The sequence below is a fragment of the Crossiella sp. CA198 genome, assembly GCF_052078295.1.
Taxonomy (GTDB): domain Bacteria; phylum Actinomycetota; class Actinomycetes; order Mycobacteriales; family Pseudonocardiaceae; genus Crossiella.
On sequence record NZ_JBQJIM010000027.1, the window covers coordinates 1 to 53,284 of the forward strand.

Below are 53,284 nucleotides of genomic sequence, written 5' to 3' on the forward strand. Positions count from 1 at the left end.
GCACCCGCTGACCACCTTCGCCACAGGAGTACCTCATGTCGAACTGGACCATCCACATCGAAGCCACCCGCTCCTGGTGGAACGGCAGCTCCACCACGTTGTGCGGGCTGACCATCACCAAGGTCGAAGTCTCCGGCGGCTGGTGGGTGTCGGTGACCTGCCCGGCCTGCAAGGCCGCTAAGAAGGCCCAGCGCAAGGGCGGCCGGAAGTGAACGCCGCGCCGAAGCACGCCGCCGCAGACTTGCGCCCGCTGCGCGACCCGGCCGCCGTCCGGGCTTGGGTGGCACCTCTGCTCGACCGCGCCTATGCCGCCGCGCCCGGTCCGCTTCCGCTGGCTGGTAGCCGGGCGTGGGTCGAGTTGGACCACGGCGACCCGCGCAAGCTCGCCGCTGTGTTCCTGGCCGCGCTGGTCGAGCTGGAGGACTCCACTCCGCAGGCCATCGCCGCCCGGCTGGCCGCGGAGTGGGCCAGCGCGCAACGGCTGGTCGCTGACTCGCACAAGCAGGTCGCGGCAGCCATCTCCGGTGCCGCGGACTGGCGGAAGGTCGCGGACAACCACGTCCCGTTCTGCGTCGTGGCTGCCCGCCGCACCACCTACACCACCCCGGCCAAGACCCCGGACCAGATCCGCGCCGACGCGGTCACGTCCTGGGGATTTCAGCAGCGGAGGGCAGCAGCATGAGCGAGTCCTACCCGGCGACCACCACCGAGGCCGAGCAGGCTGAGCGTCCGGGGCTGCGGCTGGTCGCCACCGCCCCGCCGGCCGACGCGCAACAGCTCGACGGTGCCCAGGTGCTCGACAACGTGCGCGACTTCGTGGCCCGGTTCAACACCTTCCCCCACGAGCACTGCGCGCCGATGCTGGCGCTCTGGTACGCCCACACGTGGGCCGCAGAGCACTTCTACATCACCCCGCGCCTGGTGCTGTCCTCCGCTGAACCGGGGTCCGGCAAGACCCGGGTCATGGAGGTTGGTCAGTTCTTCGCCAAGGCGGCGGAGATGACCGCGGGCGGTTCGGCCGCTGCGCTGGTTCGCATGGTGGCCGCCGGACCGATCACGATCCTGCTTGACGAGGTGGACACCATCTTCGGTGCAGGTGGTGGCGGCAATGAGGATGTTCGCCAGATGCTCAACCTCGGCTATAAGCGCACCGCCACTATTCCCAAGTGCAAGGGTGATGCGGCTACCGGAATCATGGTGGAGCGTCTGCCGATTTTCGCGCCAACTGTCCTGGCGGGGCTCGTGGGGCGAATGCCGCCCACGATCACGACCCGGGCTATCACGGTGCGTCTCCGTCGCCGTCGCAGCGATGAAAAGGTGGAGCCGTTCCGCGAACGGCGGGTGGCGGCCGAGGCAGCGCCGATCTGTGAGGCTCTGGCCGCGTGGGTCACCAGCCACGGTGAACGCCTGGGCACCGCCGAACCGGAGATGCCCGAAGGGGTGGCGGATCGAGCGGCCGAAATCTGGGAACCGCTGTTGGCAATCGCAGAGGCGGCCGGTGGGCACTGGCCGGAGACGGCCCGAGCTGCCAGCGTGCATTTTGTCACCGAAGCCCACGATGACCCGGTTTCCGACGGGGTGCGGCTGCTGGGTGATATCCGGACATTGTTCAGTGTCGCCGAGACTGAACGGCTGCACACCTCGGACATCCTCCGCCACTTGCACTCGATCGAAGAAGCGCCCTGGGGTGACTTCGGCGGCAAGGCGCTGGACGCGCGCAGTCTGTCCCGGGAACTCAGTTTCTTTCAGGTCAAACCTGTCACCGTGAAATGCAACGGCACTAATGCCAAGGGCTACGTCACCTACGCCACGGACAAACAGCTTGGCCTTGCTGACGCATGGTCGCGCTACCTGCCCCCTGAAAAGTCCACTGTAGACACGGAAGGGCTGTGACGTGAACGAACACAACGGTTCGCCTGCCGAGTATCTCGTGTTGACGGTGGAGCAGGCAGCGAAAAAGCTCAACATCGGCCGGACGCTCATGTTCGATCTCGTCGGCAACGGCGCGGTGGAGTCGATTCTCATTGGCCGCCGACGACTCATTCCACTGGAGGCACTCACGAACTACATCGCCAAGTTGCGAGCGAACACCACCGTCAAGCCAGAAGCCGCTTAGGAGAGTCACGCTATGGGACGCAGGGCAAACGGCGAATCGAGCATCTACGAAGGCAGTGACGGGCGCTGGCACGGCCGCGTTACAGTTGGAGTCAAAGACAACGGCAAGCCGGACCGCCGACATGTCTCAGGCAAGACTCGGGCTGAGGTAGTCGACAAGGTGAAGGCGCTTGAGCGGGAGCGGGATGCGGGCCGAGTTCGTGACACCGGCAAAAGGTGGACCGTTACGACTTGGCTTCAGCACTGGCTGGAAAACATTGTCGCTCCGCCTGCCATCACCGAGAATGCATACAGCGCGTACGAGGTGGCGGTACGGGTTCACCTCATTCCCGGCATCGGGGCGCATCGGCTGGACCGGTTGAAGCCTGAACACTTGGAGAAGCTGTACCGGTCGATTATGGCCAAGGGAACCAAGTTCGGCTCAACAACAAGTGCCGCGACAGCTCACCAGGCGCACCGAACCATCCGTGCTGCCTTGAACGTGGCGGTGCGCCGTAAGCACATTACTGAGAATCCCGCATTGGAGGCACGTGCGCCAAAGGTCGACGATATCGACGTTGAGCCGTACACGGTCGATCAGATCAAGCTGTTGTTGGAAACCGCGTTGAAGAGGCGGAATAGCGCGCGGTGGGCAGTCGCGCTGGCCCTCGGGCTGCGGCAGGGTGAGGTGCTGGGCCTGCGGTGGGAAGACGTGCGGTTGGACCTCGGCACCCTCTTCGTCCGGCGGAGTCGACTTCGGCCGCGCTGGCGGCACGGCTGCACCAAGCCGTGTGGGAAGAAGTACGGCGGACACTGCCCGGACCGGGCGCCCGCGCGTGCGGAGACTGCTGGCACGAAGTCCAAGGCTGGAAAGCGGGCTATCGGGCTGCCTGACGAGATCGTGAACCTGCTGCGCCTGCACCAGGGGCAGCAGGCACGGGAACGCAAGGCCGCGCGTCAACTGTGGACCGAGACGGGGTTTGTGTTCACCACCGAGACCGGCGGGCCGTTGAACCCACGCACGGACTACGACGACTGGAAACGGCTGGTGGCGGTGGCAGGTGTGCCCGATGGGCGGCTGCATGACGCCCGGCACACCGCGGCAACGGTGCTGCTGCTGCTCGGTGTGGCCGAGCGGGCCGTCATGGGGATCATGGGCTGGTCGAACACGGCGATGGCCGCGCGCTACCAGCACGTCACCGAGACCATCCGGCGGGACGTCGCGCAGCGGGTCGGCGGGCTGCTCTGGAAGCCGGTCGAGACGGCCGAGCAGGGCGGGGAACCTGACGATGAGGACGGCGCGGCGGGGGTGCCTGTTCCGGCCTGACCGGCGCAACTGAGACCAAGACTGAGACCAAACGTGTCAGAGCCCCGGCAACCATGATCGGTTGCCGGGGCTCTGACCTGCGGTGGCGGTGGGATTTGAACCCACGGAGGGCTTGCACCCTCACACGCTTTCGAGGCGTGCTCCTTCGGCCGCTCGGACACGCCACCGCCGAGAACAATACCGAAGGTTCACCGCGAACCCGAAATCGGGTTCATCAAGGCGCTGACCTGCTACTTCTGGAACTTGTCCTTGACGTCCTGGACGGCGTCGGCGGCCTTGTCCCGCACGTCGTGCGCGGTCTCCTTGACCTCACCGGAGAGCTGGTCGCGCTTGCCAGCGGCCTCCAGCTCCTCGTTGCCGGTGAGCTGGCCGACCTTCTCCTTGGCCTGGCCGACCAACTGCTCAGCCTTGTCCTTGGCCTTGTCGAACACGCTCATGGGGGCTCCCTTCGAGCTTCGGCGGATCCGGCCCCGAGCCGGTCGCTCACCCAGTACGGAGTGCCCGTTCTCCGGCGGCATCACGCCCTTGTGAGCCGACTCACCCGTCCCGGTGGTCCCGGAAGAACTCCGCGAGCAGCGCCGCGGACTCCGCGGCCAGCACGTCACCGCGCACCTCGGGGCGGTGGTTGAGCCTGCGGTCGCGCAGCACGTCCCACAGCGAACCGGCCGCGCCGGTCTTGGGCTCCCAGGCGCCGAAGACCACCCTGGCCACCCTGGCCAGCACGATCGCGCCCGCGCACATCGTGCACGGTTCCAGGGTCACCACCAGGGTGCAGCCGTCCAGGCGCCAGCCGTCTCTGTTGGCCTTGGCCGCGGCCCGCAGGGCCAGGATCTCGGCGTGCGCGGTGGGGTCGGCCGCTGCCTCGCGGGCGTTGTGCGCGCGGGCCAGTTCCCGGCCGTCCGGGGCCAGCACCACCGCGCCGATCGGCACGTCCCCGGTGGTCACCGCACCGCGCGCGACCTCCAGCGCGGTGCGCATGGCCGCGAGGTCCGCCGCCGAGGGCGGTGCGGTCACTGCTGCAGCCGCTCGGTGACCTTGCTCAGCTCCTCGGCGAATCCGCAGCGCTGGGCGATCATCATCAGCTGCTCGTCCGGGTACAGGTCGATGTCGTCCACGATGAGCTGCAGCTCGGGTTCGGGCAGGCCGAGGTCGGCCAGCACGGTGAAGTCACCGGCGGGCCAGATGTCCTCGTCGTCGGGGTCCGGCGGCTCGACCCGGAGCTGGTCCAGCACGTCGGCGGCCACGTCGTAGTCCAGTCCGGCGCCCGCGTCCGAGAGCAGCAGCGCCACCCCGGTGGGGGCAGGCCGGATGAGCACGAAGAACTCGTCGTCGACGGCGAGCATGCCGAACACCGCGCCCGTAGACCTTGCCCTGCGCAGTTCGGTGATCGCCGCGTCCAGGTCGGCCAGCGCCGAACTGTCCATCGGCGCACACCGCCAACGGCCTTCCTCACGAACCACCGCAACCGCGAAGCCGATGACCGGCTCCTGCACCGACATGGGGCACACGTTATGCGCATAACGCTTAACCCGAAAGCACTATCCCGCGTACGCGGCGTGGCGTGCCAAATGAAGGTGTCCCCGCGTCCGGCCCACAGGCGACACTGTCCCCATGAGCGCTCCCGTGCACCCCTCGGACGCCCGGCTGGCCGGCGTCCTGGACCAGGCTCGTGACCTCCAGCCGCGAACGGTCGCGCTGCGCCGCCGGATCCACCGCCACCCCGAGCAGGGACTGCGGCTGCCGACCACCCAGGCCGCGGTGCTCGCCGAGCTGGCCGACCTGCCGCTGAGCACGCACACCGGCGAGTCCACCACCTCGGTCGTGGGTGTGCTGGAGGGCGGCAGGCCGGGCCGGACGGTGTTGCTGCGCGCGGACATGGACGCACTGCCGCTGACCGAGGACACCGGCCTGGAGTTCGCCTCGGCCACCCCCGGCACCATGCACGCCTGCGGGCACGACACGCACGTGGCGATGCTCGCCTCGGCCGCCCGGCTGCTCAGCCAGCGGCGCGCGGACCTGGCCGGGAAGGTGGTGTTCATGTTCCAGCCCGGTGAGGAGGGGCACCACGGGGCCAAGTACATGCTGGACGAGGGACTGCTGGACATCACCGGCGCGCGGCCGGAGCGGGCGCTGGCCATCCACATCACCTCGACCCTGGCCAGCGGCATGTTCCAGTCCCGGCCGGGGCCGATCATGGCCTCCTCGGACATCCTGAACGTGACCGTCACCGGCCGCGGCGGGCACGCCTCGGCCCCGCACGACGCGCTGGACCCGGTGCCAGCCGCCGCGGCCATGGTCGGCGCGCTGCAAACCATGATCACCCGCCGGATCAGCGTGTTCGACCCGGCCGTGGTCACCATCGCGCACATCAAGGCCGGCACCACCAGCAACATCATCCCCGAGGTCGCGCACCTGCAGGGCACCATCCGGGCACTCTCGGAGAGCACCAGGGTGCTGGTGCACGAGGAGGCCCGCCGGGTGTGCGAGCACGTGGCCGCCGCGCACGGCTGCACCGCCGAGGTCGAGGTGATCCTGGGCTACGGGGTCACGGTCAACGACGAGGTGGTCGGCCCCGGCGTGGTCGACCTGGCCGCCGCGGTGCTCGGCCCGGCGCACGCCGCGCCCATGCAGGACCCGCTGATGGGCGCCGAGGACTGGTCCTACGTGCTGCAGGAGGTGCCGGGCGCGATGGCCTTCCTTGGCGCCTGCCCGCCGGGCACCCCGGTCAACGAGGCCGCGGCCAACCACTCCAACCGGGTGATCTTCGACGAGGCCGCGATGGCGCACGGGGTGGCCATGTACGCCGGTTTCGCGCTGGACACGCTGCGGTGAGCTTCGAGAAGGCCGAGCCGGAGGAGCTGGGCCGGCGGGAGTTCCTGGCGGTCTGCGTGCGGGACGAACTGGCCGCGGCCGGACTGCCGGTGGTGCCCAAGACCCTGGCCAGCGACCTGCACCCGGGCGCGGAGGTCAGCGTGGACCCCGGGCAGGACTCGGCGGGCGGGGTGCACGTGGAGTGGACGGCCAGCCCACGGCTGTCCCACGTCGGCCGCCGGGCGGTGACCAGCGGGCAGATGGACCATCCGGTGATCGGCCACTCGTTCCGGATCGGCGAGGCGATGGCCGAGGCGATGACCGCCGTCCTGCGCAGCGCCGGGTACACCGTGCAGCCGAGCCGGGACGAGTACCGGATCAGCGGTATCCAGGTCACCGCTGGTCCGCCGCTGGGCAGCGAACCGGTGTGGGCGTTGACCGATGAAGAACTCCGGATAACCGCTTCTCCCGCGAACCAGGCAGACAACGCCGGGAACTCGGGGTAGCAAACCCTGCGGGGTGAGGGCAGCGGAAGGATGGATGAATGCATTCGGTGTGTGTGCTCGGGCTCGGGCTGATCGGCGGCTCGGTGCTACGGGCAGTCCGGTCGGCCGGGTATCCGGCGTGGGGCGCGACCAAGTCCGAGGGAGATCGAGACGCGGCACTGGCCGACGGCTATGACGTCGAGGCGAGCGTGGAGGACGCGCTGCGCCGGGCCGCTGACGCGGACGCGCTGATCGTCCTGGCCGTGCCGCTGACCGCGCTGGAGGAGGTGCTCCGGCAGATCCGCGCGCTGGCCCCGTCCTGCCCGCTGACCGATGTGGTCAGCGTGAAGGGCCCGGTGGCCGAGGCGGTGGGCCGCATCCTGCCCGCGGTCCGCTACGTCGGCGGCCACCCGATGGCGGGCTCCACCGAGTCCGGCTGGGCCGCGGGTTCGGCCGAGCTGTTCCGCGGCGCGCCCTGGGTGGTCACCGCCGAGGAGGAGACCGACCTGACCCGCTGGGCCCAGGTCGCCCGGCTGGCCATCGCCTGCGGCGCGCACGTCATCCCGGCCACCCCGGAACAACACGACGCCACAGTCGCCCGCATCTCCCACCTGCCACACCTGTTCGCCGCGGTGCTGGCCGCGGTCGGCGCCGAGGGCGGCCCACTGGCCTGGTCGCTGGCCGCTGGCTCCTTCACCGACGGCACCAGGGTCGCGGGCACCCGGCCGGAACTGGTCCGGGCCATGTGCGAGGGCAACCGGGCAGCCCTGCTGGAGGCGCTGGACGAGGCCCTTGGCCGGCTGGGCGCGGCCCGCGGTTCACTGGCTTCCACCGGCGGCCTGGCGGTCACCGTGGACGCCGGGCACGAGGCCCGCCGCGGCTTCACCGCGACCCCGCAGGCAGGCCCGGCCGAGGTCCGGATCGACCTGAAGGACCCCAACGCCCTGGACGAACTGCTCGACCTGGGCACACTGGGTGGCCGGATCACCTCGATCGAGGACGATCTGGCCGTCGGCGAAGAGCGCGTCTAGTACTCCACCTAGTACTCCAGCGGCAGCTGTACGCCGGGGTTTCGCCCGCCTAACGTGGGCGGATGGAACCTCGGCTGCGGCTGGTGGCGGTGTTGGGCGCCGCGGTGCTGCTGGTCGGGACGGTGGTGGTGCTGCGCGGGTCCGGGGAGGAGCAGCCCGCGCTGCCCGAGTTGCCGCCGTACCGGACCATGACCGAGTTCCGGGCCGATGGCGTGTTGCTGCCGGTGCCCGGCGCCAAACCGGCCGCGCCCACCGGGCTGGAGGTCCGGCCGGGGTCGCGGCGGTTGGTGCTGAGCTGGTTGGGCGAGGCCGCCGGGTATGAGGTGACCTGGGGCGATGATCGGCGGACCCGGCTGGTGGCCGAGCGCAGCGCGCAGCTGGACGGGCTCACCGACGGCCTGGCCTATCCGGTCGAAGTGCGGGCGGTGGATGCCTTCGGGCAGCGCTCCGATCCCCTCGGTGGGGCGGGCACGCCGCGCACGCCTGCCGGGGACTGGAGTTTCGCGGATCTCTTCGACGGCACCGAGGACGAGGTGGGCTCGCGCTGGCAGCTGGTGCAGCGGCCGGGTTGTGCCTGGACCGGGGTGGCCGGTGGGCGGCTGGTGGTCAGCGCCAACTGCGGGGACCGGCCGACCGGGTTACGGGCGCGCACGCCGTTGCGGTTGCGGGACAACGGCGGACGAGTGGTGCTGGAGACCGACGCGCCGGAGCAGCGGGACCGGCTGACGGTGGACTTCGTGCCGGGGCCGGTGGATGTCGTCGGCGATCGGCTGCTGCCGCCGGGGGCGATCCGGGTGGAGCTGGCCACCGAGGGCGTGCTGGTGCGGCATCCGGGTGGGGAGGCGCGGCTGCCTGGGGTGGCCGCGCCGCCGGTGGGGCGCTCGCAGCGGTGGGAGATCGTCTTCGCCGGTGGTGAGTTGCGGGTGCTGCGGGACGGGCAGGTGCTGGGTGCGACGCCGGTGGCGCGGACCTGGCGGCAGGCCACCGTGCTGTTCGGGTTCGGCGGGCGGGGCAGCGGGGTCACCGATGTGGTGCTGGACCTGATCGCCTTCGACGGGGAGCCGGTCCAGACGCCGCCGTCGCGGGTGACGCCCCGGGTGCTGGTGGACCTGCCGCGCTCGGCCGCGCCCAAGGCGCCGGAGGACACCCGGCCGCTGCGCGGGACCGAGGGCGCGCTGTTGCGGATGGCGGTGCGCTCGCCGCTGGACGGGCCGGAGCCCAGGCTCACCGCGTTCGTCAACGGGACCGGGTACCCGGTGCGGCCGGTGTTCCCCGGTCTGGGCCTGACCGCGGGCAGCTGGTTCCCCGTGGTCGCGGAGCTGCCCGCGGCCGCGCTCGCGGTGGACGCGCAGCGCTACCTGCTGGACGTGCAGCTCCGGCAGGAGGACGCGGTGGTCCAGCTGGACTACGGCCCGGCCTCGCTGGACCTGCGCCCGGCCGCGGGCCAGGCCGCGGACGAGCCGCCGGCCAACCGGGCCGACCGCAAGTTGCCCCGGCCCGGACCGGCGCTGGCCGAGCCGGGTGCGGCGCTGCTGGACGCGGCCGGGCGGCCGGTGCCCGGCGGGGAGCCGGTGGCCAAGGGCCGGGCGGTGATCGAGATCCGGCTGGACGGTAGGGCCGGGCAGCTCGCGGCAGGCGAACTGGCCGGACTGGCCGGGCTGGAGGTGCGGCTGGACGGGGACCGGCTGGCGGTGCTGCCCACCGCCAAGGACGGTCCCGGCGCGGCGGGAACCTGGCGGATCGCGCTGAACCTGAGCAGCACCTCGGCCGGTCCGCACACCGTGGAGGTGCGCGCGGTGGGCACCAGCTGGGACACCCCGACCGCCTATGCCTTCCTGCCGATCATGGTTGCCCGCGAGTGAGGTCTACTCGTCACTGATCTCACAGCGGCGACGCGCGAACCGGCCGCATGGTCCAGCATGGTCGGTATGCCCGCACTGATCCTGGATGCCGCTCGCACCCCGTTCGGCCGCTACCGCGGTGGCCTGTCCGAGGTCCGGGTGGACGACCTGGCGACGTTGCCGATCACCGAGCTGCTCCGGCGGCACGGACCCGACGGCAGCGGTCAGCTCGATCCGGCGCGCATCGACGACGTGATCTACGGCGACGCCAACGGCGCTGGCGAGGACAACCGGAACGTGGCCAGGATGGCCGCGCTGCTGGCCGGGCTGCCGGTGACCGTGCCAGGGGTGACCCTCAACCGGTTGTGCGCGTCAGGTGGGGAGACCTTCGTGCAGGCCAGGCGGGCCATCGTGGCCGGGGACGCGGATCTGGTGGTGGTCGGCGGGGTCGAGGGCATGAGCCGCGCCCCGTTCGTCATGCCCCGCCCGGACAAGGGCCTGCCGGACAAGATGGAGGTCGTCTCCACCGCGCTGGGCTGGCGGCTGGTCAACCCGCGGATGCGCCCGGAGTGGACGGTGCCGCTGGGCCTGGCCGCCGAGCAGGTGGCCACCGGGCTGAAGATCACCCGTGCGGAGATGGACCTGTTCGCGCTGCGCTCGCACCGGCGGGCCGCGGCGGCCTGGGACGCGGGCGTGCACGACGGGTTCGTCTTCCCGGTGCTGGCCCCCGACGGCCCGCGCTCCACCCAGATCGTGCGCCGGGACGAATCGGTCCGCTCGGACACCTCGGACAAGAAGCTGGCCCAGCTCAAATCGGCCTTCTCCGCCGACGGCCCGGTGACCGCGGGCAACTCCTCGCCGCTGAGCGACGGCGCGGTGGCCGCGCTGATCGGCACCGAGGCCGCCGCCACCGAACTGGGTGTGCAGCCGCTGGGCGAGATCGTGGCCAGCACGGTGGCCGCGGACGAGCCGCACCAGTTCACCCTGGCCCCGGTGCCCGCGATCCGCAGGCTGCTGCTGCGGCTGGGGGTGCGCGCGGAGAACGTGGACCTGTGGGAGATCAACGAGGCCTTCGCCGCGATGGCGCTGTCCGTGCTGCACCACCTGCCCGAGGTGGACCGGGACCGGGTCAACGTGCACGGCGGCGCGATCGCCTACGGCCACCCGCTGGGCGCCTCGATGCCCCGGGTGATCATCGACCTGTGCCGGCACCTGCGGCAGCGCGGCGGCGGTCTCGGGATCGCGGCGGCCTGCGTGGGCGTGGGCCAGGGAGTGGCGATCGCGGTCCGGGTTTAGACCCGGGTGGAGATCCCTGGGTAGTCCAGCACCACGGCGTCCTCGCACACGGTGATGTCCGCGGTGAAGCCGGGCCAGGAGAAGTTGACCACCGATTCGCGCTCGCCCGCGGTCACCGTGCGGTAGGTCTGGTGCACCACGCTCAGTTCCAGCTCGGGCAGGGACACCCAGAGCACCGGCATGGTGGCCTCACCGGCCTCCTGGTGCAGCTGGTGGCGACGGATCGGCAGCGTGTTGAACAGCACGCAGAACTGGACGTCGACCTCTGCCGCGCCCTGGAACTCCTCCCGCTGCGGGCCCTGGCCGCGGTCGTAGAGCCAGAAGCCGTCGTGCGAGCGGCTGAAGGAGATCTGCCGCTCGTGCTCGGCGGTGGTGCTGCGCACGAGTAACCGCTTCACCTCGCCTGCCTCGTTCACGCCGACCTCGTAGGAGGCGCTGAACGCCTCGGTCTCGGCGTTGGCGGCGACGACCAGGCGGCCGGTGCCGCGGAAGCGGAGGCCCTCGGCCAGCACCAGTCGCGCGGACTCCAGGCTGGGCAGGTCATGACCCCGCCAGGTGACCATCTTCTGCCGCCGGGCGGTAGCTGTGGAGTTCACCTGTTCCTGCACCCGACCGAGCGTACTCGACCTTGAACGCCCCTCCTATGGTTAAGTAGTCGCTGCCGCCGCCTGGATACCGCTGGTAACCAGGAGGTCCCCGCCCATGACGCGAACACTTCGCGCCCTGTTGCCATTGCCGCTGGTAGCGGCGGTGCTGGCAACCGCTCCCGTGGCATCCGCCGCCCCGGAGGCAGCACCGAGCAAGGCCGTGCCGCAGTTCAGCGTGATGACACCGGCGAGCACGGTGGCATCGCGGACCGACCGCCGCCCGATGGCCGGCGCGGTCTATGACAAGGTCAGTGACCAGACCATCGCCACCTGGTCCGGCCAGCACGCGCACAACTACGTGCAGGCCTATGACCACAAGAAGAAGACCTGGACCGCGCCCCGGCAGATCGCCGACGGCGAGTCCGATCCGCACAACTACCCGACCATCGTGCAGGCCGACGACGGGTACCTGCTGGTCTTCCAGGGCATGCACAACAAGTCCCTACGGGTGACCCGCTCGCCCAAGCCGCGCTCGGTCGAGGGCGCCTGGACCCAGGCAACCATCGCCGAGGGCGCGGCGGCCAGCTACCCGATGCCGTTCAAGACCGCGAACGGCACGATCTACGTCTTCTTCCGCGAGACCTCGCGGGAACTGGACCCGAGCAAGCCGACCGACTTCCGCCCGATGCGCTACGTCGTCTCCACCGACAACGGCCGCAGCTGGCGCAACTCCGAGCAGCTCACCGGGCAGCGCTTCGCCATCGGCTCCACCGACCGCCCGGACAACATGGACGAGATCTACATCGGTCAGCTGCGCTACGAGTCCGCCTCGCTCACCAGCCGCGAGCGGGTGCACATCGTCTACACGCTGGCCGGCGGCGGTCCCGAGGGCAACAAGCACGACCGCTACCACCGCAACATCTACTACGCCTGGTTCGACCCGGCGAACCGGCACTTCTACTCCGCGGCCGGGCGCGATCTGGGCACCCAGATCGACGACGCGGACCAGGAGCAGCGGCTCAAGATCGTGGAGACGCCGGTCGCGCTGCCCGGCGGGATCAAGTCGCCGGACTACATCCAGCAGGTCGGCGTGGCCAACGGGAAACCGTTCACGCTGTGGTTCGAGACCGACAACGCGGGGCTGTGGCACAACAAGGCCGCGGTCTTCGAGCACGGGAAGTGGACGGTGACCGAGGTGGCCACCGGCTACCGCACCAGGGAGGTGGAACGCCTGGACGGCGACACCTGGCGGGTCTACGCGACCAAGGACGGCAAGCCGGGCATCGAGACCTTCCTGCTGCGCGGCGGCAAGCAGTGGAGCCCGGAAACGGTGATCAGCACGCCGAAGCCGGTGCAGCGGGTCGAGGTGGTGACCGGGTTCCGCGATCCGGCCCGGATCATCGCCACCGGCTCCTCCTCCGACCGCGATGTGAAGGTGGCCGACGGCGACATCTACATGGCAGGCCTGCCCCAGGCGCGCTGCCGCCTGGAGCTGCCCATCGTGGGCTGCCTGTTCTGATCCGCTTGCCCAGCAACAAAAAAGCTGCGCCGGGCTCCCCCGTTGGGAGCCCGGCGCAGCCGGTCTAACTAGCTAGCCGTGCGACTCAGGCGCGCTTGCGGCGACGCTGGAGCACCAGGGCGAGCGCACCGCCGCCGAGCAGCACCACGCCGACCAGCGACAGGGTGATCACCGAGGCGCCGGTGTTGGCCAGGCCGCCGGTGTTCTTCACCGGGGGAACCGGGCTGGTGGTGGTCGCCGGGACCTCGGTCTTGGAGGTCGTGGTGGTCGGCGCCGGGGTGGTGGTGCTGGTGGTCGGCTTGGTGGTGACCGGAGCCGCCTTCCAGTCGACCTTGGCCTGTGCGGCCAGCTTGGCGTTGGTCGCCTGGGCCAGGATCAGGGTCTGCGAGGGCTTGCCGTCGTTGGCGACGAACAGCCGACCCTTGTCGATTTTGGTGGTGGCTTCCAGCTTGAAGCCGGCCTTGCCTGCCGGGGCGTCCGCGGGGACGTCGACGAAGATCTCCTGGCCGTTGGTGGCCTCGGTGATCTCCTTGCCTGCCTTGTCGACCACCTTCACGCCCTTGGGCGCGTCCGCGGTGAGCTTGATCTTCTCCGCGGTGGACTTGATCGTGAACGGACCGATCTTGCTGCCGGCGTTGCCCGCCAGCTGCTCGGGGGTCAGCTCCAGCGAGGGCGCGGGCTGGTTCTTCATGCCCACGTTCTTCTCGCCGGTCAGGTACTTGTAGACGGCCTTGACGTCCGGCGTGTTGTTGTCGTGCAGGGTGACCTTGTTGCTGAAGTGCCAGATCGCGGCCTGGGTGCCGGCGATGGCCTCGTTGTTGTCGAGGTCGGCGCCAACGGTCTTGCCCAGCTCGGCCACGTCGATGGTCGGGTAGGAGTGGTGCAGGATCCAGTTGACCTTGTCCGGGCTGGACTTGAAGTCGGACTGGTTGTCGTGACCCTTGCTGTCAGCGCCCGGGTACTTGCTCCACGGGGACTCGATCATCTGCGCGTTGTCGCGCACGCCCACGGTCAGCTCGACGCAGTACGTCTTGAGCGCGGTGCCGTCGGGCAGGCGCAGGCCGATGAGCAGGGTCGGGACGGACTTGCCGTCGTTGAGGCGAACGTGGAAGTTCCCCTCATTGGCGGTCTTGTCGACCTTGGCCTTGGTCTGGGCCATGGCGGGGGCGGCGGAAACCAGCGAAATCGCGGTCGCAGTGAGGAGCACCGCGCCTAGGCGCGCGGCGCGCAACCGGGATGCCATAACTCTCCTTCCCGCCGGAAGTGTGAGAACTCCCAGAACGGGCATGTGGGGATACGAGGTGTCAGCGCTGGTACTCACCCGGACGAGGCCGATTCAAGGGGCATGATCGGGGCGAGAACGCGACGGACAGTACCGCCGGGGTCCAATGGGCTGCCCCCAGGGGTGGGTACACAATCCCTTACCCAGAGCTATCAATCACTACGCCATTTGGCCTAATTCATTCGTCTTGCCGGTGGCGGTAGCACACCCTTTTGACCTCGCATTATGGGGTGGCGTTACTTCTGAACAGAAGAAAGTCGGCTACACTGCGAAACTAATCCGGCAGGCATGCGCGAAACCTCGCCGTGAGGGTAGTTGTCGTTTCGGGATCTCCCCGATATCAATCCGTTAGCAAACTCGGCCGTAACCTACCGGGAATGCAGCGAAGCCCACACCGGCGAGCGGTGTGGGCTTCGACAGAGCTGCGTGGTGGTACGCCTCAGACGGCGCGCACCTGCTCCGCCTGCGGGCCCTTGGGGCCCTGCGTGATCTCGAACTCGACCGGCTGGTTCTCCTCCAGGGTCCGGTAACCGGCGCCCTGGATAGCACTGAAGTGGACGAAGACGTCCGGACCGCCGTCAGTCTGGGCGATGAAGCCGAAGCCCTTCTCGCCGTTGAACCACTTCACAGTGCCCTTAGCCATCTAATCTCCCTGATTGCACTCTTCGCGACCTGCACCTCGCAGGCCGACAGCTGCCGCAGGCAGGCCGGTGCGATGAGGGGAGATGCCTCCCGAACGCGCGAGCCCGCCGGTCAAAATTCCTGCGGGCGCTTCACAACGTTCGAGGAAAAGATGACTGCATCCAACTGATGGGACCCAGTCTAGCACAGAAAGCAAAGAACTGCCGACATGCGGCAGTTCTTTGGGTGGCGCGCTCGGCAGGATTCGAACCTGCAACCTCTTGATCCGTAGTCAAGTGCTCTATCCGTTGAGCTACGAGCGCATCATCTTCAGTTGTGGCCTGACCGAAGCCAAGCACTGCGGAGGCTCCGGGATTTGAACCCGGGAGGGGGTTGAAGCCCCCAACCGCATTAGCAGTGCGGCGCCATAGACCAGACTAGGCGAAGCCTCCCGGGGCCTTGTGGGGCCGCCGGATCAGTACTTTACACACCCCCGGAGGATCCGCCAAAACGGGGGGTCATCAGGGGCCGGAGCAGGGCGTTTACCGCCCTGCCCCGACTGTCCATCACGGTTTCCCATGATCGCGAACGACCCGTCCGTCCGGATCATCCCCTGCGTCCACTCAGTCCCACGTCCGGTGGACACGGGCAGACGGTTTCACCCGCCGCACAAGCTTGGCAACACTCGATCGGATGACACTTCGGTAATTCCCTTACCGAAAACGTCTCCGCACGTCACGGCCTGGTTCCGGCGGCCTTGGCGGCCAGCTCCTCGAACGGTCGCAGTGCCTCCGGATTGGTCAGCGCGTCCCGGCTGACCGCCCGCTCCGGCGGCATGCCAGCCAGGATCTTCTTCACCGGCACCTCGCACTTCTTCCCGTTGAGCGTGCGCGGCACGTCGGTGATGGCCAGGAACCGGTTCGGCACATGCCTGGGTGAGAGCGCCCCGCGCAGCTCCGCCTTCAGTCGCGGCTCCACCTCGGCCAGCTCGATCCCCGGCGCCAGCACTAGGAAACAGAGCAGCTCACCGTCGGTCTGGCCGGCCCCCGAGGTGTCGATGACCAGCGAGTCCAGCACCTCCTCGAAGCCCTCTACCACCCGGTAGAACTCGCTGGTGCCCATCCGCACGCCGCCGCGATTGAGAGTGGAATCACTCCGGCCGTAGATCACGCAGGACCCGCGCGGGGTGATCCGGATCCAGTCGCCGTGCCGCCAGATACCCGGGTAGGTCTCGAAATAGGCCTCCCGCAACCGGCTGCCGTCGGGGTCCCGCCAGAAGAACACCGGCATGGACGGCATCGGCGCGGTGATCACCAGTTCGCCGACCTCGTCGGCCACCGGGTTGCCAGCCTCGTCGTAGGCGGCCACCGCCGCGCCGAGCATCCGGCAGGAGATCTCGCCCAGCCACACCGGCACGTCCGGGGCCGCGCCGACGAAGGCGGTGCACAGGTCGGTGCCGCCGGAGACGCTGGCGATCTGGATGTGCTCGCCCACATGCTCGGCCAGCCAGCCGAAGCCCTCCGGGCTCAGCGGGGCGCCGGTGGAGCCGATCAGCCGCAGCGCGGACAGGTCGTACTGCTCGGCCGGGCGCAGGCCGCGCTTGAGGCAGGACTGCACGTACGGCGCGGAGGTGCCGAAGTAGGTGACCTTGAGCCGTTCCACCACCCGCCACAGCGCGCCGAGGTCGGGATAGCCGGGGCTGCCGTCGAAGAGCACCACGGTGCAGCCTGCCAGCAGGCCGGAGACGAGGTAGTTCCACATCATCCAGCCGGTGGTGGTGAACCACAGGAACCGGTCCCCTGGGCCCAGATCCCCGTGCAGGGCAAGGGATTTGAGGTGTTCGAGCACGATGCCGCCGTGGCCGTGCACGATGCCCTTGGGCAGGCCGGTGGTGCCAGAGGAGTAGAGGATCCACAGCGGGTGGTCGAAGGGCACCGGGTCGAAGCCCAGCGGCGCGTCCTGGTGCCGGTCGAGCAGTTCGGTCCAGTCCTGGGTGCCCGGCTGGGTGGCGCCGTTGCCCAGGTAGTCCACCAGCACGGTGGCGCGCAGCCCAGGGATCTCCGCGCGCAGCCGCTCCACGGTAGGCCGGGTGTCAAAGGACCGGCCGTTGTAGACGTAGCCGTTGACCGCGATCAGCACGGTCGGCTCGATCTGGGTGAACCGGTCGGAGATGGCCCGCGCGCCGAAGTCCGGCGAGCAGGAGGACCACACCGCGCCAAGGCTGGCCGCGGCCAGGAAGGCGATCAGGGTGTCCGGCGAGTTGGGCACCAGCGCGGCCACCCGGTCACCCTGGCGCACGCCCAGTTCGCGCAGGCCGGCACGGGCGGCGGCCACCTTGGCCCGCAGTTCGCCGTAGGTCAGCCGGGAGCTGAGGCCGTCCTCGCGGACGAACTCCACCGCCGGGTCTCCCTCGCCCTTGCCTGGGCCTGGGCGCAGCGCGTGCTCGGCGTAGTTGAGCGTGCTGCCGGGGAACCACTCGGCGCCCGGCATCGCCGTGGAGCCGAGCACCGCCCGCGGCCGCTCGTGGAAGGCCACGTCGAGGAAGTCCGCCAGTGCGCCCCAGAACGCGGGCAGATCGCTGGTGGACCACTGCCACAGCGCCGGGTAGTCGGCCAGGTCCAGTCCGTGCTGGGTGCGCAGCCAGCCGCGGAAGGCCGCCATCCGGCTGGCCCCGACCCGGCCTGGTTGGGGTTGCCACAGCAGTTCCGGCACTCCGGCGTCGTTGCCGGGCGTGGAGTCGGTCATGTCTGAGTTCCTAGCTGATCGCCGCCGATCAGGCCAGGTGTGGTGAGCAGCGTCCCAGAACGCCGAACGACCCCGCACCGCGTGTTCCGGCCGGGGTCGCGAGGCTCAGCGCGAAGGGGTCAGCCCCAGCGCTTGACGTTGCGGGATTCCGCGTCCTGGTAGTTCTGGTTGGCGCTCTCCAGCGCCCGGCCGATCTGGCCGAGCACACCCTTGAGGTCTTCGTAGGAGGAGTCCCAGCGCTGCTGGTGCCCCTGCCACGCCTCAGCGGCCTTGCCGGACCAGCTGGCCGCGGTGGGGGCCAGGTTGGCCTTGAGGTCGCCCAGCAGGCGCTCCAGCTCGGCGGTGGTGGCGCGCACCTTCTCGGCGGTGTTGCCCAGCTGCTCGAAACTGACTTCGATTTCGCCGCTCATCGTCTTCGCTCCCGTAGTCCCGCGCTCAGCCCAGCTCGTTCTGGATCTTGCTCATGCCCTGCTGGTGCTGCTCTTCCTGCTGGGCATAACCCGTGTGCATCTTGTCCAGATTGGACGCGATGTCATTCAGCGCGAGATTCAGCTTGAGGGCGTCCTGGTCCCACTGGTCCATGAGCCCGTCGAACGCCTTGGCCGCGTCGCCACGCCAGAACGACTTCACGTCCTGGACGGCCTGGCGCAGCCTGCGCAGCTGGTTGTCCACATCGCCGTTGACCTTGCGGACGTCCTGGGCGGCGCGCCGCATCTCCTCCAGTGAAGCGCCGTAACTCATGTGCGCTCTCCCCTTACGACCTGTTCAGTGGTATCCGGGAGCCCCTCGGAGTGGGAACCCGCCGACATCGTGTCAGACGCACTGGGGGGCCTGTGCGGTTCCCGGGAAATTCGTCACCCGGAAAAACCGGTGTTCACACAGGGTGAGGATACCCGGAACGGGGGTCAGCGCAGGTGCGCGTCGAACCAGTTGAGGGTGCGCTGCCAGGCGTCGGCCACCGCGGCCGGGTCCTTGGCGCCGCTGTCCTCCACCGGCCCTGGGTAGCGCACCACGTCGGTGGCCACCTCGGCCTCGGCGGCGGCGTCGCGCAGCTTGGCCACGTCCTCGGCCGGGATGCCGGTGCCGGCCTCGCTGTAGATGCCCAGCCACGGACAGGTCAGCTCACCGGCCACCTCGACCAGCGAGGGCAGTCCGTCGGACAGCGGCGCGATGATGCCGCCGCCGTTGATGGTCACCGCCGCGCCCAGGGTGCGGCTGGCCGCGACCACCAGTGCGGCCGAGCCGCCGAGGCCGAAGCCGACGATGCCCATCCGGTCGACGGCCACCTCCCGCTGGGCCAGCCAGGAGAAGGCGGCGTCGGTGTCGGCCAGCACGGAATCGCCGGAGAGCCTGCTCACCTTGTCCGCGACCCGGTCGTCGTCCTCGGAGTCGATCTGCTCGTCGTCGCCGTCGCGGTGGTAGAGATGTGGGGCGACGGTCAGCCAGCCCTCCTCGGCCAGGCTGGCGGCCAGCCCGCGGACCGCGTCGGTGACGCCCCTGGCCTCGTGCAGCAGCACCAGCCCACCCCGTACCACCCCGTCCGGCTCGGCCACGGTGCAGCGCAGTTCGCTGCCGTCGGTGAGCAGCAGCGTCTCGGTGCGGGTCTGCGTCATGGACTCACCCAATCACGCGGGGGTGAACAGCAGTCAACGTGACCAACCATACGGAGCAATTCCGGCGAGCCCGCGTGTTCGCCAGGTGACAACTTCGGCCGGCGCTGCGGTGTCCTCTGGTTAGGCAACGACCAACTGGGGGATTCATGAAGGTCAGGCTGCTCGCCCTCGCCGCCGCGACCTGGCCGCCTACCGATCAGTGCCCGCGTGCTACGGCTCGACCCTTGACGACTACCGGAAACAAGTTGAATAATCGGTAGCGACGGGAAGGGGCGGGCCATGTCGATCGTGACCGAGACCCAGCAGTTGCGGGACCTCTTCGCCGAGATCGAGGTGATCGAGGAGGTCGCCGAGACATTGCCGCGCAACGATGATCGGCGGTTGCGGCTGCTTAGTCTGGCGGAGAAGCGACTGGCTGGGGCGTTGCCGGTGCGGCCGGCGGTGGCCGGGGAGCTGCTGGAGCTGACCGAGAAGACGGTGCGGGCCTGGGCCAGTGAGGGTGTGCTGACCATCGCGCAGGTGGATCCGACGTTGCGGATCGATGTGCGGCGGCTGCATCAGGTGCGGTTGCTGGTGGAGGATCTGCGGCAGGCCGGGCGCAGCCGGGGGTTGCTGGATGAGGTGCACCGGCGGCTCAGTGATCAGGCGTTGCTGGACCGGCTGGACCTGGCCGAGAGCCTGGAGCAGATGAACCGCGGCGAGGGGCGCGTCGTGCGGCGGGTGTGATCACCCGGAACCCATGTCCATCACCGTCATCGAGACGCCGGTCGCCGTTGCCCAGGTGGCCGCGCTGCGTGGTCCGTCCAAGCGGGCCTACGAGCATTTCCTGGACGAGCTGAGCCATCGGGCCTGCGCGGCGCTGTCCTACCGGGTGACCGGGCCGGAACCGTTGCCGCGGTTGTGCGTGCGGCACCTGTGGGGTGCGGACCGGGTGGTGGTCGCCTTCAATGACGCGGATTCCGCCTACGTGCTGCTGGTCGGGCCGCACGACACCGATCCGGACCAGGATGTCTACGAGTTGCTGTACCGGCTGGCCGGGGTGCGGCCCTCGGACAGCACCAAGCGCACCAAGCCGAGTTGCTGCGATCCCAGCACCGGGACCACCCCGACCGCGGAGGCGGAGGTCGTGGACGACCTGTGCCGCCGGGCGAGGGTGATCTCCCGGTCCCGCAGGCGGTTCTAGGCGAGGCGGCGCAGGGTGAAGGTGTCGACGGGCTTGCCGGCGAGCAGGGTGGCGAGGCGGCCGTCGAGCACGTAGCTGCCGTGCGGGGTGCTCGTGACGGTGGTCGGCTCGGTGTCGGTCCACGGCTCGGCGCGGCGGGTGACCTGGGCCGAGCGCCAGCCGTCGGTGGAGCGCAGCACCCGGATCGCGACCCGGCCGGGGGCGGAGAGGTTGTTGGTGACCACGGTGAGCGAGCCGTCCGGGCGCAGGTCAAGGCCGTCGCCGCCGACCAGGGGTTCGGGCAGCGTGACCTGGGCGAGCGCGGCCGGGTTGGCCAGCGGGATCCTCCACAGCACGCCGGTGGCGTAGTTGACCGCGAGCAGGTGGCCGCGCGGGTGCCAGACGATGCCGTTCATGCCGATGCCGTTGGTGAGCAGGCGCGGATCGCGCACCAGCACCGAGGCCCGGCCGTGCACGTCCACCCGGTGGATCGCGTCGCTGAGTGGATCGGTGACGTAGGCGTTGCCGGCCGGATCGATGGCCAGGTCGTTGGCGGCGTGCTCACCGGCGCCGATGGCCAGGTCGACCAGGTGCAGCAGGCGGCCGGTGCGCAGGTCGAAGACGCCGAGGCCTGCGGACTTGCGCACGGTCGCCGGGGTGGAGCGCGGGCTGAGGCCGAAGTCGCCGTAGGCGGTCAGCACCCGCCCGCGGGCGGCGTCCACGTGCACGCCGAAGGTGGAGATCATCCGCGGGTCCGCGGCCAGGGTGCGGACCTGGCCGTCCGGGCGGACCACCGACACGGTGCCGTGCCGCAGTGAGCTGACCAGGAAGGACCGCCGCAGCGGGTCCCAGGCCACGCCCTCGGGGTGCAGCTGCGGGGCATTGGCAGAGATCACCGCGGGTAAGCCTGCCTGCGTCGCGCCTGCCTGCGTCGGCAGGACCAGCACCGATCCGGCGGCCACGGCCAGGGTCAGCAGCGCGCGCCGCCCGATCATCAGCTTGCTCATGTTGCTCCGTCCACTGGTTTTCATCAGGACTCGGAATGTAATCAGTACCCTGATGCTCGTCAACAGGCGAACAGATATTCGATGGACGTACCATCAGCGCATGGGCATGCCGTTGGACGAGCGCCTTGGCGGCGACATCAAGCGCGTCGAGCACGAGCTGATGGGCGTCAAGCAGGCGGTCCTCCGGCCGGTGGGCCTGACCGTGGCGCAGTACGCGGCCCTGCTGGTGCTCTCCGAACAGCCCGGTATCTCCGCCGCCGAACTGGCCCGCCGCTGCCGGGTCACCCCGCAGACCATGACCACCATCCTGCGGAACCTGGAGTCGGCGGAGCTGATCGAGCGCGCCCCGCACGAACTGCACCGCAACGTGCTGGAGACCCGGCTCACCGAGGCCGGCCGCACCGCCTTCGAGCAGGCCGACAAGCACGCCAGCGCAGTCGAACGCCGCCTGGCCGCCGAGTTCACCGAAGTCGAACAGGACACCCTGCGCGCCCTGCTGGCCCGCTGCTCGGCGGTGCTGACCGCACCGGACATCACCGGCTGACCGTCTATCCACTGTGGACACCCGGCCCGGAAGGGCCCGGAAGTTGTGCGATAACGCTGATCCGGCTCGCGCCGCTGCCCTACCGTCCGCCGCATGGCGAGCAGCGCGATCGTGGTCCTCAAGGGCCGGGGCGGGACTTTCCGGCTGGGGAAGTCGGAGATCGAGGTCTTCCGTGGCGGACTGAGCAAGCGGGTGCCGCTGGCCGCGCTGACCGGTCACCAGAGGTCCGGGCGGAGCGTGGTGCTGACCACGGCGACGGAGACCTACGAGGTCCAGGGCGGCAACGACGCCTCGGTGACGGCCTTCACCGAGGCGCTGGAGCGGGCGATGCGCCGGGTCGAGCACGATCCGGCGGCCACCACCACCAGCACCACTCAGCCACGCAAGCCGTTACCCCTGGCGGCGAAGGTGGCGCTGGGCGCGGGCGTGGCGGTGCTGTTGCTGGTGTGGTGGGCTGGCTTGGAGGGCGGGCTGATCATCTCGGCCGGTCTCGGTGTGCTCTGCGGGCTGGCCACGGCGGCGATCTTCGGCCTGCACGCGGTGTGGCGCTGGCTGCTGCGGGACCTCTGGGTGCTGCGTCAGCGCGGGGTCACGGTGGCCGGTGAGATCACCGGCTACCGGCGGAGTTCCAGCGACCAGACCAAGCACGCCAGGCTGCGGTTCGTCACCGCCACGGGCCGGTCGATGGACGTCGAGTCGGCGGCGTTCGTGTTCCTGCGGCGGCGGCCGGGCCCGGCGGACATCACCTACGACCCGAAGAACCCGAAACTGGCCAAGGGCGGGCCCGCGATCGGCCACCTGCTGGGGGGTCTGTTCGCCGCGGTGTGCTGCCTCGCGCTGCTGTCGCTGGCGACGACCGGCCTCGTCATCATGGTGCTCACCGGGCTCGGGCTGTACCGGTAGCGCCCGGTCCGGGCGAACTCCGGCGGGCCGTCCCTGATCCGGGAGGCCCGCCGGGCTGGCGGAAGCGGAGGGATTTGAACCCCCGGACCCGTTAAGGTCTCCCGCTTTCAAGTTCTCAGGGCGACCGTTCAGCAACGGTCATCCCGGTTGTTTCCGCTGTTCAGCGCAACTGATGCAACGATCAGGGACGGTCCGGACGAACCTGAACTGAGACCCAGACTGAGACCCTTCGCACGGCGGCATGGGCATGAGGATGGCGTCTGGGGCAAGCCCACTCCCCTCCTGGCTACAGCCGAACAAGACCGGCTGGAACCGGGGGGCGCTGCCCGCTCTGCCTGGCCTGGGGCGGGTGAACGGGCGCGTGAGTCAGCACCTGGTGCGTGAATACTCACCCCGGTCCCGCCCGGCCCCGTTCACTCGGGCTGAGCTGGGCTGTTGACCTGGGAATGAACGAGTGAACGAGCAGGCGCCCACCAGGGTGGAACGGCCTGGACGGGGTGGCCGGCGGGGCTGCGCTCGTTCACTCACTGGCCGAGACCACCCCGGGGTGGGGCTGCCCGGACCGCGGCGGCCTGGCCCGGGTGGGTTAGCTCGGCCGCACCCTCGCCACACCCCCGAAAACGCATGATCATCACAGGTGCTGCAGCCGATCTAACCCAGCTAACTTCTTAACTTGCCGCAGGTCAGGTGGCATTAAGAGCGAGTTAACCCCCGGGTTAGAAATCTAACCCGGCCCGACCGATCTAACCCGCAACTTAACCCGCGATCTAACCCACCCGGCCCTCCCCGTTCGGCGCTCTACGGCGTTCTCAGCGCCCCGCCAGAGCGTCTGTACGGCCCTCGCACTGTGCGGGCTGGGGACCCTGCGGCCCTCTCCCGTGGCCCTCACCGGTGTCCTGATGAGGCATGCACGCGTCCAGATCCGAACCGGCCCTACTACCCGCGCGGGGGTAGTAGGGCTGTCTGGCCTCTGCCTGCGCGGCTACCCTGGGGACGTGACATTCACCAGCGCACCAGGGAAGGAAGCCGAGTGAGCGAACAGCCCGTCAGCGTCTCCGCAGACGACCTGCACGCCCTGCACACCGCCACCCAGCAGGCCGCCCGCTGGGAAGACGCCGTACGCCGCGCCGAAGGCGGTGAAACCGTCGCCGTCATCGCACACGGCGAACACGTCGCCGACGTCGTCCCCTCCGGCGAGCTGGACCGCCTCCGCGAAACGATCGACGTGCTCGCCGATGCCGACCTGGTCCGAGACCTGCGCGAAAGCATGGAGGACATGCGCGCCGGCCGAACAGTGTCCGCCGACGAGATCGCGGCGGACCTGCGCGCCCGTTCCGGTGACCGGTGACCGCGGCTACGCCCTACACGGTCACCTTCACCCCCGGCGCCCGCCGCAGCATGAACAGGCTGCCCATGGATGTCGCCACCGCGCTGTTCGAGCACATCACCGGACCAGTCGCGGGCAACCCGCGCCGTCTCGGCAAGCCCCTGGACGAACCGTATGACCAGGTATGGAGCACCCGACGGGGCGAATATCGGGTGCTGTACGCGATCGACGACACCACCCGGGTGATCACGATCCTGACCGTGGCCCACCGCCGAGACGCCTACCGGCCCAGGTAGACAGCACGGGGACACGGGGACACCGTGTCCCCGTGACTGTCCCCGCTGTTTGTGCAGCTCAGACCCCCTACGGGGACACCGGGGACACTCTCTGCCAGGTTGGTGTCCCCGTGCCGAAGCATGCCTACCTGGATCCCTGAATCCCTCGCAGGCGTTCAAGGTAGTCTCGCGCCTCAGACTCGTTTCCATATCGACTGGAAAGAACATCGGCTAGGTCTTGAGAGACCATAGCGAGTGACGGCAACGACTTCCGGCTAGCCGAAAGCGCACGGTTCCCGTGCTCTACCGCCTCTTCAAGGTCACCTTCCCGTGCCGCGGCCACGCCGAGGGTAATCCGCGCCTCAGCTATCCGCATAGGCGAGCGCTCTCGACCGTTGTAGTCAGTACCACCCCGAATGACTTCCTCGGCCAGTCCGCGAGCCAGCCGGTCATCTCCGACGTGGCGATAGCAATCCATGGCATAAAAATCAAACTTCAGTGGGTCAACCACGAAATGATTGTCAGTGTTTTCCGGATACGGCATCGAATCCAGCAGAACACGGCCGCGTTCGAGCGCTCGAACCATGTCATCCTGACGCCCCATGCGCGCGTACGCCTTCGCCTCCTGAGCAATCAGCTGTACTGCAACGCTGTGATTGCCAGCCGCGACCACCCCAGCCTCCGAAGCAGCGATGACACCCCGGAAGTCGTTGGATGTCAAGGCAAACCACGCTCGCATCTCGTGTGCCCACCCCAGAATCCCCGGGCTGCCAACCTCCTTGCCGAGGCTCAGCGCTGCACGTCTGGTTGCTTCTGCCGACCGGCGGTCACCGAGGTCGTTCTCAAGGCACCCAACGAGCAACGCGAGCCAGCCCGCAAGTTCGAGCGTATCCCGCCGCTGCCGGAAGCTGAGCCGCTGTTCCTGCATTTCAACCATACGCCGAAGCCATTGACGGCCTTCGCTAACCAGCCCAACCGGAGACTGACTTGCGTATTCCGAGCAGAGTTTATCCACTGTAATCCGAAGGCCATCCAGCGTGGCCTCATTGACGTCAGACGCATGTAGCCGACTGACAATTTCGAGCGTATCCATGCCCGTAATGGCGAGCAGGTCGCCGGAATCCGGCCGCGTTGTCGGCGGAAAAAGCGAGCTGGTGACCGTGCCGAGCGTTGCCGCAATCAGGGGCGCATACTGCGGTCCAGGCTGGTTCTCCCCGCGCTCCCATGCCTTCCAACGTCGGATGAGGTGGTCGGAGTCCGGCAACTGCTTGTCCGAGTGCTTCCGCATCTCTTCGGTCGCACCTGCCTGCGAAAGTCCACGAGCTTCCCGCAGGGCACGGATGCGCCGCGCCCAGTCCGGCGACCCTTCGGCCATGTTTCGCTCCTTGCGCGTCGGTACCTCAACCCGAGTGTGGCACTGCCAGCAGGGGACATGGGAGGTGTCGCGCTGGTGATGCGACCGCATCACCAGCGCCCAGAAGCGACACCAGCAACAACACTGCCACCGCGGCTTGCCTCGGCCCATCGTTATGAGCGTGAACACAGCAACAACAGCCACCGACCCGAACCCAACTGAACGACCGGGCCGTCAGCGAGAAGGAGAAGGCAATGGCACGGAACATGCTTCCCGGGATGAAGACCGGCGGCGGCCTGCTGCCCAAGCTGCTGGGTCTCCTCGTACTCGTAGCCGTGCTGGTACTCGTCGTGAAGCACCCCAACGACTCGGCGAACTGGGTGTCCAGCGTTGCAAGCGGCATCGGGGACGTGATCGACGGCATCGCAACGTTCCTTCGATCGGTCACCAGGTAGCGACCGAACTAGTCTCGGCGAAGCTGATCCTCAACAGCAGCGAGACGCCGGCCGAGGTCTTCCAACTGCCGCTGCACTTCGGCCAGAGACACAGAATCCGCGCTTCCAGCAGCAACGCCCGAGTCGGGCCTCTGGGTGCGCACGAACGAGCCCTGCCCCTGACGGGAGACGATCAGTTCTGCGGCTTGCAACCGGGCAAAAGCCTGCTTGACCGTGCCGACAGATACGCCGAATCGGGTAGCCACGGCCTTGTGTGCCGGGAGCTTCGCCCCTGGCTCGTACTCGCCCTTGTCGATCTCGGCGCGCAGCGCGTCAGCGATCTGCAAGTACGGCGCACGGGAGTCGTCTGGATTGAGTTTGTCCACGTCAAAGAGGGTACGCCACATAGGCAACTACGCCATCTAGGTGACCTTAAGCTGTCTATGTTGCCTATCATGTCTATGTTGTCTAACGTTGCACGTGTCGCAGCAAGCGCAACAAACGCGGCAGACAACAGGAAGCCCCGGCGGTGCGGGAACACCGGCCGGGGCGCGCACCTCAACGGTTGGAGCCATCAGATGCAGGACCAGACTACCCGCTACCTGCGGGTCAACGCAGTCGCCGAACGGTATGACATCTCCAAGGCCACCATCTACCGCGCCATCAAGGCCGGGAAGATCGACGCCTTGCTGATCGGCAAGTCCCTGCGCATCCCCGAGTACGCCCTCCGTGCGTTCGAGGACACCGCCGCTGAGGACGCCCGAGAGGCCCTGGACTCCTTGGGCCGCAACGCTTCCCCCGCCGACCTGGACAGCGACGAGACGGCGGAGGTGGCCTGAAATGATCCCCCAGAACCACGCCTTCGGCACCATCGGCGGCCACGCCACCCACTGCCTGTCCGGCCTGCGTCAGCAGAACACCACCCGCGCCACCGTGCAGGTCAGCATGACCTACGCCCTCTCCTATGAGGACCTGGTCGCCGTGCTCTACACGCTGCTCACCGGCGGCATGACCTCCGCCGACCTGGCCGAGGACGCCACCGCGCACGAGCTGGTCATGGACACCCTGCTCAACGCCTCCCCCTCGGTGGAGGAGGCCCAGGTGGAGATCGGGGAGGGTGGGCTGACCGCGGAGCGGGCCGAGGCCCTGGCCCACGCCAGGGACCGCGTCGCCCAGCTCTACGGCCTGCCCGCCACCGCCCCGGCCCGCAAGACCCGGGCACGCGCGAAGGCGGCAGTCTGATGACCGCCACCCTCACCGGCGCCGCACTCCAGGTCACCCGACGGCAGGCCGGACCACGCGATCCGCGGTTCACCTTCACCGACACCACCACCGGCACGGCACTGTTCGAGCTGGGTGGCTGGGGCGAGTTCGCAGCCGCGCTGCTGCTCTCCGACACCGACCTCACCGGCGACCTGGACGCCTCGGCAGTGGCCGCGCTGATTGCCGCCACGGTCTGCCGTTTCGGCACCGCCACGGTCCGGCAGACCGACGAGAACCTGCGCGCCTACAACCGGTGCATCGTCACCGGGCAGTCCACCACCGGGTGCGTTCCGGTGCCGAAACGGCGCTACGACCGGTGCACCAGCCTGGCGTGGCGACTGGGCTGGGCCGTCGACGGCATCAGCCTCACCAGACGCTGAACGACTGCCGAAACGGCAGCACCGTTCCCTGCCGGACCGGCAGTCCCAGCCGCATTCCGCCCGGCTGGGCCTGCCGCCCCCGGCACCCCGCACCAGCACCCCGCGCACACCACCAGTGGGAGCGTTCATGAACCACCCAGACACCACCAGCCCGGAACCGGGCCTACCCCGCCTCCGGGCAGTCCCCCCACCGGGTACAGCCGACCCGTACCCGCCTACCGCCGCACCAGGCGGCAACGGCAGCGGAGGCGTTCACGGCACCGTTCCTGAACCCGGGTTCGCGGCAAGGCTGACCAGCACGGCAGGCAGCGGCAGACCGGCAGCCCGGACCGCACTGGAAACCTTCACCGCCCAGGCCGGTGAACAGCTCACCCGGGTCCGGGCCTGGCTGCCGCCGGCAGAGCCCGCCGTCTTTGACTGCTACCTCGGCACCCTCGCTGCCCAGCTCGACCCCAACACCGAAGCCGACCCGGTAGGGGTCATGGCCTCCCTGCTCGGTGTGGTCGGGGTCCACCTGGGTCCAGGTCCGCACTTGCAGATCGGCTACGAACGCCACCGGCTGCTGATCTGGCCGATGCTCATCGGCGCGACCGGGGTCGGCAAGAAAGGCACCGCCCACAACGCCGCCAAAGCCCTACTCACCCACGCCGACAACGAGTTCGTGGCCATGAACGTCCACTCTGGACTCTCCAGCGGTGAGGGCCTGTCCTCGGTGTTCGCCGTCGACTCCGAGGACGGCACCGGCAAGGCGGGACGTAAGGCCCGGCTGCTGCCCGAGGGTGACTGCCGCCTGGTGGCCTACGAACCGGAGTGGGCTTCGGTCATGGCCCGCATGCGCCGGGAGGGCAACACCCTCTCCGCCGTTCTGCGCGCGGCGTGGGAGGGCGGGAACCTCTCCACCCTCAACGTAGATGCCCGGGTGGCCCGGCAGTCCCACGTCGGCATCCTGGCCCACATCACCCCGAAGGAGTTCCGGGCCAAGGTCACCGCGGCTGACATGGCGGGCGGGACCTACAACCGGTTCCTGCCGATCGCGGTCGCCCAGTCCAAGTTTCTGCCCAACCCGGCCGCCGCAGACCCGGCCCTGCTGCTCGACCTGGGGGCCGGGCTTGCGCACCGGTTGCAGCAGGCCGCCGAGTTCGGCCCGGTCGGGTTCACCGACGCCGGAGCCCTTGCCTGGCAAGGACTCTACGTCGAATTCGGCAGCCACCACGGCGACGACTCCCCCGTAGAGGAGTTCGTCTCCCGGGCCGCCCCGCACTGCCTGCGCATCGCCGCGATCTACGCCGCACTCGAAGGCACCGACCAGATCAGCCCAGCCCACCTGGACGCCGCAGCCGCACTTGTCCGCTACTCCATCGCCTCCGCCCAAGCGGTCCTCACACCCGACGACACCTTGCGCCGGTTGGCCGCCTTCATCACCGAAGCCGGACCGGACGGGCGAACCAAGACTGAGATCACGACAAAGCTGTTCACCAACGCCCGCCGCAAGGGCGAAGACCCGGGCGCGCTGCTGGACCAGCTCGTCACCGCCGGACGCATCGTCCGCTCCGCCCGCCGCTCCGCCAGCGGCAAGGGGCGACCCACCGAGGTCTACGTCAGCACGGCCTGACGAACTTGACGAAATAACAGAGAAACTCGCTGACCTGCGGAAACGTCCGCGCATTATTTCGTCATGACGAAATAAGTCCTCAGCAAAACCGCAGGTCAGCCCATTCTTTCGTTCTTCCGTCAACTTCGTCGGCCCACCGGGAAGGAACCCGATCCCCATGCTCGCCATCACCGACCGAACCGCCCTGCTGGACCAGGTGCAGGCCGCCAGCGCCGACGCACACCGCGTGCTGCACCACGCCGCCCGCGAGAAGTCCATGACCCTGACCCGCTCGACCCCGTCGGCGTGGCTGGCCGAGCAGTTCACCACCCTGGTGTGCGCCATCGTCACCGGCACCGTGAAGACATGCCGGCACTTGGGCGCCGCTCCCCAGGTCGCCATGGCCGCGGTCTGGGCACCCGGACACCTGGTCTGCCCGACCTGCTTCCCCCAGCTCGCCCCCAGCCCGGCCGAGGACAGCACCTGCGACCGGTGCCGCAAACCCGCCACCACGCTGCACAGCACCATCACCGCCGCCGGACCGATCCTGCTCAGCTACGGACTCTGCCCCACCTGCCACACCACCACCGCCAAGGAGTCCCGATGACAGCCCAACTCGACACCGCACCGCGGATTCTGCTCACCGTCGAACAAGCCGCCGCGCAGCTGTCCATCGGCCGCACCCGCATGTTCGCCCTCCTCAAGAACGGAGCCGTCGACTCCGTGCGGATCGGGCGAAGCCGCCGCGTCCCCCTGGACGCCCTCCGCACCTACACCGACCAGCTACGCACCACCAGCCGCGCTCACGCCGCGTAACCGAAAGGACGGCCTCCGGCCGACTCAACTCCTAGCGGCCAGGGCCGCTAGACCTAGCACCTCCGCTAGCAGACCGACCCAGCCACCGGCCAGGGACCCACTCAGGGACCCATCAGGGAGGGAGGGAGTTCTCCCTCACCGGGTCCCTGGCCAGCCTCCCTCACATCACCAGCGACAACACCCACGAGGGACCCCAGGGACCCACCACCGGCGACCAGCCAAAACACCCCGAAACCCGCCCATTCGAACACCCAGCGCGGGTCCCTCCCCACCCGCCTAGCACCTAGCGGCGCCACCACCGAAACCCCGGAAAACCCGCCAGCAGCCGGTTCCAACCCTCCGGCCGCGCGACCCCACACGCCCCCACCTAGTCACTACCAGTAACGGAGATCAGGCATGCCGCGCAAGAAGCGACCGGAAGGCACCCGCGCCCCCAACGGCGCGTCCAGCATCTACTTCAGCGAGTACGACCAGCTCTGGCACGGCCGCGTCACCATGGGCACGCTCGACAACGGCGACCCCGACCGACGACACGTCAAACGCAAGGAAGAAAAGGACGTGATCGCGGCGGTCCGCGAGCTTGAACGGCAACGTGAGAGTGGAAAGGTCACGAAGCCGGGGCGAGCATGGACGGTCGAGAAGTGGCTGACCCACTGGGTCGAAAAGGTCGCTGCCCCATCAGTGAGGTACAAGACGATTGAGGGCTATCGGAACGCGGTCTATAAGCACCTTATTCCTGGTATCGGCGCACATAAGCTGGTCAGGTTGCGAGCAGAACACCTCGAAAGTCTCTATGCGAAGATGCGCAAGGCTGGGCACGCGCCCGGCAATATCCACCAGGTACATCGGACGGTAAAGACTGCACTGAATGAGGCCGTTGATCGGGACCGTTTAGTCAAGAACCCTGCCAAGGTGGCGAAAGCTCCGAAGCTGGAGGAGAAGGAGATCGAGCCGTTCACCGGGGAGGAGGCTCAGCTACTACTCAAGGCGTCGGCACAACGGCGGAACGGAGTGCGTTTCGCGCTCGCACTCGCGCTGGGGATGCGCAAGGGTGAGTGCCTTGGCCTAAAGTGGTCTCGGGTCGCGATTTCCGTCGAACACGGATGCGACCAGCCATGTGGAGAAGAAAGTCCCGAGGACTGCCCTCGTGCACAGTGGTCGGGTTCACTTCGGACACCGCGTCAACTTCAGCGGCGCGAGTGGCAGCACGGATGCGACAACCCACACGAGTGCGGCCGTGAACGCCACAAGCGGAAGCCGTGTCCGAAGAACTGCACAAAGCACAAGAAGTGCCCAAGTGTCTGTCCCTCCGACTGTGAAGAGCACGCGGCTCGCTGTCCTCAGCGACACGGGGGCGGGCTGCACTGGGTAGAGGTGAAGTCCCGAGCGGGGAAGCGGACCGTGCCTATCCCGGGGCCGCTCGTCCGTGCGCTTGTCGGCCACCGGAAGGTGCAGGACAGCGAACGGGCAGCGGCGGGTGACTTGTGGTGTGACGAGGGCTGGCTCTTCACTCAGCCGAACGGCCGACCGATCGACCCCCGGACCGATCACGACGAGTGGAAGGCGCTGCTCGCCGAAGCCGGGGTGCGGGACGCCAGGTTGCACGATTCGCGGCACACGGCGGCCACCATGCTGATGGTGCTCAAGGTCCCGCACCGCGTGATCATGGACATCATGGGGTGGTCCTCGATCTCGATGCTGACCCGCTACGTGCACGTGTCGGACGACCTGCGGTCCGGGGTGGCGGATCTCGTCGGGGACCTGTTGTGGAAGGACAACTGAGACCCAGACTGAGACCCTGCGGGCACCAACAGCGACGGGGCGGTTCCGGTGATGTCCGGAACCGCCCCGTTTTCGCTGGTCACACTGCGGAAGCGGAGGGATTTGAACCCCCGGACCCGCTAAGGTCTCCCGCTTTCAAGGCGGGTGCATTCGGCCGCTCTGCCACGCTTCCGAGAGGAGAGATTAGTCGGTCCGGAGTGATCGCGTGTTATCGACCGTGCAGGTGGGACTGGACCTTCTCGAAGACCCGGGCCAGGGTGGCCTGTTCGGTGGGGGTGAGCAGGTCGATCAGGTGGTCGCGGACGCCGTCGACGTGGGTGGGGGCCGCGGTGCGCAGGCGGTCCATGCCGGATTCGGTGAGCTGGGCGAACACGCCGCGGCCGTCGCTGGGGCATTCCGTCCTGGTCACCAGGCCTGCCCGGTCCAGGCGGGTGATCTGGTGGGAGAGGCGGCTTTTGGAGCTGGCCACGTCGCCGGCGAGCTGGCTCATCCGCATCCGGTGTTCGGGCTGTTCGGAGAGGCGGACCAGGATCTCGTAGTCGGCCAGGGTCAGGCCGTGCTTGTCCTGGAGTTCGCGGTTGAGCTGGTAGGCCAGCAGCTGGCTGCCGATGATGTAGGTGCGCCAGGCCCGCATCTCCGGTGCGCTCAGCCACCTGGTTTCGGCGTGCGGCTCGGGGGTCACCGGTCCAGGCTATTGGTTTCCCGGCCGCGCGCTGTTCATCACGACGCGACCACACCACTGGTGTACGGCCCTTGACACGAGGCAGACTCCTCGGCCGGGCTTCGCACCGCGCGGCCGCCCGGAGGAGGGACAGCGACACATGAGCACTCGAACCCGGCTGCCGCGCCGGGCGGGGATCCTGGCCGGGGCCGTGCTGGCCGTGGCCGGGCTCACCGCGGGCACCGCGGCGGCGACGCCGGCGAACTGGGGCGGCACGGACGTCCGGTTGATCGCCTTCAACGACTTCCACGGCAACCTGGAACCACCCGCCGGGTCATCAGGGCGGATCACGCTGTCCGACGGCAAGCAGGTGGAGGCCGGTGGCGCGGCCTACTTCGCCAGCCACCTCAAGGCGTTGCGCGCCCAGACCCGCAACTCGGTGCTGCTCTCCGCCGGGGACAACGTGGGCGCCTCGCCCACCACCTCGGCGCTCTTCCACGACGAGCCGACCATCGAGTTCATGAACAACATCGGGGTGGCCGCCAGCGCGGTGGGCAACCACGAGCTGGACGAGGGCTACGCCGAGCTGCAGCGCATGCAGCGCGGTGGCTGCCACCCCACCGACGGCTGCCAGTTCCGCGATCGCTTCCGCGGCGCCCGGTTCCCGATCCTGGCCGCGAACATGACCTTCGAGAAGGACAACCGGCCTGCCGCGCTGCCGTTCACCATCACCTGGGCCGGCGGGATGCCGGTCGGGGTGATCGGGGTGCCGCTGGAGGACCTGCCGAGCGTGGTCTCCGCCGAGGCGATCAAGGGCCTGAAGTTCGGCGGTGAGGTCGAGGCGGTCAACCGGACCGCGAACACGCTGGACCGTTTCGGGGTCAAGGCGATCGTGGTGCTGCTGCACCAGGGCGACAACACCGAGGGCGGTGGCCCCAACGACTGCCGCACCACCCCTGGCCCGGCGCGGGAGATCGCGCAGAAGGCCTCGGCCAAGGTGGACGCGATCTTCACCGGGCACAGCCACCAGCAGTACGTCTGCTCGATCAACGACCCGGCTGGCAACCCGCGGCCGGTGCTGCAGGGTGCTTCCTTCGGGCGGATTCTCTCCGCGGTGGACGCCCGGATCGACTGGCGCACCAGGGACATCGTGCGGTCCTCGGTCAAGGCGTTCAACACCGTGGTGACCCGCGACGTGCCAGAGGACGCCAAGACCAAGGCGCTGGTGGATGAGGCCAAGGCCAAGGCCGCGCCGATCGCGAACCGGCCGATCGGCTCGGTCACCGCCGACGTCACCCGGGTCGGGGTGGCCTCCGGCGAGTCCCAGCTGGGCAACCTGATCGCGGACTCCCAGCTGGAAGCCTCGAAGGTGGCCGGGGCGCAGCTCGCGCTGATGAACCCTGGCGGGGTGCGCACCGATCTGACCTTCACCTCCTCCGCGGCCGGTGAGGGCAACGGGGTGGTCACCTACGGCGAGGCCTACGCGGTGCAGCCCTTCGGCAACATCCTGCAGACCATCTCGCTGACCGGCGCGCAGCTCAAGGCGGTGCTGGAACAGCAGTGGCAGCAGGGCCCGGCCGGGATCGTGACCAGGGTGCTCCAGCCTTCGAGCACGCTGAAGTACTCCTGGTCGGCCGGGGCGCCGCTGGGCGGCAAGGTCTCCGGCATCACGGTGGCCGGGCAGCCGGTGGACCCGGCGGCCAAGTACCGGGTGACGGTGAACAACTTCCTCGGCGGCGGTGGCGACGGCTTCACCGAGCTGACCAAGGGCACCGAACTCGTCGGCGGCGCGATCGACCTGGACGCCTTCACCGGCTACCTGGGCGCGCACCCGAATCTGGCGCCGCCTGCCACCGACCGGATCACCGCCAAGCCCTGATCACTGTTGCGGCGCGCGGCCTTCCAGCGACAGGAGGGCCTTGCGCAGCAACGCCGCGAGCTGCTGCTGCTCCTTGGCGGAGAGCCCGGACAGCAGTTCCCGCTCGGTCTCCAGGTGCGGCACCAGGACCTCCTCGGCCAGGGTCACCCCGGCCTCGGTGAGCCGCACCAGCACGCCCCGCCGGTCGGCCGGATCGGGCTCGCGGGTCAGCAGTCCGCGCGCGGCCATCCGGTCGATCCGGTTGGTCATCGCCCCTGAGCTGATCATCATCGAGGCCATCAGCTGGCCAACGGTGAGCCGGTAGGGCGCACCGGCCCGGCGCAGCGAGGCGAGCACGTCGTACTCCCAGTGGGCCAGCCCGAAGCGGGCGAAGTTGCGGCCGATCCCCTTGTCCAGCAAGGCGTGTAGCCGCGCGGTGCGACCGACGATCCCGACCGGGCTGACGTCGAAGCCCGGTTTCTCCCTGGCCCACTGCTCGATGATCACGTCCACCGCATCCCGCATCTCCGGGATTCTATCTTGACGTCGAGACACCTGCTGCCGTACAAATCTCGATGTCGAGATACTTGATGTCGAGATACCTGGGGTCCGCATGTCCGCACTGCTGGCCAGGACCGCGATCGCGCCGGTGCTGTGGGGCACCACCTTCCTGGTGGCCGCTGAACTGCTGCCCGCGACGCCACTGTGGAACGCGCTGTTCCGCGCGCTGCCCGCCGGGCTGGTGCTGCTCGCGTTGCGGCCGGGCCTGCCGCGCGGGGACTGGTGGTGGCGGGCGCTGGTGCTGGGCGCGCTGCACATCGGGGTGTTCTTCACGCTGCTGTTCGTCGCGGCGCAGCGGCTGCCCGGCGGGGTGGCAGGCACGCTCGGCTCGGTGCAGACGGTGCTGGTCATCGGCCTGGCCGCGGTGGTGCTGGCCGAGCCGGTGCGGGCGGTGCAGCTGCTGGCCGCGCTGACCGGGATCGGCGGGGTGGCGCTGCTGGTGCTCAACGGCGAGGCCGCGCTGGATCTGGCCGGCGTGCTGGCCGGACTCGGCGGCGCGGTGTCGGTGTCCTGCGGGATCGTGCTGAGCCGCCGGTGGGGCCTGCCGCCCGGGGTCAGCGGACTGACCTTGACCGCGTGGCAACTGCTCGGCGGCGCGGTCATCCTGCTGCCGGTGGCGCTGCTGGTCGAGGGCGCCCCGCCCGCGCTGGACGGCGCGGCGCTCGGTGGGCTGCTGTGGTTGTCGCTGGTGGCCACCGCGCTCGCGCACTCGCTCTACTTCGCCGGGCTGCGCCGGATCCCGGCCGGTGCGGTGGCGCTGATCAGCCTGCTGACCCCACTGACCGCGACCCTGCTCGGCTGGGCCGTGCTGGACCAGCGCCTCACCGGGTGGCAACTGCTGGGCGCGGCGCTGGTCCTTGGCTCGGTGCTGCTGGGTCAGGCCAGCAGGTCGACCCAGACCAGGTGGTGGTCGGAGGTGTCGTTCAGGCGGGCCAGCGGCGAGCGCGAGGTCGGCCAGAAAACACCGGCGGCCACCGGGAACAGCGGCCGGGACGGCAGCACGTAGTCGATCCGCAGGTTGCCGGGGGCCTTGTCGTTGAAGTCCCCGCTGTCCAGCCAGGACGGGCCGCGTTGGCCGACGTTCGCGCCGCCCTGGTCCCGCGCCGCCTCGATCGCGCCCAGGCTGCCCGGCTTCGGGTCGATCACCTTGGGCGCGTTGAGGATCTGCCGGATCGCGTGCTGATAGCTGTCGCCGTCGACCGGGTCCGCGTTCTGGTCGCCCGCGATCACGAACCGCTCCCCCGGCTTGAGCCCGCCGCGCTTGCCCGCGTCGTCGTAGAGGTAGCCGCCCTTGCCCGGGGTGACGTAGTCGGCCCACAGCCGGATCTCGTCGTGGTTGCGGCGGCCGTTGCGGTCCTCGGGACCGTCGAAGGTGGGCGGGGTCGGGTGCGAGACCAGGAAGTGCGTGGTCCGGCGGCCGATCCGGATCGGCAGGTCCCAGTGCGATTTGGAGGAGAGCCGGAACACGCCCAGCTCCTCCGGCGAGTACCAGCCTTCGGGCAGCACCGCGCCCGGCATGTCCTGCCAGCGGAAGTTCTGGAAGGTGCGCACCGCGGCGGTGTCGATCGGGTACTTCGAGAGCACCACCATGCCGTACTGGCCGGGGAAGAGCCCGAAGCCGAAGGCGTCGTCCCCGCCGCCGACCTTGCCGTCGTTGTTCAGGTCGAACCCGGACGGGACGCCGGTGTTGACCGGCGCGGTGTAGGCGTGCGGGTAGTCGATCGGACGTGCGCCCTGCTGGCCCACCGCGAGGTAGTTGCGGCGGAACAGGTCAACCGCGCGGTTGCCGCGGACGTAGTCGAACTCGTTGATCAGCAGCACGTCCGGCCGGACCCGCTGGATCACCTCGGCGGCCTTGCGGGCCTGCGGGTTGTCCGGGGTGGCCAGGTGTGCGAGCAGCTCGCCGTCGGCGTTGCGGTTGAGCGAGGCGTTGAACGTGGCGAAGCGGACAGCGCCGGGGATATGGGCGCGGTCCTCGGCGGCCTGCGCGGTTGGCGCGAGCACACCGGTCGCCACGGCCAGCGTTGCCGCCAGCCCCAGCAGTCGACGCATCCGGATCACGGACACCTCCCTTTCCGGTTGGGCACCCTTCCACTCGCGGACGACCGGTGGTTGAGCGCAGGATGAACACCAGCTGGCCTATCTTCGGCGACGAGCGGGAGTTGTGGTGCGTTTCAACGAGGACGCCGAACTTGATGTGTCCCAGGTCGAGGACCTCGGCGGGTCCGGTGGAGGTGGCATCGGCGGCCGGGTGGCGATCGGCGGTGGCGGTCTCGGTGTGGTCGGTCTGCTGATCTGGTTCCTGTTGTCCCAGTTCGGCGGGGGTGTGCTGCCCGCGGCGCCGGGTGGCGCGGCGGACCGGGACAGCGTGCCGCGCGGCGGGATGATCAACAACACCAAGCTCGCGGAGAAGTGCAAGACCGGTGCGGACGCCAACCGCAACCAGGACTGCGCGGCCATCGCCTCGATCAACTCGATCCAGGGCTACTGGACCGACGTGTTCGCCCGCTCCGGCCGGACCTACCGCAAGGCCACCACGAACTTCTTCAACGGCGCGGTGAGCACCCGCTGCGGCAACGCGGACTCCTCGGTCGGCCCGTTCTACTGCCCCGGCGACAGCGAGGTCTACATCGACCTGAGCTTCTTCACCGAGCTGCGGGACCGCTTCGGCGCGGCGGGCGGCACCTTCGTCGAGGCCTACGTGCTCGCGCACGAGTACGGCCACCACGTGCAGCACCTGCTGGGCACCTCGGCCCAGGTGCGCGGCAACGCCACCGGGCCCACCTCGGGTTCGGTGCGGCTGGAGCTGCAGGCTGACTGCTACGCCGGGGCCTGGGCCAACCACGCCACCACGGTGGCCACCGCCTCGGGCAGGCCGCTGATCGCCGAGATCACCGACGACGACGTCAAGCGGGCACTGGACGCGGCCGCGCGGATCGGCGACGACTTCATCCAGTCCCAGCTCAACGGGCGCAAACCGGATCCGAGCCAGTTCAGCCACGGCAGCTCGAAGCAGCGGCAGAAGTGGTTCACCACCGGCCTGCAGACCGGCAACCCGACCTCCTGCAACACCTTCGACCGCAACGTGGACCTGGGCTAGGCGCCGAGCAGCTCCCGACACGCCTCCAGGCCGTCAACCTGGAGTTCCCAATCCGGTCGGACGAACTCGCCTGCGGGCAGCCGCAGGCCGATCTCGGTGGCCTGCTGACCGCGCCGGGCCACCAGCTTGCTGCCGTTCTCCTGGTAGCCGAGCCGACGGCTGACCGCGCGCGAGGCGGCGTTGTCCGCGAAGGCCTCCGAGCGGGCCTGCACCGCACCCAGGTGATCGAAGGCGAAGGCCAGCACGGCCGCGCGCATCTCGGTGCCCAGGCCCTTGCCCTGGTGCGCCTGGCCGAGCCAAGAGCCGGTGCGCACCTCGCGGGTGATCGCGAACTCCTCGCCGGTCAGGCCCTGGGTGCCGATCACCTCGCCCTGGTGCCGGACCAGGAAGCTGATCGTCCACTTGGCCGGGCCCAGCTCGGCGCGCTGCCGCCAGTTGTACTGGACCACGCCCAGTTCCAGCTCGCCCGGCGCCCGGTCGGTGAACGGAGCGATGAACGGCATCTCCTCCGGCGGGTGGATGCCGCGACCGGCCAGCTCGGCCAGTTCCAGCAGGCCGGCGTCGTCATCGGGCCGCAGTTCCAGGCGCGGGGTGCGCAGCACGAGTTGCCGCAGTGGCCACGGGTCCATGTCAGGCTCCCAACAGTTCTCGGCAGGCCTCCAGGCCCTCGACCTGGAGTGCCCAGTCCGGGCGGAGGAATTCGGCCGGGGTCAGGCGCTGGTCGATCTGGAAGGTGGCCTTGTCCCGTTGCAGCACCCGCCGGGTGCCATTGTCTTGGTAGCCGAGCTTGCGGCTGACCGCGCGGGATCCGGCGTTGTTCACGAAGGCCGTGGCGTGCGCGTGGGTGGCGCCCAGGTGGTCGAAGGCGAAGGCCAGCACCGCGGCCCACGCCTCACTGCCGAAGCCCTGACCTTGGTGTTCCAGGCCATACCAGCAGCCACAGCTCACCTCGCGCAACTCGGCGAAGTCCTGCGCCACCAGGCTCTGGGTGCCGATCACCTTGCCCCGGTGCCGGACCAGGAAGCCGAGGTCCCAGCTCGCCGCGGTGTGTGCGGCCCGCGACCGCCACCGCTGCTGGAGCGCACCCAGGGCCATCCGCTCGTGCGGCCAGTCCGTCCACGGCAGGGAGAAGGGCATCTCTTCCGGCGGATGCACGCCCTTGCGGGCCACCTCGATCAGTTCCAGCAGGCCGGCGTCGTCATCCGGGCGCAGTTCCAGGCGCGGGGTGCGCAGTACCAGGTGGCGGAACGGCCAGGGGTCCATGCCCGGATCGTCCGGGATGGCGGACTGCCCCGCCACCGAATTGGGTCTAGCTTTCAGGGCATGTACGCGATCAGTATCCGCGAGCCCGGTGGTCCAGAGGTGTTGCGCTGGGCGCCGAGGCCCGATCCGGAGCCGGCTCAGGGCGAGGTCGTGATCGACATCGTCGCGGCCGCGGTGAACCGGGCCGACCTGTTGCAGCGTCAGGGCTTCTACCCGCCGCCGCCCGGGGTGACCACGGTGCCTGGGCTGGAGTGCTCGGGCCGGATCGTCAAGGTCGGCAAGGGTGTGACGCAGTGGCAGGCCGGCGATGAGGTGTGCGCGCTGCTGGCCGGTGGCGGTTACGCCGAGCGCGTAGCGGTGCCCGCGGTGCAGGTGCTGCCCGCGCCCAAGGGCGTGGACCTGGTGACCGCGGCCGGACTGCCCGAGGTGACCTGCACGGTCTGGTCCAACGTGGTGATGCTGGCCGGGCTCTCGGCCGGGGACACCTTCCTCGCGCACGGCGGCGCCGGTGGCATCGGGACCTGCGCGATCCAGATCGGCAAGGCGCTGGGCGCGACGGTCGCGGTGACCGCCGGGACGCCCGAGGGTCTGGCCGAATGCGCCCGCCTTGGCGCGGACATCACGGTGAACTACCGCGAGCAGGACTTCGTCGAGGTGGTCAAGGAGGCCACCGGCGGCAAGGGCGCGGACGTGGTGCTGGACAACATGGGCGCCTCCTACCTGGCGCGCAACATCGACGTGCTGGCGGCGGGCGGTCGGCTCGTCGTGATCGGCATGCAGGGCGGCCGCAAGGCCGAGCTGGACCTGAGCAAGCTGCTGGCCAAGCGGGCCAGCGTGGCCGCGACCGGGCTGCGGGGCCGTCCGGTGGACGGGCCGGGCAGCAAGGCCGAGGTGGTCGCGGACGTGCGTGCGCGCCTGTGGCCGCTGGTCGAGGAGGGCAAGGTCGCCGTGGTCGAGCACGCCAGGGTGCCGATGCAGGAGGCGGGCGAGGCGCACCGGCTGCTGGAAGCGGGCGGTGTGGTCGGCAAGATCCTGCTTGTCCGCGGGTGAACGGAAATCGGCCCGGCGGTGCGACGTAACTAACTAGTTGGTTGACAACCGCGGACCGTGGGTGTTCCCTGGTGGCATGAACAAAATCTGGCTTGTCACCGGCAGCTCCCGCGGTCTCGGGCGGGAGATCACCAGGGCCGCGCTGGCCCGTGGAGACCGGGTGGTCGCCACCGCGCGACGGCCCGGGGACCTGGCCGAATTCACCGAGACCTACGGCGATGCCGTGCGCGCGACCGCGCTGGATGTCACCGACCCCGCCGCCGCGCAGGCAGCGGTCAAGCTGGCCGTGCGGGAGTTCGGCGGCCTGGACGTGGTGGTCAACAACGCCGGTTACGCCAACAGCGCGGCCTTCGAGGAGACCGTGGAGGAAGACTTCCGGGCCCAGGTGGAGACCAACCTGTTCGGCGTGATCAACGTGACCAGGGCCGCGTTGCCGGTGCTGCGCGGACAGCGCTCCGGGCACATCGTGCAGATCTCCTCGGTCGGCGGCCGGGTCGGCGGCTCACCTGGGCTTTCGGCCTACCAGACGGCCAAGTTCGGCGTGGCAGGCTTCTCCGAGGTGCTGATCAACGAGCTGGCGCCGCTGGGGATCAAGGTGACCGTGGTCGAGCCGGGTGGTTTCCGCACCGACTGGGCAGGACCGTCGATGCGGATCGCCGCGCCCGGACCGGACTACGCGGAGACGCTGCGGATGATGACCGACTACCGCGAGCAGCGGGCGGGCCGGGAGCCGGGCGATCCGGCCAGAGCGGGTCAGGTGATCGCGGACCTGATCGAGCACCCGGATCCGCCGCGGCGGCTGCTGCTGGGTTCGGACGCGCTGCAGGTGACGGTGGCGGCGAACGAGCGGCAGATGGCCGAGGCCCAGGCGTGGGCGCAGGTCAGCCGGTCCACCGATTTCCCGGCCTAGCCGGGTTCCAGCACGCCGATGGCCAGCCGGGAGCCGGTCGGGTCGGCGCGGAAGCGCAGCCCGAACTGCTCCTGCCAGCGGGTGAGCACGGTCAGCTCGCCGGGCCGGTCGACGTCGTCGAGCAGGATGGTCACGCCCGGCGCGAGGGCCCAGCGCAGCACCGGCAGCGCCGGGTAGCGGGCCAGGTCCTTGCCCGGCTCGAACGCGGGCGGGCCGTCCACCAGCAGCAGGTCCACCAGGCCGAAGCGGTCGACGTAGGCCATCACCTCGTCGTGCACCAGCTGCGGGGTGTACCAGTGCAGCGCGCCGACCGCGGCCGGGTGACCACTGAGCGGGGTGTGCACCACCCTGGCGATCTGGTGCAGGCCCTCCCTGCGGAGCTGGGTGTTGACGAAGGCAGCCCAGCGTTCGTCGTGTTCCAGGGAGAGCAGGTGGCCGAAGCCGCGGCGGGCCAGCATCCGGGCCACCACCACCGAGGAGGAGCCACTGCCACATTCCAGCAGCACGGTCCGGTTGCCGATCATGGCCTCGTCCAGCACGGCGGTCAGTCCGGACGGGCGCAGTGAGGCATCGCCGAAGGGCAGGTACTCGGTGAGCAGCGGCGCGAGCTTGTGCCAGGCGGCCAGGTCACCCATGGCTCGCGCGAGCGAGTCGTTCAACCAGCCTCCATGCGGCCCGGCTCAGCGCAGTTCGGCGACCGCGCGCACCAACTGATCAACCTCGGCCGCGTTGGTGTAGTGGGCCAGACCGACCCGGATCGCGCCACCGACCTCGCCGACCCCGAGTGCGGCGAAGACGCCATTGTGCCCGGAGTCGTGGAAGGCGCACACCCCGCGTTCGGCCAGATGTTCCACCGCCTCCCAGGCTTTGGCGCCGGTGATGGTGAAGGCGAGGGAGGGCACCCGGCGCATGGCGTCGCCGATGACCATGACGTGCCGCATCGCGCGCAGCTCGTTGATCAGGTTGGCCAGCAGGCCCGCCTGGTAGGCCTTGACCGAGCCGAGTGAGGTGAGCAGGCGTTCCCGGCGCGGGCCGATGGCGGCGTCGTCGAGTCCGGCCAGGTAGTCCACGGAGGAGACGAGTCCGGCCAGCAGCGGGTAGGCGTGCGGGCCGAGTTCGAGGCGTTCCGGGCCGCGGGCGCCGTGTTCCAGGGCCGCCGACGGCAGCCGGTCGAGCAGGGCGGCGTCGCGGAAGGCGAGTGCGCCCACCGGCGGGCCGCCCCAGGCGGAGGCGGACACGGCGACCACGTCCGCGCCCATGGACAGCACATCGAGGGGCACGAACGGGGCGGCGGAGGAGGCGTCGACCACGACCAGGGCGCCGTGTTTGCGGGCCGCGTCGGCCACGTGCCGGACGTCCGGGCGGGTGCCGACGGCGCCGGAGGCGGCGGTGATGGCCACCGCCTTGGTGCTGCCGGTGATCAGCCCGTCGTACTGCCAGGCGGGCAGTTCGCAGGTCTCGATGTCGATCTCGCCCCAGCGCACGCTGCCGCCCGCGCGCTGTGCGGCGCGTACCCAGGGTGAGACGTTGCCGGGGTGGTCGAGCCGGGAGACGACCACTTCGTCGCCGAGCATCCAGGCTTCGCCGAGGACATCGGCGAGGCGTTGCAGCAGGACGGCGGAACTGGGTCCGAGGACCACGCCGGCCGGGTCGCAGCCGACCAGGTCGGCTACGGAGCGACGGGCCGCGTCCACGATCGCCTCTGCCCGCTGTGAGGCCGGGAAGATTCCACCCGGCCCGGACACCGGGGCGCGCAACGCGGTCGAGACCGCGGTCGCCACCTGTTCGGGTACCTGCATACCCGCTGGTGAATCGAGGTGGACCCACCCGTCGCCCAGCGCGGGGAACAAGCCCCGTACCCGAGCGACGTCGTACGCCATGAAAGACACCGTACGGAGGACGCCAAATCGCGCGAACCCCGGGGTTACCTGGTGACCGCGGGTAGGCGACGGTTCGGGGTATCCGGGTCGCATTCGGCCACCAAGGCGAGCGAGGATGTGCACATGAACCAGCCCAACGACAGCGAGCAGCAGGTCGTGGTGATCGGACCGGATGGCACGCCCATCGGCACTGCGCTCCCGTTCGGCGCCTCGGTCACCGACGGTGATGGGGAGCAGCCGGGGAACGATGTGAGTGACATGGTCGAGCAGCCGGCCAAGGTCATGCGGATCGGCACCATGATCAAGCAGCTGCTCGAGGAGGTGCGCGCCGCGCCGCTGGACGAGGCGAGCCGCAACCGCCTGCGCGAGATCCACAAGTCCTCGATCACCGAGCTGGAACAGGGCCTGGCGCCCGAACTGCGGGACGAGCTGGAGCGGCTGTCGCTGCCGTTCAACGACGACGTGACGCCATCGGACGCGGAGCTGCGGATCGCCCAGGCCCAGCTGGTCGGCTGGCTGGAGGGGCTCTTCCACGGCATCCAGACCGCGTTGTTCGCCCAGCAGATGGCCGCGCGGGTGCAGCTGGAGCAGATGCGCCGGGGCGCGCTGCCGCCGGGCAAGGGCGGCGAGGCCGAGGGCGGGCACCTGGGGGGCGGCGGCGGGCAGTATCTCTGATCCATTGGCAAGCTAATTGAAAATGGTTATCGTCTCCTCCTGAAGTGACCCTTCAGGAGGTAGGACGACATGCTGAAAACCCTCACCGCGGTGGCGGCGGCGTTAGCCATGGCCACGTCAGCCGCACCCGCGGTCGCCGCCCCGTCCGGGGCCCGGGTGCTGGTGGCCGACCAGCGCGCGGCCACCGTGCACGTGCTCGACCCGGCCACCGGCCGGGTGACCGGCTCACTGCCCGATCGGGTGGTCAACGACCACGCGGGCGTGGTGACGCTGCCGGACGGGCGCGCGATCTTCGTCGACGACCGCAACCACGTCCTGGTGGTGCTGCAGCTGAGCGGAACGCCGAAGGTGCTGGGCACCGCGCCGGTGGACGGCGAGGTCGCGCACCTGACCGTGGACCCGGCAGGCGGTTACGCGGTGGTCAGCAGCGCCGCCCACCACGAGCACGAGGAACCGGCCACCGCGCACGCGGAGGGCGCCCACCTCACCCTGGTGGACCTGCGGACCTGGCAGACCAAGGAGGTCCCGGTGGCCGCCGGTGAGCCGGGGGTGCTCATCGACGCCGCCACCGATTCGGTGCTGCTGCGCAACGACGAACCCGCCGCGGTCCAGGCCTTCCCGCGCCTTGACCTGCTGGCCCACACCGGCGAGGCGCCGCTGGCCCCCGCCCGCTCGGCCGAGATCGGCGCGCACGGCCACGGCGAGGCGTTCTCCGCCCGGCACCGGGTGATCGCCGCCGCCACCGAACGCGGCCTGGACCTGCTGCCCACCAACCCCGACGGCACCTTCGCCCAAGCCCGCACCGTGCCCTGGAACATCTCCGGCCGCACCGGCGGCCGCGCGTTCTACCTCCGCCTCGCCGACGACAGCCGCACCGTGGCCAGCTACGTCCGCGACGACCGCGCCACCGACTGGACCCAGTGGACCGAGGACGCCTACCTGGCCAACGCCACCACCGGCGAAGCCCACCGAATCCCCCTGGGCACCGGCTACCTGTACCGCTTCGGCCTGTCCGACACCCTGGCCGGCTACCTGGTGCAGGGTGGCCGCACGGACGAACTGGTCCTGGTGGATCTGGGCACAGCGAAGGTGACCGGCCGGGTCGATCTGGGGACGCTGCCGGGTGGGCCGCAGGGCGGCACAGACCCGTTTAGCGCGCAGGGACGGCGGGTGGCGCTGACCGATGACGGCGGGCGGGCGTTCGTGACCGCCGGTGGTCAGGGGCGGGTGGATGTGGTGAACACCGCGACCAAGCGGGTGTGCGCTGAGTTGAAGCTGCCGACCGCGTTGAGCGGCGGCGGGTCGGTTGCGGTGTGGGAGCCCGGGGTCCGGCACGCGGACCTGGTTGGCCGCTGAACCGGTTTCGTTTTGTTCGTTTTGGGGCTAGACTGAGGCCATGACAGCGACCATGCGTGAACGAACTCTGTTGCCTCCGGCGCAACCGGAGCGACTGTCGCGCATGATTCCGTTGCTGAGCCCGGCACTGGTGGATCCGGACGGGACCCACCTGGAGTTGCCACCAGAGGTCTTCGAGGTGTTGCGGGACGTCGTGCAAGCCATGTCCCAGGGCCTGGCGATCACGATCGTCCCGCATCACACGGTGCTGACCACGTCCGGAGCCGCCCAGTTGCTCGGCGTCTCGCGTCCCACCCTGGTGCGCCTGCTCGAAGCGGGCGAGATCCCCTATGAGCAGCCGAACCGCCATCGGCGGATCATGCTGGCCGATGTGCTCGCCTACCAGGATCGCGCCCGCCGGGCCCGAGCGGCAGGGCTGGATGAGATGGTTCGCGCCGGCGAGGACGACGGCTTGTACGACCTGCCACTGGACACGCCGTTCGAACGGCGGCCGGTGGAGGACGAGCAGAGCTGATCGGACGGTCCGTGCTCCCGGTCTTTCTGGACACCTGCGTGCTGCTCAAGCCCTATCTGTGCGACACGTTGCTGAGCATCGCCGAATGCGGGCTCTACCGGCCGCTGTGGTCGGCGGGTGTGCTGGACGAGCTTGATCGGAACCTGCGCAGACGAGGAGCGACCGAGGTCCAGGTCGGCCATCGCATCACGCAGATGACCAGCCACTTTCCCGATGCCGAGGTCAGCGGCTACGAGGACCTGATCACCGCGATGACCAATGACCGCAAGGATCGGCACGTGCTCGCGGCGGCGGTCCGCGGCGGAGCCGAAACCCTGGTCACGGAGAACCTGCGGGACTTCCCCACGGCTGCGCTGGCGCCCTACGACCTGACCGCGTCTCATCAGGACGAGTTCCTGCTCGATCAACTCGACCTGTCACCAGTCGCGGTGCTGGCAGCGCTACGCCGCCAGGTGACGCGGCATCGCCGACATCCGCGGACCGTAGCTGATCTACTGGAAATCCTCGGCAGCGAAGGACATGGTTGCCCGCGCTTCGCAGCCGCCTGCCACGAGCGGCTCTGACGATCACGGCCCCACGGCCAGCGCGTGCAATACGCGCTGGCCGTCATGCCAAGCCCGGATCCAGCACCCCACCGGCCGGACCGACAATCCCGCGGCGGTGGCCAGCAACCAGGCCCGGTGCACAGCCATGCCCGCTCGCACGAAGTCCAACGGCTCCGGCTCGCCGGTGGCCAGGAGCAGGAGTTCGGCGTTGGCGAGTTCGGGTTGGCCGCAGGAGCGCAGGGCCAGGTCCTCGGTGGGCCGGATGGCGGTGAGTCCGTGGCCAGGCAGGGTGATCGGGCCGCGGGTGGGCCAGGGGGCGGTGCGGCGGGCCAGCAGGGTTTCCGGGGTGACGTCCGGCGGTTGCCAGGGCAAGGGAGTGGCTGGGTGGGTGCTCAGTTCGGTGAGCGCGTCCTCGATCAGGGGCAAGGCAGGAGGATCCGGGAGGGGAACCGGGGTTGGCGTGTCTAATTTGTCCTTTGTGGACAGTCCCAGGTGGATGGTGGCGAGTGGGTATTCGCCGTGCCGCGGTGGTTGTGGGGTGAGGGCGGCATTCGCGGGGATGCCGAGGGTGCGGGCGGCGGTGAGGATGGCGGCCAGGGCGTGGCCGAGGTCGAGCAGGAGGACGGGGAGGGAGCGGGGGCCGTAGCGCCAGGTGGTGCGTTGTGGTTGCAGGGCAAGGGTGATGGTGTTGCCTGGCTGGCCGTGCAGGGTGTGTGTGATGGGGTCGTAGTAGGCGGAGCCGAGGTAGGCGTTGACGGGGTAGCGGCCACCTGCGGAGGGGACCCGGCGGAGGCGGACGCCGCCGACCTTGCGCGCCGGGTCGCCCGCCAGGGACAGATCGAGCAGTGGGCCGGGGCCTGGCGCCGGATGGCGCGGGAGTTCCTGGGCCGGGCCGGGTGCGAAGCGGCGGCGGCTGGGCGGCCAGTTCGCCAGGATGGTGGGGCCTGGATCGGCGCCGGTCCAGGCGGCGGTCAGGGCCTGTTCGATCGCGGTCACAGGAAGGGGGGCGGGTCCAGGACCAGGCCCTCCGGTCCGGTCAGCGGATTGGCCGCCGGGGCCCAGTCCCTGGCTCGCTGTGCCTCGCGCCAGCGGGGCAGGCCGAGGTAGCGGAAGGCGGCCGGCGCGTTGGGGATCAGGCCGGTGGCGGCGACGCGGAGTACCCGCCACGGGGTTTCCGCGACATCCGGGGTGGTCAGGTCGACGGTGGCTACCCGGCAGCCTTGGGCGCGGAGGCTGGCTTGGAGATCGGGGAAGGTGCCGGTGGGGAGGTCTGCCGCGGTGATGTGGGTGGTGGGGCTGGTGAAGCGGTGCAGCAGGGATTCCTGGGTCCTGGGATCCAGCCAGATCTGGGGCTGGGCGCCCAGGTCCCGGACCCGGGCGAAGTGGGGGCCCGCGTTGTCCCGGTAGTGGCGGTCTGGGCGGTGGTCCAGGTACAGGCCCTTGGCCAGGATTCCGGCCTTGATCGTGTCGAAGACCCAGCCGTCGGGTTCGAGCAGGCCCAGGGTGAAGACCCAGGTGTGGATGGCTTCCATGGCGGCCTTGGCGCAGGCTTCGGCCGGGTCGAAGCGGGCTGCTCCGCCGCCGGCGACGATGCCGGTTTCCTCGTCGATGGCGACCGCGGCGACGCAGGCGACCGGGTGTTCGGTGGGGAGTTCGACCAGGTGGATCTTGAGGCGGGTGCCGGCGAGGTCGGCGCGCAGGCCGGGGACCGAGTCCAGGGCGATGCCTCTGCTGGGGGCGCCCAGGTGCCACCAGAGTTCCAGGGCGTCGCGTTCCAGGAGTTCGAGCAGGCCGCGGCGGTGGGCGTCGGGGGCGTCGGCGCCGGTGGCGATGCCGGCGTAGTTGAGGTGGTGCAGGCGGGGTTCACGCCTGCGTTCGCCGGTGAAGTAGTTGAGGTAGACCCAGGAGGCGGGGAGCCAGCAGGGGTCGCCGTCCTCCTCGCCGCGGGTCCACAGCAGCTCGGTGTCCGGGGTGAATTCCTGGTACGGGAAGCCGGGTTCGCGGTGTTGCCAGGGCGCGAAGAACGGCAGGTCGGCAGGGCCGAAGTGGCGGTGGCCCTCGGCGGCCAGGGTGGCGGCGGTGGTGCGACGGAGACGCGGGTCCTCAAGTGGTGGCAGGCGGTTGCCGCAGTAGCGTTCGACGGCCTCGCCGAGGGCGGCGACCCTGGCGCCTTCGACGTCGCCGAAGGTGGTGCCCAGGCTGACCCGGTCGGCTGGCCAGGCGCCCAGGCGGCGGGCGTCGGAGACCTCGGCGGTGACGCCGCGGTAGCGGTGCGGCAGTCCGGGCACCGGCGCGACGTCGACGAACCGGCGCACGATGCCGGTGAGCGGGTCGACCATGGTCTCCGGCGGCAGGCTCACCGGACCACCTCCTCGATCAGGTTCGCCGCGGCCACCGCGTCGGTGGCGGTGGCCCAGGGCAGGGTGAACTCGGCTGCCAGCACCTCGCGGCGGCTGGCGCGCAGCTCGATCGCGTCGACCGGGTCCACGCCGGTGTGCGGGTTGCGGGCGTGCCGGGGCCAGTGGTGGCCGGCGATTTCCAGGCGCAGCCGGGTTCCGGCGGGTAGCTCGACGCCGAGGGGGCCCAGCTCGGCGGTGCGCTCGACCGGGTGGCCGGGTGGGGCGGTGTCGCGGAAGATCGTGTGCGCGAGCTGGCGATTGTCGTCCACTGTGGACAGTCGGAGTAGCCAGTCGTTGTCCGGGGTGTCCGCGCGCAGCCGCAGCCGGACGCCGATGCGGCCGCGCAGCACGCCGCCGGGCAGTGGGGCGGAGTGCAGCAGGGCGCGGTCCGGGCGGTTGGCGTCGATGCTCAGGTCGGCGGCGGGGGCGCGGGAGGGGAAGGGGCTCGCGGGGTCGGCGGTGAACACGCCTCGGACCACGGACAGGTGATGGGTGGGGCCGGTGCTGGTGGGCCAGTGGGACCAGTGGTCGCCGGTGGCGATCCAGGCGCCGTCGCCGGTCAGGCCGTTGAGGGCGGCGTGCGCGAAGGCCAGGTAGAGCGAGCCGATGCGTTTGCCCGCCAGGGCGGCGCCGGGGGCCTGGCTGTCCAGGAGGTGGCCCCAGGGGCCCAGGACCAGGCGGGCCGGGCCGCCCCAGGTCGCGGCCAGTTCGGCGGTGTCGGCGGCGAAGGGGTCGTGCACGCCGCCGATGGCGAGCAGGGGCGCCGAGCAGTGCTGGAGTTCGGACCAGAGCGGGCCGCGGCGGGGGGCGGACCAGAGTTCGGGCCAGCCGGGCTGGTCGATCAGGTCGCGGACGGGCAGCTGGGTGAGGTCGAGATCGGCCGGTGGGCGGGGCTGAGCGGTGCCGCCGTGTTCGGACCACCAGCCTGCGCGGCAGGCCAGCCGGGCGGCGCCACCGGGTTCGCGGGCGGTCTCACCGGGACCCATGGCCGGGACGGCGGCGATCACCCCGGCTACCGGCGCGGTGCGCGCGGCGGCGGTGACCAGGGCGCAGTAGGCGCCGTAGGAGGCGCCGGCGAGCAGCACCCGGCCGTCGCAGAAGTCCTGGGCGTGCACCCAGTCGAGCAGCGTGGCCCCGTCGGAGCGTTCGTGCACGTAAGGGAGAAAGGTCCCGCCGGAGGCGAATCTTCCCCGGGTATCCGCCGTTACGCAGGTAAAACCCCGGCTCGCCCAACTTCTTCCCTCGGCGTGGTTTAGCCGCTGATCGTAGGGGGAACGAAGAAGTACCACCGGAGATCGCTCGCGCTCGGGAGAGCGAAACACGGTGGTAGCGAGGGGCACCTCGTCCGCGGCGGGGACGAGGTGCCCCTCTACTTCTAGTGCCATGGGGCTTTTCAAGAGGCACAGTCCGGGACCCGGAGTACCGGGTGGTCGGTGATCGCGCTGGTGTCCAGGTCGAGCACGCGCAGGCGCCGGTTGGCGGGGAGTTCGCTGGTCACCAGGGATCCAGCGGTGCGGGTGAGCTGCTCGGTCGCCCAGACGCGGAGATCCAGTGCGGCGGCGGAGAGCACCAGGTTCAAGTCGGCGGGGTCGAACTGCTCCGCGCCGGTGAGCACATCCCGCTGGGCCCAGTACGCGGTCAGGTGCTCATGCCCGGAACCGGCGGCGGCCAGGCGGCGCAGGCGGACGTCGCGGTGCCGGACGTCCGTCGAGGTGGCGGCGACCGGTTCCAGCAGCGCGTGCCTGCCCTCGCGACTGAGCCGCTGCCAGGCGATACCGCGGTCGGGCAGTTCGTCCAGTTCGGTCCACCACTCGGGGGCGGGGCCGTCGTGCAGGGCGCAGACCGCGGCCAGGCCGTCGAAGGAGTCGGCGCTGGTCAGCAGGCGGGGTTGGGCACCGTGGCCGCGCAGCAGGTCGGCGTAGGACTCGGCGAGGTCGTCAGCGGCCAGGATGCCGACGGCCGCGCGGTCGGCCAGCCAGCTCCGGCGGCGACCCAGGTATCCGGCCGCGGCGAAGGCGGCCAGCTCCGGCGGGGCCTGCCCCGCGCCGGACAGGGTGGCCCGCACGGCGGCGAGAACCTCCGGCGGCAGCGCGATGTCGAGCACCTCGCCCTCGGGCGAGCGCAGCGCGGTCCGGTCCGCGGGCAGGCCGAAGAGCACGGCACCCGGCGTCAGCTTGCTCATACGCACCTCCACCACCGCGGTGGCCCGCCGCACCCCGGGGTACGACGGGCCACCTTGAGGTCAGACCGGAATCAGTCCTGGTCGGCGAACGGGTTCTCGACCAGGGCGTTGCTGTGGCTAGCCGAGTTGTGCGGCAGCTCGCGCTCGGCCTCGACGCGCACGAAGACCTTGTCCATCTCGTACCTCCTCCAGATCGCGGTTGACCTTCAACCTCCTCATGCCTATCACAAATGAAAGTCATTACCAATAGTGTTAGTGTGCTCGGGTGACGAACGTCGTAGCCCTCCGGCGGGACCCGGACTTCCGCCGGTACCTGGCCGCCAGGGTGGTGTCCGTGGCCGGTTCGCTGGTCACCGTGGTCGCGCTGCCGATCCTGGTGTACCGATTGACCGGTTCCGCGGCCTGGACCGCGGCCGTGGCCGCCGCGGAAGCCTTGCCCTACCTGCTCTTCGGCCTGCTCGCGGGCGCGCTGGCTGACCGGCTGGACCGGCGCGCGCTGATGGTGGCGGTGGACCTGCTCAACGCGTTGCTGCTGGCCAGCGTGCCGATCGCGTGGGCGCTGGACGGGCTGAGCGCGGTGCACGTGGTGGCGGTCGGGTTCCTGTCCCAGACCCTGTTCGTGGTCTTCGACTCGGCCAACTTCGGCGCGCTGCCCACGCTGGTCGGCAAGGACCGGACCACCTCGGCCTACTCCACCGTGTTCGGCGTGACCACGGTGGTGGAGATGGTGGTGCCGCCGCTGGCCACGCTGGCCGTCACGCTCTTCTCCCCCGCGCCGATGCTGGCCCTGGACGCGCTCAGCTACGGCATCTCCGCGCTGCTGATCCGGGCCATCGTGCGCCCGCTGTCCGCGCCGGACCGGGCCGGGCGGCCGCGGTCGATGGCCGACATCAAGGCCGATGTCCGGGCCGGGCTGGGCTTCCTGTGGCGGCAGCCGACCGTGCGCACGCTGACCCTGGTCGGCGCGACCCACTCGGCCGCTGGCGGGGCCTGGGTGGCGATGGTGGTGCCGTGGGCGGACCGCTCGCTCGGCGTGCCGCCCAGCGGCGATGCCCGGCTGGCGGTGCTGATGAGCTGCTGGGGCGTTGGCGGGCTGATCGCGGCCAAGCTGGTGCCGGTGCTGAGCCGTCGGCTGGGACCGGCGCGGCTGGCGTTGCGGGCGCTGCCCGCCTCACTGCTGTCCGGATTGGCGGTGGTGTTCAGCTCGCACTGGCTGCTGGGTGCGCTGGCCGCGATCGCCTGGGGCACCGCCTACACCACGGTGGTGATCAACGCGATCACCTTCCGGCAGCAGGTCACCCCGGTTGAGCTGCAAGGACGGGTCAACACCACGGCTCGGATGCTGTCCTGGGGAGTGGGTCAGCCGCTGGGCGCGACGCTGGCGGGCGCGGTGGCGGTGGCGGCGAGCCCGAGCGCTGGACTCGCCGCCGTGGTCGGTGTGCTCGCGGTCGGCGTGGTGCTGGCCTGGTGCTCGCCGCTGCGCACCGAGGCCAGGCCGGAACCGGTCTACAGCACCGTGTCGTAGGAGCAGGCGGGGCGACCGGTGTGCTCGTCCCGCCAGACCCGGCCGCGCACGCCGAAGACCCCGGCGAGCAGATCCGCGTCGACCACCTCGGCGGCCGGGCCGTCCGCGTGCACCACGCCATCCCGCAGCGCGAGCACCCGGTCGGCGAACCGGGCGGCCTGGGCCAGGTCGTGCAGCACGGTCACCACGGTCAGCCCGCGTTCGGCCCGCAGCCGGGCGACCAGCTCCAGGACTTCCAGCTGATGCCGGACGTCCAGGTAGGTGGTGGGTTCGTCGAGCAGCAGCACCGGGGCGTCCTGGGCCAGTGCGAGGGCCAGCCGGACCCGCTGGCGTTCGCCGCCGGAGAGCCGGTCCACCGCGGCGTCGGCGTACTCGGCCACCCCGGTCTCGGCCAGCGCCCGGCGCACCGGTTCGTCGTCACCGGCCCGCAGCATGCCCAGCGGGCCGCGCACGGCGTAGCGGCCCTGCCGGACCAGCTGGCGCACGGTGAGTCCGGGCACCGCGGGCATGGCCTGCGGCAGCACCGCGATCCGGCGGGCGATCTCCCTGCGGGACAACGAGTTCAGCTCGTCCGCGCCGAGGGTCACGGTGCCCGCATCCGGCGGGTGCAACCCGGCCAGCACGCGCAGCAGGGTGCTCTTGCCGCAGCCGTTGCGGCCCACCAAGGCGAGCCACTCCCCCGCCGCCACCCGGATGTCCACAGTGGACAGCACCG

General features: G+C 70.0%; 60 protein-coding genes, 4 tRNA genes and 1 pseudogene (1 of these 65 cut by a window edge). 35 read left to right on the plus strand and 30 right to left on the minus strand.

Features of this window, described 5'->3' with window-relative positions:
• The first annotated feature begins 35 nt into the window (after positions 1–35).
• Genes ACTOWY_RS35755 through ACTOWY_RS35775 form a run of 5 tightly spaced genes read left to right on the plus strand, consistent with a single transcriptional unit; the run spans position 36 to position 3,421 of the window.
• Positions 36–212, plus strand: coding sequence for a hypothetical protein (locus ACTOWY_RS35755; RefSeq protein WP_441314024.1), 177 nt, complete (start codon positions 36–38; stop codon positions 210–212).
• Positions 209–682, plus strand: coding sequence for a DUF2742 domain-containing protein (locus ACTOWY_RS35760; RefSeq protein ID WP_441314025.1), 474 nt, complete (start codon positions 209–211; stop codon positions 680–682). Before ACTOWY_RS35755 ends, ACTOWY_RS35760 begins: the two co-directional genes overlap by 4 nt.
• Positions 679–1,893, plus strand: a complete 1,215-nt coding sequence (locus ACTOWY_RS35765; RefSeq protein ID WP_441314026.1) for a DUF3631 domain-containing protein — start codon at positions 679–681, stop codon at positions 1,891–1,893. The genes ACTOWY_RS35760 and ACTOWY_RS35765 overlap by 4 nt, the downstream gene beginning before the upstream one ends.
• 1 nt (position 1,894) lies before the next feature.
• Positions 1,895–2,116: an excisionase family DNA-binding protein gene (locus ACTOWY_RS35770; protein WP_441314027.1), complete on the plus strand. Its 222-nt coding sequence runs from the start codon at positions 1,895–1,897 to the stop codon at positions 2,114–2,116.
• 12 nt (positions 2,117–2,128) lie between these two features.
• Entirely contained in the window at positions 2,129–3,421 is a 1,293-nt protein-coding gene (locus ACTOWY_RS35775) for a tyrosine-type recombinase/integrase (RefSeq protein ID WP_441314028.1), read from the plus strand.
• An 80-nt stretch (positions 3,422–3,501) separates the two neighbouring features.
• On the opposite strand, the gene ACTOWY_RS35780 is transcribed toward ACTOWY_RS35775, so the two are convergent.
• The 4 genes from ACTOWY_RS35780 to ACTOWY_RS35795 all read right to left on the minus strand — a co-directional run bounded on the left by ACTOWY_RS35780 (position 3,502) and on the right by ACTOWY_RS35795 (position 4,920).
• Positions 3,502–3,588, minus strand: a tRNA-Ser gene (locus tag ACTOWY_RS35780).
• A gap of 63 nt (positions 3,589–3,651) precedes the next feature.
• A complete protein-coding gene (locus tag ACTOWY_RS35785; RefSeq protein ID WP_441314029.1) occupies positions 3,652–3,858 on the minus strand; it encodes a CsbD family protein in 207 nt (68 codons plus the stop codon).
• A gap of 100 nt (positions 3,859–3,958) precedes the next feature.
• Complete coding sequence (locus ACTOWY_RS35790) at positions 3,959–4,399, minus strand: nucleoside deaminase (RefSeq protein ID WP_441314145.1); 441 nt, start codon at positions 4,397–4,399, stop codon at positions 3,959–3,961.
• A gap of 32 nt (positions 4,400–4,431) precedes the next feature.
• Positions 4,432–4,920, minus strand: a complete 489-nt coding sequence (locus ACTOWY_RS35795) for a tRNA adenosine deaminase-associated protein (protein ID WP_441314030.1) — start codon at positions 4,918–4,920, stop codon at positions 4,432–4,434.
• A gap of 112 nt (positions 4,921–5,032) precedes the next feature.
• Here ACTOWY_RS35795 and ACTOWY_RS35800 point away from each other — a divergent pair, with 112 nt between their 5' ends.
• The 5 genes from ACTOWY_RS35800 (at position 5,033) to ACTOWY_RS35820 (ending at position 10,885) form a co-directional block, all read left to right on the plus strand.
• Positions 5,033–6,253: a M20 metallopeptidase family protein gene (locus ACTOWY_RS35800; protein WP_441314031.1), complete on the plus strand. Its 1,221-nt coding sequence runs from the start codon at positions 5,033–5,035 to the stop codon at positions 6,251–6,253.
• Positions 6,250–6,738 carry a hypothetical protein gene (locus ACTOWY_RS35805; protein ID WP_441314032.1) on the plus strand — a complete coding sequence of 163 codons (489 nt, stop codon included), beginning with the start codon at positions 6,250–6,252 and terminating at the stop codon, positions 6,736–6,738. Before ACTOWY_RS35800 ends, ACTOWY_RS35805 begins: the two co-directional genes overlap by 4 nt.
• Positions 6,739–6,776: 38 nt before the next feature.
• Positions 6,777–7,748: a prephenate dehydrogenase gene (locus tag ACTOWY_RS35810; RefSeq protein WP_441314033.1), complete on the plus strand. Its 972-nt coding sequence runs from the start codon at positions 6,777–6,779 to the stop codon at positions 7,746–7,748.
• 62 nt (positions 7,749–7,810) lie between these two features.
• Positions 7,811–9,610 (plus strand): fibronectin type III domain-containing protein, encoded by a 1,800-nt coding sequence (locus tag ACTOWY_RS35815; protein WP_441314034.1) that lies wholly within the window; start codon positions 7,811–7,813, stop codon positions 9,608–9,610.
• A gap of 66 nt (positions 9,611–9,676) precedes the next feature.
• Positions 9,677–10,885, plus strand: a complete 1,209-nt coding sequence (locus ACTOWY_RS35820; RefSeq protein ID WP_247761060.1) for a thiolase family protein — start codon at positions 9,677–9,679, stop codon at positions 10,883–10,885.
• Here ACTOWY_RS35820 and ACTOWY_RS35825 read toward each other — a convergent pair.
• Positions 10,882–11,493: a putative glycolipid-binding domain-containing protein gene (locus tag ACTOWY_RS35825; protein WP_441314035.1), complete on the minus strand. Its 612-nt coding sequence runs from the start codon at positions 11,491–11,493 to the stop codon at positions 10,882–10,884. The genes ACTOWY_RS35820 and ACTOWY_RS35825 overlap by 4 nt on opposite strands.
• A gap of 94 nt (positions 11,494–11,587) precedes the next feature.
• Here ACTOWY_RS35825 and ACTOWY_RS35830 point away from each other — a divergent pair, with 94 nt between their 5' ends.
• A complete protein-coding gene (locus ACTOWY_RS35830) occupies positions 11,588–12,991 on the plus strand; it encodes a BNR-4 repeat-containing protein (RefSeq protein WP_441314036.1) in 1,404 nt (467 codons plus the stop codon).
• A gap of 85 nt (positions 12,992–13,076) precedes the next feature.
• On the opposite strand, the gene ACTOWY_RS35835 is transcribed toward ACTOWY_RS35830, so the two are convergent.
• The 8 genes from ACTOWY_RS35835 to ACTOWY_RS35870 form a co-directional block, all read right to left on the minus strand.
• Positions 13,077–14,234 (minus strand): thioester domain-containing protein, encoded by a 1,158-nt coding sequence (locus ACTOWY_RS35835; RefSeq protein WP_441314037.1) that lies wholly within the window; start codon positions 14,232–14,234, stop codon positions 13,077–13,079.
• A gap of 478 nt (positions 14,235–14,712) precedes the next feature.
• Entirely contained in the window at positions 14,713–14,916 is a 204-nt protein-coding gene (locus tag ACTOWY_RS35840) for a cold-shock protein (protein ID WP_441314038.1), read from the minus strand.
• Between the two features lie 225 nt (positions 14,917–15,141).
• Positions 15,142–15,217, minus strand: a tRNA-Arg gene (locus ACTOWY_RS35845).
• 38 nt (positions 15,218–15,255) lie between these two features.
• Positions 15,256–15,346: transfer RNA gene (locus ACTOWY_RS35850), tRNA-Ser, on the minus strand.
• A gap of 283 nt (positions 15,347–15,629) precedes the next feature.
• Positions 15,630–17,639 carry an acetoacetate--CoA ligase gene (locus tag ACTOWY_RS35855; RefSeq protein WP_441314039.1) on the minus strand — a complete coding sequence of 670 codons (2,010 nt, stop codon included), beginning with the start codon at positions 17,637–17,639 and terminating at the stop codon, positions 15,630–15,632.
• A 119-nt stretch (positions 17,640–17,758) separates the two neighbouring features.
• The gene (locus tag ACTOWY_RS35860; RefSeq protein WP_441314040.1) at positions 17,759–18,049 is read right to left on the minus strand and encodes a WXG100 family type VII secretion target; all 291 of its coding nucleotides are present in this window, start codon (positions 18,047–18,049) and stop codon (positions 17,759–17,761) included.
• Between the two features lie 25 nt (positions 18,050–18,074).
• On the minus strand, positions 18,075–18,380 hold the full coding sequence (locus tag ACTOWY_RS35865; RefSeq protein ID WP_441314041.1) for a WXG100 family type VII secretion target: 306 nt from the start codon (positions 18,378–18,380) through the stop codon (positions 18,075–18,077).
• Positions 18,381–18,544: 164 nt separating this feature from the next.
• Entirely contained in the window at positions 18,545–19,252 is a 708-nt protein-coding gene (locus ACTOWY_RS35870) for a dienelactone hydrolase family protein (protein WP_441314042.1), read from the minus strand.
• A 279-nt stretch (positions 19,253–19,531) separates the two neighbouring features.
• Between ACTOWY_RS35870 and ACTOWY_RS35875 the strand changes: the two genes are divergently transcribed.
• Positions 19,532–19,978, plus strand: coding sequence for a hypothetical protein (locus tag ACTOWY_RS35875; RefSeq protein WP_441314043.1), 447 nt, complete (start codon positions 19,532–19,534; stop codon positions 19,976–19,978).
• 13 nt (positions 19,979–19,991) lie between these two features.
• Complete coding sequence (locus tag ACTOWY_RS35880) at positions 19,992–20,435, plus strand: hypothetical protein (protein ID WP_441314044.1); 444 nt, start codon at positions 19,992–19,994, stop codon at positions 20,433–20,435.
• On the opposite strand, the gene ACTOWY_RS35885 is transcribed toward ACTOWY_RS35880, so the two are convergent.
• Positions 20,432–21,421 (minus strand): SMP-30/gluconolactonase/LRE family protein, encoded by a 990-nt coding sequence (locus tag ACTOWY_RS35885; RefSeq protein WP_441314045.1) that lies wholly within the window; start codon positions 21,419–21,421, stop codon positions 20,432–20,434. The two genes, ACTOWY_RS35880 and ACTOWY_RS35885, sit on opposite strands and share 4 nt — an antisense overlap.
• A 100-nt stretch (positions 21,422–21,521) precedes the next feature.
• Between ACTOWY_RS35885 and ACTOWY_RS35890 the strand changes: the two genes are divergently transcribed.
• The 4 genes from ACTOWY_RS35890 (at position 21,522) to ACTOWY_RS35905 (ending at position 24,491) form a co-directional block, all read left to right on the plus strand.
• Positions 21,522–21,965 (plus strand): MarR family winged helix-turn-helix transcriptional regulator, encoded by a 444-nt coding sequence (locus tag ACTOWY_RS35890; RefSeq protein ID WP_441314046.1) that lies wholly within the window; start codon positions 21,522–21,524, stop codon positions 21,963–21,965.
• A gap of 93 nt (positions 21,966–22,058) precedes the next feature.
• The gene (locus ACTOWY_RS35895) at positions 22,059–22,868 is read left to right on the plus strand and encodes a hypothetical protein (protein WP_441314047.1); all 810 of its coding nucleotides are present in this window, start codon (positions 22,059–22,061) and stop codon (positions 22,866–22,868) included.
• A 1,030-nt stretch (positions 22,869–23,898) separates the two neighbouring features.
• Positions 23,899–24,216: a hypothetical protein gene (locus ACTOWY_RS35900; protein ID WP_441313698.1), complete on the plus strand. Its 318-nt coding sequence runs from the start codon at positions 23,899–23,901 to the stop codon at positions 24,214–24,216.
• Positions 24,213–24,491, plus strand: a complete 279-nt coding sequence (locus ACTOWY_RS35905; RefSeq protein WP_441314048.1) for a type II toxin-antitoxin system RelE family toxin — start codon at positions 24,213–24,215, stop codon at positions 24,489–24,491. The genes ACTOWY_RS35900 and ACTOWY_RS35905 overlap by 4 nt, the downstream gene beginning before the upstream one ends.
• A gap of 124 nt (positions 24,492–24,615) precedes the next feature.
• Here ACTOWY_RS35905 and ACTOWY_RS35910 read toward each other — a convergent pair whose 3' ends face one another.
• Entirely contained in the window at positions 24,616–25,845 is a 1,230-nt protein-coding gene (locus ACTOWY_RS35910; RefSeq protein WP_441314049.1) for an XRE family transcriptional regulator, read from the minus strand.
• A gap of 233 nt (positions 25,846–26,078) precedes the next feature.
• Here ACTOWY_RS35910 and ACTOWY_RS35915 point away from each other — a divergent pair, with 233 nt between their 5' ends.
• The gene (locus ACTOWY_RS35915; RefSeq protein WP_441314050.1) at positions 26,079–26,279 is read left to right on the plus strand and encodes a hypothetical protein; all 201 of its coding nucleotides are present in this window, start codon (positions 26,079–26,081) and stop codon (positions 26,277–26,279) included.
• An 8-nt stretch (positions 26,280–26,287) separates the two neighbouring features.
• On the opposite strand, the gene ACTOWY_RS35920 is transcribed toward ACTOWY_RS35915, so the two are convergent.
• Complete coding sequence (locus ACTOWY_RS35920) at positions 26,288–26,644, minus strand: GntR family transcriptional regulator (protein WP_441314051.1); 357 nt, start codon at positions 26,642–26,644, stop codon at positions 26,288–26,290.
• 192 nt (positions 26,645–26,836) lie between these two features.
• Between ACTOWY_RS35920 and ACTOWY_RS35925 the strand changes: the two genes are divergently transcribed.
• The 7 genes from ACTOWY_RS35925 (at position 26,837) to ACTOWY_RS35955 (ending at position 32,090) form a co-directional block, all read left to right on the plus strand.
• The gene (locus ACTOWY_RS35925; protein WP_441314052.1) at positions 26,837–27,097 is read left to right on the plus strand and encodes a helix-turn-helix domain-containing protein; all 261 of its coding nucleotides are present in this window, start codon (positions 26,837–26,839) and stop codon (positions 27,095–27,097) included.
• 1 nt (position 27,098) lies between these two features.
• A complete protein-coding gene (locus ACTOWY_RS35930; protein WP_441314053.1) occupies positions 27,099–27,500 on the plus strand; it encodes a hypothetical protein in 402 nt (133 codons plus the stop codon).
• Positions 27,500–27,901, plus strand: a complete 402-nt coding sequence (locus ACTOWY_RS35935; RefSeq protein ID WP_441314054.1) for a hypothetical protein — start codon at positions 27,500–27,502, stop codon at positions 27,899–27,901. The genes ACTOWY_RS35930 and ACTOWY_RS35935 overlap by 1 nt, the downstream gene beginning before the upstream one ends.
• A gap of 127 nt (positions 27,902–28,028) precedes the next feature.
• Positions 28,029–29,513 (plus strand): DUF3987 domain-containing protein, encoded by a 1,485-nt coding sequence (locus tag ACTOWY_RS35940; RefSeq protein ID WP_441314055.1) that lies wholly within the window; start codon positions 28,029–28,031, stop codon positions 29,511–29,513.
• A 157-nt stretch (positions 29,514–29,670) separates the two neighbouring features.
• The gene (locus ACTOWY_RS35945) at positions 29,671–30,099 is read left to right on the plus strand and encodes a hypothetical protein (RefSeq protein ID WP_441314056.1); all 429 of its coding nucleotides are present in this window, start codon (positions 29,671–29,673) and stop codon (positions 30,097–30,099) included.
• On the plus strand, positions 30,096–30,308 hold the full coding sequence (locus tag ACTOWY_RS35950) for an excisionase family DNA-binding protein (RefSeq protein ID WP_441314057.1): 213 nt from the start codon (positions 30,096–30,098) through the stop codon (positions 30,306–30,308). Before ACTOWY_RS35945 ends, ACTOWY_RS35950 begins: the two co-directional genes overlap by 4 nt.
• Positions 30,309–30,704: 396 nt before the next feature.
• Positions 30,705–32,090, plus strand: a complete 1,386-nt coding sequence (locus ACTOWY_RS35955) for a tyrosine-type recombinase/integrase (RefSeq protein ID WP_441314058.1) — start codon at positions 30,705–30,707, stop codon at positions 32,088–32,090.
• 87 nt (positions 32,091–32,177) lie between these two features.
• Here ACTOWY_RS35955 and ACTOWY_RS35960 read toward each other — a convergent pair.
• Positions 32,178–32,262, minus strand: a tRNA-Ser gene (locus tag ACTOWY_RS35960).
• Between the two features lie 36 nt (positions 32,263–32,298).
• Complete coding sequence (locus tag ACTOWY_RS35965) at positions 32,299–32,724, minus strand: MarR family winged helix-turn-helix transcriptional regulator (protein ID WP_441314146.1); 426 nt, start codon at positions 32,722–32,724, stop codon at positions 32,299–32,301.
• Positions 32,725–32,911: 187 nt separating this feature from the next.
• Here ACTOWY_RS35965 and ACTOWY_RS35970 point away from each other — a divergent pair, with 187 nt between their 5' ends.
• Positions 32,912–34,630: a bifunctional metallophosphatase/5'-nucleotidase gene (locus ACTOWY_RS35970; RefSeq protein ID WP_441314059.1), complete on the plus strand. Its 1,719-nt coding sequence runs from the start codon at positions 32,912–32,914 to the stop codon at positions 34,628–34,630.
• Here ACTOWY_RS35970 and ACTOWY_RS35975 read toward each other — a convergent pair whose 3' ends face one another.
• A complete protein-coding gene (locus ACTOWY_RS35975) occupies positions 34,631–35,134 on the minus strand; it encodes a MarR family winged helix-turn-helix transcriptional regulator (RefSeq protein ID WP_441314060.1) in 504 nt (167 codons plus the stop codon). It lies immediately after the preceding gene.
• An 88-nt stretch (positions 35,135–35,222) separates the two neighbouring features.
• Here ACTOWY_RS35975 and ACTOWY_RS35980 point away from each other — a divergent pair.
• A pseudogene (locus tag ACTOWY_RS35980) lies at positions 35,223–36,032 on the plus strand (EamA family transporter); the annotation flags it as partial.
• A gap of 14 nt (positions 36,033–36,046) precedes the next feature.
• Here the strand turns inward: ACTOWY_RS35980 and ACTOWY_RS35985 are convergent.
• On the minus strand, positions 36,047–37,222 hold the full coding sequence (locus ACTOWY_RS35985) for an endonuclease/exonuclease/phosphatase family protein (protein ID WP_441314147.1): 1,176 nt from the start codon (positions 37,220–37,222) through the stop codon (positions 36,047–36,049).
• Positions 37,223–37,337: 115 nt separating this feature from the next.
• Here ACTOWY_RS35985 and ypfJ point away from each other — a divergent pair, with 115 nt between their 5' ends.
• A complete protein-coding gene (gene ypfJ, locus ACTOWY_RS35990; RefSeq protein WP_441314061.1) occupies positions 37,338–38,270 on the plus strand; it encodes a KPN_02809 family neutral zinc metallopeptidase in 933 nt (310 codons plus the stop codon).
• Here ypfJ and ACTOWY_RS35995 read toward each other — a convergent pair.
• Both ACTOWY_RS35995 and ACTOWY_RS36000 read right to left on the minus strand, forming a co-directional pair.
• Positions 38,267–38,899, minus strand: a complete 633-nt coding sequence (locus tag ACTOWY_RS35995) for a GNAT family N-acetyltransferase (protein ID WP_441314062.1) — start codon at positions 38,897–38,899, stop codon at positions 38,267–38,269. The two genes, ypfJ and ACTOWY_RS35995, sit on opposite strands and share 4 nt — an antisense overlap.
• A 1-nt stretch (position 38,900) precedes the next feature.
• Positions 38,901–39,569, minus strand: coding sequence for a GNAT family N-acetyltransferase (locus tag ACTOWY_RS36000; RefSeq protein ID WP_441314063.1), 669 nt, complete (start codon positions 39,567–39,569; stop codon positions 38,901–38,903).
• Positions 39,570–39,593: 24 nt separating this feature from the next.
• On the opposite strand from ACTOWY_RS36000, the gene ACTOWY_RS36005 reads away from it, so the two are divergent.
• Positions 39,594–40,583 carry an NAD(P)H-quinone oxidoreductase gene (locus tag ACTOWY_RS36005; RefSeq protein WP_441314064.1) on the plus strand — a complete coding sequence of 330 codons (990 nt, stop codon included), beginning with the start codon at positions 39,594–39,596 and terminating at the stop codon, positions 40,581–40,583.
• A gap of 76 nt (positions 40,584–40,659) precedes the next feature.
• The gene (locus ACTOWY_RS36010; protein ID WP_441314065.1) at positions 40,660–41,493 is read left to right on the plus strand and encodes an oxidoreductase; all 834 of its coding nucleotides are present in this window, start codon (positions 40,660–40,662) and stop codon (positions 41,491–41,493) included.
• Here ACTOWY_RS36010 and ACTOWY_RS36015 read toward each other — a convergent pair.
• Positions 41,490–42,152, minus strand: coding sequence for a class I SAM-dependent methyltransferase (locus ACTOWY_RS36015; protein WP_441314066.1), 663 nt, complete (start codon positions 42,150–42,152; stop codon positions 41,490–41,492). The genes ACTOWY_RS36010 and ACTOWY_RS36015 overlap by 4 nt on opposite strands.
• 21 nt (positions 42,153–42,173) lie before the next feature.
• Positions 42,174–43,373 (minus strand): cysteine desulfurase-like protein, encoded by a 1,200-nt coding sequence (locus ACTOWY_RS36020; RefSeq protein WP_441314067.1) that lies wholly within the window; start codon positions 43,371–43,373, stop codon positions 42,174–42,176.
• A 123-nt stretch (positions 43,374–43,496) separates the two neighbouring features.
• Between ACTOWY_RS36020 and ACTOWY_RS36025 the strand changes: the two genes are divergently transcribed.
• The 4 genes from ACTOWY_RS36025 (at position 43,497) to ACTOWY_RS36040 (ending at position 46,481) form a co-directional block, all read left to right on the plus strand.
• Entirely contained in the window at positions 43,497–44,048 is a 552-nt protein-coding gene (locus ACTOWY_RS36025; RefSeq protein ID WP_441314068.1) for a bacterial proteasome activator family protein, read from the plus strand.
• 69 nt (positions 44,049–44,117) lie between these two features.
• Complete coding sequence (locus ACTOWY_RS36030; protein WP_441314069.1) at positions 44,118–45,404, plus strand: YncE family protein; 1,287 nt, start codon at positions 44,118–44,120, stop codon at positions 45,402–45,404.
• A 103-nt stretch (positions 45,405–45,507) separates the two neighbouring features.
• Positions 45,508–45,918: a helix-turn-helix domain-containing protein gene (locus tag ACTOWY_RS36035; RefSeq protein WP_441314070.1), complete on the plus strand. Its 411-nt coding sequence runs from the start codon at positions 45,508–45,510 to the stop codon at positions 45,916–45,918.
• A gap of 11 nt (positions 45,919–45,929) precedes the next feature.
• On the plus strand, positions 45,930–46,481 hold the full coding sequence (locus ACTOWY_RS36040; protein WP_441314071.1) for a PIN domain-containing protein: 552 nt from the start codon (positions 45,930–45,932) through the stop codon (positions 46,479–46,481).
• A 3-nt stretch (positions 46,482–46,484) separates the two neighbouring features.
• On the opposite strand, the gene ACTOWY_RS36045 is transcribed toward ACTOWY_RS36040, so the two are convergent.
• The 5 genes from ACTOWY_RS36045 to amiA all read right to left on the minus strand — a co-directional run bounded on the left by ACTOWY_RS36045 (position 46,485) and on the right by amiA (position 51,220).
• On the minus strand, positions 46,485–47,459 hold the full coding sequence (locus ACTOWY_RS36045) for a hypothetical protein (RefSeq protein ID WP_441314072.1): 975 nt from the start codon (positions 47,457–47,459) through the stop codon (positions 46,485–46,487).
• Positions 47,456–48,823: a YcaO-like family protein gene (locus ACTOWY_RS36050; protein WP_441314073.1), complete on the minus strand. Its 1,368-nt coding sequence runs from the start codon at positions 48,821–48,823 to the stop codon at positions 47,456–47,458. The genes ACTOWY_RS36045 and ACTOWY_RS36050 overlap by 4 nt, the downstream gene beginning before the upstream one ends.
• Positions 48,820–50,247 (minus strand): CocE/NonD family hydrolase, encoded by a 1,428-nt coding sequence (locus ACTOWY_RS36055; protein WP_441314074.1) that lies wholly within the window; start codon positions 50,245–50,247, stop codon positions 48,820–48,822. The genes ACTOWY_RS36050 and ACTOWY_RS36055 overlap by 4 nt, the downstream gene beginning before the upstream one ends.
• A gap of 8 nt (positions 50,248–50,255) precedes the next feature.
• A complete protein-coding gene (locus tag ACTOWY_RS36060) occupies positions 50,256–51,044 on the minus strand; it encodes a hypothetical protein (RefSeq protein WP_441314075.1) in 789 nt (262 codons plus the stop codon).
• Between the two features lie 71 nt (positions 51,045–51,115).
• Positions 51,116–51,220, minus strand: a complete 105-nt coding sequence (amiA, locus tag ACTOWY_RS36065) for a streptamidine family RiPP (protein WP_246492469.1) — start codon at positions 51,218–51,220, stop codon at positions 51,116–51,118.
• A gap of 89 nt (positions 51,221–51,309) precedes the next feature.
• Between amiA and ACTOWY_RS36070 the strand changes: the two genes are divergently transcribed.
• Positions 51,310–52,569 (plus strand): MFS transporter, encoded by a 1,260-nt coding sequence (locus ACTOWY_RS36070; protein WP_441314076.1) that lies wholly within the window; start codon positions 51,310–51,312, stop codon positions 52,567–52,569.
• Here ACTOWY_RS36070 and ACTOWY_RS36075 read toward each other — a convergent pair.
• Positions 52,551–53,284, minus strand: partial view of an ABC transporter ATP-binding protein gene (locus ACTOWY_RS36075; RefSeq protein WP_441314077.1) — the 3' portion only. It continues 43 nt past the right edge of the window; 734 of the gene's 777 nt are visible here — the last part of the coding sequence; its start codon lies beyond the right edge, outside the window; it ends in the stop codon at positions 52,551–52,553. The genes ACTOWY_RS36070 and ACTOWY_RS36075 overlap by 19 nt on opposite strands.

Bases quoted from the DNA above. Each gene is read 5' to 3' on its own strand.
- ACTOWY_RS35755 (WP_441314024.1), top strand. From the start codon at position 36: ATGTCGAACTGGACCATCCACATCGAAGCCACCCGCTCCTGGTGGAAC.
- ACTOWY_RS35765 (WP_441314026.1), top strand. From the start codon at position 679: ATGAGCGAGTCCTACCCGGCGACCACCACCGAGGCCGAGCAGGCTGAG.
- ACTOWY_RS35775 (WP_441314028.1), top strand. From the start codon at position 2,129: ATGGGACGCAGGGCAAACGGCGAATCGAGCATCTACGAAGGCAGTGAC.
- ACTOWY_RS35785 (WP_441314029.1), bottom strand. From the start codon at position 3,858: ATGAGCGTGTTCGACAAGGCCAAGGACAAGGCTGAGCAGTTGGTCGGC.
- ACTOWY_RS35790 (WP_441314145.1), bottom strand. From the start codon at position 4,399: ATGCGCACCGCGCTGGAGGTCGCGCGCGGTGCGGTGACCACCGGGGAC.
- ACTOWY_RS35795 (WP_441314030.1), bottom strand. From the start codon at position 4,920: ATGTCGGTGCAGGAGCCGGTCATCGGCTTCGCGGTTGCGGTGGTTCGT.
- ACTOWY_RS35800 (WP_441314031.1), top strand. From the start codon at position 5,033: ATGAGCGCTCCCGTGCACCCCTCGGACGCCCGGCTGGCCGGCGTCCTG.
- ACTOWY_RS35810 (WP_441314033.1), top strand. From the start codon at position 6,777: ATGCATTCGGTGTGTGTGCTCGGGCTCGGGCTGATCGGCGGCTCGGTG.
- ACTOWY_RS35815 (WP_441314034.1), top strand. From the start codon at position 7,811: ATGGAACCTCGGCTGCGGCTGGTGGCGGTGTTGGGCGCCGCGGTGCTG.
- ACTOWY_RS35820 (WP_247761060.1), top strand. From the start codon at position 9,677: ATGCCCGCACTGATCCTGGATGCCGCTCGCACCCCGTTCGGCCGCTAC.
- ACTOWY_RS35830 (WP_441314036.1), top strand. From the start codon at position 11,588: ATGACGCGAACACTTCGCGCCCTGTTGCCATTGCCGCTGGTAGCGGCG.
- ACTOWY_RS35835 (WP_441314037.1), bottom strand. From the start codon at position 14,234: ATGGCATCCCGGTTGCGCGCCGCGCGCCTAGGCGCGGTGCTCCTCACT.
- ACTOWY_RS35840 (WP_441314038.1), bottom strand. From the start codon at position 14,916: ATGGCTAAGGGCACTGTGAAGTGGTTCAACGGCGAGAAGGGCTTCGGC.
- ACTOWY_RS35855 (WP_441314039.1), bottom strand. From the start codon at position 17,639: ATGACCGACTCCACGCCCGGCAACGACGCCGGAGTGCCGGAACTGCTG.
- ACTOWY_RS35860 (WP_441314040.1), bottom strand. From the start codon at position 18,049: ATGAGCGGCGAAATCGAAGTCAGTTTCGAGCAGCTGGGCAACACCGCC.
- ACTOWY_RS35865 (WP_441314041.1), bottom strand. From the start codon at position 18,380: ATGAGTTACGGCGCTTCACTGGAGGAGATGCGGCGCGCCGCCCAGGAC.
- ACTOWY_RS35870 (WP_441314042.1), bottom strand. From the start codon at position 19,252: ATGACGCAGACCCGCACCGAGACGCTGCTGCTCACCGACGGCAGCGAA.
- ACTOWY_RS35875 (WP_441314043.1), top strand. From the start codon at position 19,532: ATGTCGATCGTGACCGAGACCCAGCAGTTGCGGGACCTCTTCGCCGAG.
- ACTOWY_RS35880 (WP_441314044.1), top strand. From the start codon at position 19,992: ATGTCCATCACCGTCATCGAGACGCCGGTCGCCGTTGCCCAGGTGGCC.
- ACTOWY_RS35885 (WP_441314045.1), bottom strand. From the start codon at position 21,421: ATGAGCAAGCTGATGATCGGGCGGCGCGCGCTGCTGACCCTGGCCGTG.
- ACTOWY_RS35890 (WP_441314046.1), top strand. From the start codon at position 21,522: ATGGGCATGCCGTTGGACGAGCGCCTTGGCGGCGACATCAAGCGCGTC.
- ACTOWY_RS35895 (WP_441314047.1), top strand. From the start codon at position 22,059: ATGGCGAGCAGCGCGATCGTGGTCCTCAAGGGCCGGGGCGGGACTTTC.
- ACTOWY_RS35910 (WP_441314049.1), bottom strand. From the start codon at position 25,845: ATGGCCGAAGGGTCGCCGGACTGGGCGCGGCGCATCCGTGCCCTGCGG.
- ACTOWY_RS35915 (WP_441314050.1), top strand. From the start codon at position 26,079: ATGGCACGGAACATGCTTCCCGGGATGAAGACCGGCGGCGGCCTGCTG.
- ACTOWY_RS35925 (WP_441314052.1), top strand. From the start codon at position 26,837: ATGCAGGACCAGACTACCCGCTACCTGCGGGTCAACGCAGTCGCCGAA.
- ACTOWY_RS35930 (WP_441314053.1), top strand. From the start codon at position 27,099: ATGATCCCCCAGAACCACGCCTTCGGCACCATCGGCGGCCACGCCACC.
- ACTOWY_RS35935 (WP_441314054.1), top strand. From the start codon at position 27,500: ATGACCGCCACCCTCACCGGCGCCGCACTCCAGGTCACCCGACGGCAG.
- ACTOWY_RS35940 (WP_441314055.1), top strand. From the start codon at position 28,029: ATGAACCACCCAGACACCACCAGCCCGGAACCGGGCCTACCCCGCCTC.
- ACTOWY_RS35945 (WP_441314056.1), top strand. From the start codon at position 29,671: ATGCTCGCCATCACCGACCGAACCGCCCTGCTGGACCAGGTGCAGGCC.
- ACTOWY_RS35950 (WP_441314057.1), top strand. From the start codon at position 30,096: ATGACAGCCCAACTCGACACCGCACCGCGGATTCTGCTCACCGTCGAA.
- ACTOWY_RS35955 (WP_441314058.1), top strand. From the start codon at position 30,705: ATGCCGCGCAAGAAGCGACCGGAAGGCACCCGCGCCCCCAACGGCGCG.
- ACTOWY_RS35965 (WP_441314146.1), bottom strand. From the start codon at position 32,724: ATGCGGGCCTGGCGCACCTACATCATCGGCAGCCAGCTGCTGGCCTAC.
- ACTOWY_RS35970 (WP_441314059.1), top strand. From the start codon at position 32,912: ATGAGCACTCGAACCCGGCTGCCGCGCCGGGCGGGGATCCTGGCCGGG.
- ACTOWY_RS35975 (WP_441314060.1), bottom strand. From the start codon at position 35,134: ATGCGGGATGCGGTGGACGTGATCATCGAGCAGTGGGCCAGGGAGAAA.
- ACTOWY_RS35985 (WP_441314147.1), bottom strand. From the start codon at position 37,222: ATGCGTCGACTGCTGGGGCTGGCGGCAACGCTGGCCGTGGCGACCGGT.
- ACTOWY_RS35995 (WP_441314062.1), bottom strand. From the start codon at position 38,899: ATGGACCCGTGGCCACTGCGGCAACTCGTGCTGCGCACCCCGCGCCTG.
- ACTOWY_RS36005 (WP_441314064.1), top strand. From the start codon at position 39,594: ATGTACGCGATCAGTATCCGCGAGCCCGGTGGTCCAGAGGTGTTGCGC.
- ACTOWY_RS36010 (WP_441314065.1), top strand. From the start codon at position 40,660: ATGAACAAAATCTGGCTTGTCACCGGCAGCTCCCGCGGTCTCGGGCGG.
- ACTOWY_RS36020 (WP_441314067.1), bottom strand. From the start codon at position 43,373: ATGGCGTACGACGTCGCTCGGGTACGGGGCTTGTTCCCCGCGCTGGGC.
- ACTOWY_RS36025 (WP_441314068.1), top strand. From the start codon at position 43,497: ATGAACCAGCCCAACGACAGCGAGCAGCAGGTCGTGGTGATCGGACCG.
- ACTOWY_RS36030 (WP_441314069.1), top strand. From the start codon at position 44,118: ATGCTGAAAACCCTCACCGCGGTGGCGGCGGCGTTAGCCATGGCCACG.
- ACTOWY_RS36035 (WP_441314070.1), top strand. From the start codon at position 45,508: ATGATTCCGTTGCTGAGCCCGGCACTGGTGGATCCGGACGGGACCCAC.
- ACTOWY_RS36055 (WP_441314074.1), bottom strand. From the start codon at position 50,247: ATGGCACTAGAAGTAGAGGGGCACCTCGTCCCCGCCGCGGACGAGGTG.
- ACTOWY_RS36060 (WP_441314075.1), bottom strand. From the start codon at position 51,044: ATGAGCAAGCTGACGCCGGGTGCCGTGCTCTTCGGCCTGCCCGCGGAC.
- amiA (WP_246492469.1), bottom strand. From the start codon at position 51,220: ATGGACAAGGTCTTCGTGCGCGTCGAGGCCGAGCGCGAGCTGCCGCAC.